This is a genomic window from Caballeronia sordidicola, assembly GCF_002220365.1.
Lineage (GTDB): Bacteria > Pseudomonadota > Gammaproteobacteria > Burkholderiales > Burkholderiaceae > Caballeronia > Caballeronia sordidicola_C.
In genome coordinates this window covers 57,672-103,557 of sequence record NZ_MTHB01000011.1, presented here as the reverse complement: position 1 = coordinate 103,557, position 45,886 = coordinate 57,672, and the positions used below count along the sequence as shown (strand labels likewise).

The window sequence follows — 45,886 nt, the reverse complement described above, 5'->3', positions numbered from 1 at the left end:
CAATGAACCATCGAAAGTTTGCGTCGCGCCCTGGCTCGTGACGGTGACCGGCACGGTCACGTTCTGCGACTTGCCTTTGATGGTCAACTTGCCGCTCACGTTGAACTTCGTGCCGCCGGCCGGCGCAATCGCCGTCGAGGTAAACGTAGCCGTCGGGAAATGGGCGGTATCGAACCAGTCCTTGTCGGTCGCTTGCTTGTTGTAGCTGTCATCGCCGAGATCGTAGCTGCCCGTATCGATGGTGAGATTCGCGCTGCCCGCAGCCGGCTTGGCCGGATCGAAGTCGAGTTGCGCGGTGAACTTCTTGAACTTGCCTTCAACCGGCACGTTCATTTGCTTCGATGTCGCCGTCACCGTGCTTTTGGTCGTGTCGACCTGGGCTTGAGCAAAGGCGGAAACCGCTGCGACCAGCGATGCAGCGGAAACACCTGCAAGCAACCAACGGGAAAATTTCGCGTGTTTCATGTATGTCCTGAGGCCACCGGGATAACCGGTTGAACCGCTATTGAAAAGTCAAACGCAATCCAGCGCAACCTGTGCGGAGGAAACTGGCTATCAACAAGAAGGAATCAATTACGTCTCATTTTTATTGACTGCGAACCGGACAGTGCTTATCGGAGGAACGGAATCATGCGTGCGAGCAAACCGTCACGGTCGACGAATTGATGCTTCAACGCCGCCAGGACGTGCATGATCACGAGCACGAGCAGCGTGTAATTCAGGTAAATATGGACCATCTTCAGCGTGACTTTCAGCGCGGTATCCGGTCCGATAATGGTCGGCAACGGCACCAGCCCGAGATACACCACCTGAATACCGGCCGCCGAGCTATAGAGATACCCGGAAGCCGGAATCACCAGCATCAGTGCGTAAAGCAGAAAGTGCGTGAGGTGAGCGACGCCCTTTTGCCACGTGGGAATGCGGCGCGGCATGGCCGGGGCCTTATGCGTGGCGCGCCAGAGCACGCGCACGACGGCGAGCGCGAACACGGTCACGCCGATCCATTTGTGCCAGGAGAAATATTTGAGCTTGGTTGGCGTGAAACCGGGAATATCGGTCATGATCCAGCCGAGATAGAAGCCGCATACAATCAGCAATGCGATCAGCCAGTGAAGGCCGATCGCGGTCCGGCTGTAGCGCTCGGAGCTGGCGAAATTCGGGCTGCGTTCCATACGTGGTCCACCAGAAAAAGTGCGGAATTGATGACTTGACCCGAAGCGGTTTATCGCGCGGCAACCGCAATAACCCGGCGACAAGGGTCTCAAGGCCGCCATCCTACCCGAACAAGTAAAAACCGGCTTTTCGATAAAGAAATAGTTGCCGACCCGTCCGCGGCCGCGTTACAAATCTGGTATCAGTGGCTTGGGCATCCAGATTAAACGAGCCCCGCACGCCGACAATTCCATTTGGGCGAGGAGCCAATCAAGGTCCGCGCACCGGTACGGGCCCGCGCCGCAGCGCCTTGCCTGTGACGCAATAGCAAGTCAGGTCAGTGCGGCGCTTCCGCGCGGCAGTCCGCCGTTTGTTACCATGCCCGCTGGCCCGGCCTTTGCTCTGGTATGCAGCCGTCCCGGAACCACGACGTTTAAGACACTAAAACAACACGCCAGTACGAGCTTAGTATTCCGCCTATGGAAGAAGACGATCTGATCGCATGCCACGAATGCGACACGCTGTTTCATAAGCGCGCCCTGCCGTCCCGCAGCTCCGCGAAATGTACGCGCTGTGGCGCTACGCTCTACCAGAGCGTTTCGTCGAATCTGGACAAGCTTTGCTCCATCACGCTCGCCGCGCTGATCACGTTTTTAATCGCGCAGGCTTTTCCTATCGTGGAACTGGAAACGAACGGCATCACGTCCCAAACGACCCTGATTGGTGCGATTGTCGCGCTGTGGGGTGAGAACATGGAAGTGATCGCCACCATGGTTTTTTGCGCGACCATCCTCTTCCCGCTCACCGAACTGATTGCAATGCTGTATCTGCTCGTGCCGTTGCGCGCGGGTTTCATTCCGGCCGGCTTCAGCCAGGTGCTGCGCGCGATCCAGTTCGTGCGGCCGTGGGGAATGATCGAAGTGTTCATGCTTGGGATACTCGTAACACTGGTGAAAATGGTGAGCATCGCGCGTGTGATTCCAGAAGCGGCGCTGTTCGCGTTCGGCGCGCTGACCTTGCTGTTCGCGGTCATCCTCACCTTCGATCCGCGCGCGCTGTGGGAAATCGCCGAGCGTGCGGGAGGTCACGGACCGTTGCGCTACACGCCTTTCGGCGGCCTCCGGTCCGGCCCGGTATCGGCTTATTCAGCCGAGCCGCATTCCAGCCTTTCATCCGACCTGCTGCATCCCGCGCCTTCGCACAGGACGCCGCAAGGGACACCGCCTGACGCCGCCGCTCCACCGATGAAGCCATGACCGACAAGCCCGATCCCGACACCGCCGGCACCGCCGACACTCCCGACACATCCGGATCTCCCGAGCCGTTATATACCACGGCCAAGGAGGCGGGTCTGATCGGCTGCCACGCGTGCAACCGCGTGCAAAAGCGCGTGTTCACGGTCGAGCGCCAGCTTTGCGTGCGCTGCGGCTCGCCGCTGCATCGGCGCAATCCTGACTCGGTTGCGCGGACCTGGGCGTTGCTGCTGTCCGCCGCGATCCTGTACATTCCGGCGAATTTATATCCGGTGCTCCACACGTCATCGATCGTCGGTTCAGAAGACGACACGATCATGAGCGGCGTGGCGATGTTCTGGAACGACGGCGACTATCCGCTCTCCGCGATCATCTTTATCGCCAGTATTCTCGTGCCGATGCTCAAGCTCGGCACGCTGGCGTTTCTCACCTGGGCCACCCAATCGGGCTCCAAGTGGCGTCCTCGCCAGCGCACGACGTTGTATCGAATCGTCGAAAAAATCGGCCGATGGTCCATGCTCGATATTTTTGTCGTGACGCTGACCGTTGCGCTCGTGCGCTTCGGTTCGCTCGCCGTCATCACGCCAGGGCCGGGCGCACTTGCGTTTGGCTGCGTGGTGGTGCTCACCATGCTGGCCTCCATGCAATTCGACCCGCGACTGATGTGGGATCACATCGAACCTTCAGGAAAGAAACATGACTAGCCCGCAAGGTCCTTCGAACAACACCGTCAAAGGCCCGAACGAGCCGTCGCGAAACGCGGGCGGCGGCGGTGGCTTGCCGCCCAATCTCCCGGAACCGGTGATCGAACCGCGCAGCCGCTGGATACCGTCGCTCGTCTGGGTGCTTCCGCTGATCGCCGCGCTGATCGGCATTGTGCTCGTGGTGAAATCGGTGTCGGGACGCGGACCGACGATCACCATCAGCTTCGTGAGCGCAGAAGGCCTTGAGACAGGCAAGACCAAGGTCAAATACAAGGACGTCGATGTCGGCACGGTCAAGGAGATCACGCTGTCGAAAGACCACTCGCGCGTGCTCGTCGATGTCCAGTTGACCAAGGTCGCCGAGGACTTCGCGGTGAAAGACTCGCGCTTCTGGGTGGTGCGCCCGCGCGTGGCCGCCAGCGGCGTGACCGGGCTCGGCACATTGCTGTCCGGTGCGTATATCGGCGTGGATGCCGGGAAGTCCAAAGAGGACGAGACCCATTTTGTCGGGCTCGAAACCCCGCCAGCGGTCACCGGCGATCAAAAGGGACGGCAATTCACCTTGCGCGGTGAGTCGCTGGGCTCAATCGATATCGGCTCGCCTATCTATTACCGGCGCGTGCAGGTCGGGCAGGTTGTCGGCTTTTCGCTCGACAAGGACGGCACGGGCGTCACCATGCAGGTGTTCGTGAACGCGCCGTACGATCAGTATGTCGGTACGAATTCGCGCTGGTGGCACGCAAGCGGCGTTGACCTGCGGCTGGATGCAAGCGGCTTCAAGCTGAACACGCAGTCACTTGCGACCGTCGTGCTGGGGGGTATTGCCTTCCAGACACCGCAGAATCAGGAACCTGGACAGCAGGCGCCTGACAACATGACTTTCCGCCTCGGTTCGGACGAACAGGACGCCATGCGCGATCCGGACGGCCAGCCAATCCGCGTGGTCATGAATTTCAACCAATCGCTGCGCGGTTTGTCCGTGGGCGCCCCAATCGATTTCCGCGGCATCCTGCTCGGCAGCGTGACGGGCATCGGGATCGAATACGATCCGAAAACGCGCACCTTCCAGATGCCGGTGACCATGAATATCTATCCGGACCGGCTGGGCAAGCGCTTCCGGGACTCTGCGCCTCGCCCGAACACCGTGGCTGGCCAGGAACTGCTCCAGAGACTGGTGTCGAATGGATTACGCGGACAGTTGCGTACCGGCAATCTGCTGACCGGACAGCTTTATGTCGCACTTGATGTGTTCCCGAAAGCGGCCAAGGTCACGGTCGACGCCACGGCCGATCCGCTCGAATTGCCCACCGTGCCCAATACGCTTGACGAACTGCAACTGCAGGTGGCGGACATCGCGAAGAAACTGGACAAGATTCCCTTCGACGACATCGGCAACAATTTGAATAGTGCGCTGAAGAACGCGAACAGCCTCTTCAACCAGCTCGGTACGGAGGTTGTGCCCGAAGCGCGCGACACGCTCACCGCCGCGCGGAAAACGTTCGGCGAGGCGCAAAACACGCTGCAACAGGACTCGCCGCTGCAGTCGGATGTCCATCAGGCGCTGCAGGAACTCACGCGGACACTGCAATCGCTCAATGCGCTCGCCGATTATCTGGAACGTCATCCGGAATCGCTCGTACGTGGAAAACCAGGAGATAAGCCATGAGCTTGGCCAGAGTATTGAGGGCCGTCGGCGGGGTGTCGGCGATAAGTCTGGTCGCCGCGCTCGCCGCGTGCAGCAGTTCGCCGGCCAGCCGCTTCTATACGCTCGGCGGCAACGACGCCGCGACGAGAACGGCCGCGCCCGCTTCGTTCTATCTGGAAGTGTCGCCGGTGGACATGCCTCCTCAAGTCGCCAAGAACCAGTTGGTCGTGCAGGATGGTTCAGCGCAAGTCCGGGTGCTCGAGGACGAGCGCTGGGCGTCGCTTCCCGCCGACGAAGTCCGGCGTGCACTGTCAGCGGATCTGACGCAGCAGTTGGGCGCTATCGACGTCTACGGCACGCCGCATCCCGAGGGCGTACCGGTGTACCGCGTGAAGGTGAATGTGCAGCGCTTCGAGTCGTCGCCGGGCCGGCGCGCGTTGATCGACGCGGTCTGGAGCGTGCGCGGCGTGAACAACCAGGCTGTGCTGACGTGCCGGACGCAGGCCGAACAAACTGTCGATGCCGGCTATGACGCGCTGGTGGCGGGGCATAGGCGAGCGGTCGATCAACTCGCCAGCGAGATTTCCGCCGGGATTCGCACGGTGAGTTCCGTGCCTGTGCCCATGTCGTCTTCCGCTACGACTGGGAAGGCCGGAAAAGTCGCGACTCGCGCGCCGGCTGTCCTTCCCTGTCCTGCTCCGGCCATGTCCGCAAACGCGGCCGCGCCTGCACAATAGCCACGGCTGACGCGGCTGCGCTCAACGTCTTGCGAGGACGCGGCGCCTAAGCCGAAGCGCCTGTCACGGGCGCGACTTCGTGCCGCCAGACTGCAACCCGGTTGCACCGAAAGGTGCACCGGTTTTTTTGTCGCCCGACCACAACGCCGCCATCTTGAATTTACAGCCGGCGCGCGTTCGGGCGGTTAAGATCCATCTCCGTGACTACTCTTTGCAGAAACGACAACACAGATGATGAAACTGATCGGTTCGCTCAACAGCCCGTACGTCCGAAAGACGCGGATTGTGATGGCAGAAAAGAAAATCGACTGCGAACTGGTGCTCGAAAACGTCTGGGCATCCGATTCGAAAATCCATAGTTTCAATCCGCTCGGCAAAGTGCCGTGCCTGATTCTGGACGATGGCGAAGCCGTTTTCGATTCGCGCGTGATCTGCGAATACGTCGATACGCTGACCCCCGTCGGCAAACTGCTGCCGCAGGAACGCCGCGAGCGCACGGAAGTGCGTTGCTGGGAAGCACTCGCCGATGGCATGCTCGACGCCGCCGTTCTGATTCGCCTGGAAACCACCCAGCGCGAGGAAGGGCAGCGCAACGAGGCGTGGGTGGCGCGCCAACAGCGCAAAATTGACGACGGCCTGAAGGCCATGTCGAAAGGGCTCGCCGCCAAGAACTGGTGTTCGGCGAATCACTTCACCCTCGCTGATATCGCTTGCGGTTGCGCGCTCGGTTATCTCGATTTCCGGATGCCCGAAATGAACTGGCGCGAGGAGTATGCCAATCTGGACAAGCACGTTCAGCGTTTGTCGCAGCGCCAGTCTTTCATCGATACATTGCCTGCCTGAAGGCTGTTGAGACTTCGTTTGCAGCAGTGAGAAGGACTTGAAAAGCCCCACGCGTGGGGCTTTTGCATGTCGGCGATTCCCAGCGTACGGATCCGCTTATTTCGCCAGCGCGCGCTTCAGCACGGTATTGGCCTGTTCGATCGCCGCGCGCGTGGCCGGGGTATTGGCCAGTGCGTTGAGCATCACGAAGTCGTGGATCGTGCCGGCATAGCGCACCGCCGTCACCCGGACGCCTGCCTGCGACAGCTTTCTCGCATACGCTTCGCCTTCGTCGCGCAGCACGTCATTTTCGTCGGTGATGACAAGCGCGGGCGGCAAACCCTGCAACTGTTCAAGCGATGCACGCAGCGGCGACACCGTAATTTTTTCCCGATCGGCGGCGTTCGGCGCATACGCGTCCCAGAACCATTTCATCGCGTTTTTGGTCAGCCACGGACCATCGGCGAATTCGTTGTACGAACCGTCGTCGAAATTCGCATCGGTGACCGGGTAGAACAGCACTTGGTAACGCAGCGCCGGGCCGCCCTGCTCTTTTGCCATCAAGGTGACGGCCGCCGCCATGTTGCCGCCGACACTGTCGCCCGCCACGGCCATGCGCGACGCATCGACATTGAACTGCTTTGCATGCTCAGCCACGTAGCGCGTGGCGGCGTACGCCTCTTGCGTCGGCACCGGGAATTTCGTCTCCGGCGAGCGATCGTAATCCACGAAGATCACCGTGGCCTGTGCGCCGTTTGCGATCTCGCGGACCAGGCGGTCGTGCGTATTCTTGTCGCCCAGCACCCAACCGCCTCCGTGGAAATACATGATCACGGGCAGCACGCCCTTGGCGTGAGCCGGACGTACTATGCGGATCGCGATCTTCCCCGTCGGACCGGCCTTGATCACACGGTCTTCAATCTGCGCGGCTTCTTTCGTCACTGGCTGTGACTGGGCGCCGGCGAGGACGTTGCGGGCATCGGCGGGAGAAAGGGTGTAGATCGGCGGACCTTTTTGAGCCGTGAGCGCGTCGATAAACTGCTGCGTGGCGGGTTCGAGCACTGGCGCAGCTTGCGGGGAGGCGCTTGCACCAAGTAACGCAGCAACAGCAGAGGCGATGGCGAAGGACTTGAGCTTGTACATGGTTCACTCCTGTTAGCGAAGGTACGGCGGGTTAGAGCCCGGTGCGAAAACCGGGTTGTTGCGGCTGGGTAAGACGGGTAGTGCGTGGCTGCGTGCGACTTTCGACGGGAGACGACTGAGATACGGGATGCCGAAAACGGAACACCAAAAACGAAGGAACAAAAACGGAGGAACAAAAATGACGAAAAATCAGGTCATATTTATCTACTCATAGATAGATGAATTGATACATCGGCGACCCTAGCTGGGTTTTCTGTTAGCTACCGCATCAGCTACGACGAAGACAACAAAATTGCCGCGAGCCGCCGTGTGCCGGCACCCGGCAAGTGTTCAATCAATTAACAGCATAAGCCTCAAGACGACGCACATTGGCCGGGTTGGCTGGAAAGCAAATCGATTGATACTGATTTCCCATTTACACGACAGGCCACAACTCGCCGGACTACCTTCGTCGATGCTTTTTTGATGACGGTAAAAATAACTTCCAAATAACTTAATGCAGATAAAAATCGGAAACCAAAATCTACCTACTCCAAGATAGACAACTTCAAAATAGACAACTCAATTAATGACAATTTTGGTACAGGCTAAATCATTATTAACAATATTCCCTGCGGTCAAGGCAGGGCGACCGCGAAAGCGTCCTTTCCAACGCGCTGCGCTTGATATCTGCCTCTTCGATTCAACGGCCTTTCGCACGGCGCTCAAATTTGTTCGCGGATGTTGAATAATCAACTCTAAGCAGCGCGCTTTCGCTCATATCGTGAATTAGCGTTTCACAGTTTGGGTGACTTCATCCAAACGTACCTTCGTGTGAAACAATCGACAGGCCAACAGACTGCCCTGATACGCCGCGAACAACGCACGCGCCGTCACGTCAGGCTTTCCATTTACCCTGAGGGTTTCTTGCTTATCGCCTTCGGCCAGCACCTTTGCCAGCCAAGTTTCATTAGCTTTAAAGAAAGCCTGAACCGCATGGCGGACACCTTCGGGAAGCGATTCAATATCGGCAGCAAGCATTCCGCAAAGACAAACCTGATCACCTTCACCCACAATTTTGCCGAACAGCTTTACGTACCGGTCGAGCTTTTTCTCGGCCGAGGCGGAGCTATCGATGGCGTAAATAGACGACATCACGTCCGCGCTGTACGTATTCACCGCTTCGAGCACCAGATCTTCCTTCGACGGGAAGTAATAATGAATGCTCGAAGTCTTCACGCCGACCAGCGTCGACAAATCCCGATAACTGAAACCGTTGTAGCCGCGTGTCATCAGCAAGACCTGCGCGTGATCGAGCAATTGCTCGCGCACAGTATTTTTGTCAGGGGTTCTGTCAGCATTCATTTCGGTTTCGACTCGCGGCTTCTACAGGTTGTTCTGCTTGTGTTGTCTCGTGGTGGAGAATTACGATCCAAACAATTCACGCCATCTCGCCACACGCATCTCAGAGCATCTCATGACATCTCATGACATCTCGTGGCATGTCGTGGCATGTCGTGATCCACGCCGTAAATTTATCTACTCATAGATAGATAGTCAAGACCTTCGTACGATTTTTTCGGAAGTTTTTCACCACGTAGCCTCAATTTTTTCCTTCTGGACTGCTCAGAAGGCTCCCCAACTGCACCGGGTATGTACCGATTTTTTGTGAATTACTGATTTGCCCATATTTCGTGGCGAACTTTGAGCAACAAAAAGCGGGCCGCAGCCCGCTCTCAACCAGCGTGATGGTCTGAAGAACCTACCTCGCCGTGAGCAACGCAGCTCCTGCGTCGCGTCGCTGGGGCTGGGCAGTCGCGGCCGATTCAATGATGCCGCCGCCCAGGCACACATCGCCCTGATACAGCACGGCCGATTGTCCTGGCGTGACGGCCCATTGGGCGTCGTCGAAGCGAAGTTCGAAACGACCGTCCGCTGGTCCCGACGCCCCGACCACGCAAGGCGCATCCGACTGCCGGTAACGCGTCTTGGCCGCGCAAACCGTGCCTTCGACCGGCGCGGCGCCCGCCACCCAACTGGTATTGCCGGCCACAAGCGAGTGCGATAGCAGCCACGGATGGTCATGCCCCTGCACCACGTACAGCGTGTTCGACGCCATGTCCTTGCCCGCGACAAACCACGGGTCACCGCTACCGTCCTTGCTGCCGCCGAGCCCGATACCTTTGCGCTGTCCGAAGGTATAAAACGCCAGCCCGACATGCTCGCCGATCACTTTCCCATCGGGCGTTTTCATAGGACCGGGCTGCGTCGGCAGATAGCGGTTCAGGAACTCGCGAAATGGCCGTTCGCCGATAAAACAAATGCCGGTGGAATCCTTCTTGGCCGCGTTCGGCAAGCCGATCTGCGCCGCGATTTCACGCACCTTCGTCTTGGGCATTTCGCCGAGAGGAAACAGCGTCTTCGACAACTGCGCCTGATTCAACCGATGCAAAAAGTACGACTGATCCTTGGTCGAGTCGGTGGCCTTCAGCAGGTCGAACAGCCCGTCGCGCTCGCGCACGCGGGCGTAATGCCCCGTCGCGATGGTCTCGCCGCCAAGGGACATCGCGTGGTCGAGGAAGGCTTTGAACTTGATCTCGGCATTGCACAGCACGTCCGGATTCGGCGTGCGGCCGGCTGAATATTCCCGCAGGAACTCGGCGAACACGCGGTCCTTGTATTCGGCCGCGAAGTTGACCGCTTCCACGTCGATACCGATCAGGTCCGCCACCGACACCACGTCGATCCAGTCCTGCCGCGTCGAGCAATATTCGCTGTCGTCGTCATCTTCCCAGTTCTTCATGAACAGGCCGATCACGTCGTAGCCCTGCTCCTTGAGCAGCCATGCGGTCACCGACGAATCCACGCCGCCCGACATGCCCACCACGACTTTCTGTTTTCCGGCCTTGCTCATTTCGCTCTCTATATTGCTTGCCTTAGGTTGAAAACCAGCCTAGGTCCCAGCCTGCACCGGCGCGACCGAATGCGTATGAATGAAGTCGAGCGGCACGCGGCGCCCGGCGAGGTAATGTTCCAGACATTCCAGCACGGCCGGCGACCTGTGCCGGTCAGCGCACGCGCGCAATTCGTCGGCGGTCAGCCACATGGCTCGCACGATGCCCGAGTCCAGCGCCATGCCCGGCACCTCGCCTGACGTCGTGCCGCAGAACGTGAACCGCAAATACGTGACCGACCTTCCCGGCCGCTCGAAATGCGTGAGATACGTGCCGACAAGCGCTTCAGGCTCGAAATGGTGCGCTGTTTCCTCGAGCGTCTCGCGCTTCACGGCGTCGACGAGTGTTTCTCCCGCTTCCAGATGCCCGGCAGGCTGATTAATCTTGAGCCCGTCCGACGTGTGCTCCTCGATCACGAGAAAGCGCCCGTCCCGTTCCACAATTGCCGCGACCGTCACGCGCGGTGCCCATCGTTCTGGTTTCATGGGACCGTATTTTACCGTTTTGCGGGTTTTTACGCCGCCTTCGGCGTTAGTGAACGTTGTTGCCCGATCGCGTCATTTTTCGCGAATGTTTCGGTTACAGTGACGATCAGTCGCAAATAACAGCTTAAATAACCGCTTAATCAAGTGCGCAGGCGTCTCGCAAGATGATTGCTGCCTACAGGCGAGCGACTGCACACGGCCATATCAAAAACTAGAACGTGAGGAGGATTGAAGATGCATATCGGAGTGCCTGCCGAAACGCGGGCGAACGAGGCGCGCGTTGCCGCCACGCCGGAGACGGTCAAGAAGCTCGTGTCGCAAGGTCACCGGGTCACGGTGCAGCGCGGCGCGGGCGTGCCAGCGAGTTATATCGACGATGCCTTCGCCGCTGCCGGCGCCGAGCTGGTCGATGTCAACACCGCGTTTGCCGCTGATCTCGTCCTCAAGGTTCATTCGCCCAATGAAGCCGAATTGCTGCTGCTGAAACCGGGTGCGTTCCTAGCCGGAATGCTGGACCCTTTCAACGCCGATAACAACGCGCGCCTGGCTGCGTCGGGAATCACCGCGTTCGCGTTGGAAGCCGCGCCGCGTACTACGCGTGCGCAGAGCCTGGATGTGTTGTCGTCGCAGGCGAATATCGCCGGTTACAAGGCCGTTCTGGTCGCGAGCAACATCTATCAGCGCTTCATGCCGATGCTGATGACCGCCGCCGGCACCGTGAAAGCAGCACGCGTGCTCGTGCTCGGCGCAGGCGTGGCGGGCCTGCAGGCTATCGCCACGGCCAAGCGGCTCGGCGCGGTGATCGAAGCCTCCGATGTGCGTCCGGCCGTGAAGGAGCAAATCGAATCGCTGGGCGCAAAGTTCCTCGATGTCCCCTACGAAACCGATGAAGAACGTGAAGCCGCGGTCGGCGTCGGTGGTTACGCGCGTCCCATGCCGCCAAGCTGGCTCGCGCGGCAATCGGTGCTGGTAGCCGAACGTGCAAAACAAGCCGATATCGTCATCGCGACCGCGCTGATTCCCGGTCGCCCCGCGCCTACGTTGATCGCGGCGGAAACCGTCCAGCAGATGAAACCGGGCTCGGTCATCGTCGATCTGGCGGCCGGACGCGGTCCTGAATTCGAAGGTCGTCGCGGCGGCAATTGTCCGCTCACCGAAGTCGATCAGGTCGTGATGAAACATGGTGTGCATCTGGTCGGCTACACCAATCTCGCTTCCATGGTCGCCACCGATGCCTCCGCTCTCTACGCTCGCAACCTGCTTGATTTCATCAAGTTGATTGTGACGAAGGAAGGGACGCTGAACATCGATATGGCCGACGACATCGTCGCCGCGACGCTCCTGTGCCGCGACGGCCAGGTTACGCGCGGGATAAAAGGAGACTGACATGGAACTGGTAAATCACACGGTCATCAACCTGATCATCTTCGTGCTGGCGATCTACGTTGGCTATCACGTGGTGTGGAACGTCACGCCCGCGTTGCACACGCCTTTGATGGCGGTAACGAACGCCATTTCGGCGATCGTGATCGTTGGCGCGATGCTCGCCGCTGGCTTGACGATTGGCGATGCAGGCAAGTTCTTCGGCACGCTCGCCGTTTTATTGGCAGCCGTCAATGTGTTCGGCGGGTTCCTGGTCACGCGGCGAATGCTCGAGATGTTCAAGAAGAAAGCGCCCAAGCAAATTACTAACGCTTCGAAGGGGGCCGCGCAATGAGCATGAGCGTTGTCACTCTCCTGTATCTCATCGCCTCGGTGTGTTTCATCCAGGCGCTCAAAGGGCTGTCGAATCCGAAGACGGCGCGTATCGGCAATACGTTCGGCATGGCCGGCATGGCGATCGCGATTCTCACGACTATCGCGTTGATCGTGAAGCAGGCTGCGGCGCTGGGATCGGATCTGTCGCTCGGGCTTGGCCTGCTGTTTGGGGCGCTCGTGGTCGGCGGTGCGGTTGGCGCGTATGTCGCGGCGAAAGTCGAGATGACGAAAATGCCCGAACTCGTCGCCGCGATGCACTCGCTGATCGGTCTCGCCGCGGTGTGTATTGCGTATGCGGTTGTGTCGGAACCCTCAGCGTTTGGTCTTGCTGCGTTGGGTGACCCGATTCCCGTGGGCAATCGCGTGGAATTGTTTATCGGCACGTTTGTGGGTGCGATCACGTTTTCCGGTTCGGTGATCGCGTTCGGCAAGCTCTCGGGCAAGTATCAGTTCCGCTTGTTCAAGGGCGCGCCGGTCGTGTATCCCGGCCAGCACATGATCAACCTGCTGCTCGCAATCGCGATGCTCGGGTTTGGCATTATCTTCATGCTGACGCAGTCGTGGCTGCCGTTCGTGATCATGACGCTGATCGCGTTCGCGCTTGGCGTGCTGATCATTATCCCGATTGGCGGCGCGGATATGCCGGTGGTCGTGTCCATGCTGAATTCGTATTCGGGCTGGGCGGCGGCGGGTATCGGCTTCTCGCTGAATAACCCGATGCTGATTATCGCCGGGTCGCTGGTTGGATCGTCGGGTGCGATTCTGTCGTACATCATGTGCCGCGCGATGAACCGATCGTTCTTCAACGTGTTGCTCGGCGGGTTCGGTAATGAAGGCGGTGCGGCGGCAACGGGCGGTGCGCAAGAGCAACGTCCGGTGAAATCCGGTTCCGCCGATGACGCCGCGTTCATGCTCGGCAACGCCGAGACAGTCGTGATCGTGCCGGGGTACGGGCTGGCCGTGGCGCGCGCTCAACACGCGCTGAAGGAACTCACGGATAAGCTGATCGAGAAAGGCATCGACGTTAAGTACGCGATTCACCCGGTGGCCGGGCGGATGCCGGGGCATATGAACGTGTTGCTGGCTGAAGCCGAAGTGGACTATGAATTGGTCCACGAGATGGAAGACATCAACGGGGAGTTTCAGCAGACGGACGTGGTTTTGGTGCTGGGGGCGAACGATGTGGTGAACCCGGCGGCGAAGACGGACCCTAAATCGGTGATTGCGGGCATGCCGATTCTGGAGGCTTATCGGGCGAAGACGATTATCGTGAACAAGCGGTCCATGGCGGCGGGTTATGCCGGACTGGATAATGAACTGTTCTATATGGACAAGACGATGATGGTTTTCGGCGATGCGAAGAAGGTGATCGAGGATATGGTGAAGGCGGTGGAGTGATACTCGCTGCAGCGTGAGACGAAACGCCGGTGTGCTCCTGGAGCCACCGGCGTTTTTGTTGATTCATTGTGTCCGACCGCGTATAGCCCGTTCGCACCCCCTCCCCCGCGTACAATATCCCCCTTCAATTCCCAAAAAAGCACCGCCGATGGCCACTACTTTCCTTTTCGACTGGTTTGTCCCCTGCCCGCGCGGTCTCGAGGCCCCGCTTGCGGCCGAACTCGGCGAAATCGGGGCTAAGCATGTGGAGGGCTCGCAGTTCAGAACCGGCAAGGAGGTCCCCGGCGGCGTGCATTTGCGCGGCAGCTGGGCCGCCGGCATCGCCGCCAACCTGCATTCGCGCATTGCAAGCCGCGTGTTGCTGAAACTGGCCCAAGGCCCGTATCGCAGCGAACACGACATTTACGAACTCGCCTATCAGCAGCAATGGGAGAAATGGTTCTCGCCGAATGAAACCATTCGTGTCGACATCACCGCGATCAAATCCCCTTTGCGCAGCCTCGAATTCGCGACCCTGCGCGTGAAAGACGCCGTGTGCGACCGCTTGCGCGAATTGACGGGCAATCGTCCGAGCGTCGATACCGCGCAACCCGACGTGCGCGTCTTCGCGTTCCTCACGCTGAACGAATGCACGCTCTACCTCGATACCTCCGGCGATCCGCTCTTCAAACGCGGCTGGCGACTCGACAAGGGCGCGGCTCCCTTGCGTGAAAACCTCGCAGCAGGAATTCTGCGCCTGACCGGCTGGACGCCCGGCACGCCGCTTTACGATCCGATGTGCGGCAGCGGCACCTTCCTCGCCGAAGCCGCACAAGTCGCGCTGAACATCGCGCCGGGGGTGGACCGCAGTTTCGGCTTCGAAAAGCTGAAGCAATACGATGTGAACGCTTGGCAAAAGCTGAAAGGCGCAGCGGTCGATGCCAAACGTGCCGCGCAGTCATCACGTGCGGATATCCGGATTTACGGCAGCGACATTTCCGGCGACATGCTCGACAAGGCCTACGCGAATCTGGAACGCGCAGGTTTGCCGGAACTATCGTTGAAACAACTCGACGCGCGCCACATGACGTCGCCGTCGGACACCCCCGGCATCCTGGTCGCAAATCCTCCATACGGCGAGCGGATTGAAGTGCGCGGGCGCGGTCCGCGCGGTGAGCTTCGCGAACCGAAGAACCGTGGTCACGACGAAGACGAGGACGCATTCATTCGCGCGCAACCTGATCCCGCCGACCAGGAGTTTTTTATCTCGTTCGGCAACGCGATGAAGCAGCGCTTTCCGGGCTGGCGCGCTTATGTGCTGACGTCGGATCGAAAACTGCCGGGCATGCTGCGACTGCGTGAATCGACGAAAACGCCGCTTTTTAACGGCGCGCTCGAATGCCGGCTGTTCCGCTTCGACATGATCGCCGGCAGCGTGCGCAATCGGCCGGCGGCAGCGGAACCCGCCGGGGATCAAACGCCTGACTCCGAGGCTTGAAGCACAGGCGTGAAGCATCGCGGAGGCGGCGCTACAATCGCTGAATGAACTCATCGACTGAAGCCCAATCCCTATTAGCCATCGACGTCTATCGCAGCCGCCGTGACCGCGTCCTCGCGGCGCTGCGGGAAGCAGGCGGCGGCGTGGCAATCATTCCGACGGCGCGCGAAGTCATGCGCAACCGCGACGCCGATTACCCGTTCCGCCACGACAGCTATTTCTATTACCTGACGGGCTTCACGGAACCGGAAGCGACCTTGGTGCTCAACGCCAGCGCCGACGCAGCAGACCCCGCCGCCATCCTGTTCTGCCGCGAGAAAAACGTCGAGCGCGAAACCTGGGAAGGTTTCCGCTACGGCCCGGAAGGCGCACGCCTCGCGTTTGGTTTCGACGCGGCGTTCCCCATCGATCAGCTCGATACGGAAATGCCCCGCCTTCTCGCCGATAACCCCGCGTTGCACTATGCGCTCGGCAGCTCCGCCGAGTTCGACGCGCAGGTTCGCGGCTGGCTCGCGGCGGTTCGTGCGCAGAGCCGGATTGGTGTGAAAGCGCCCACGAAAGCGATCGATCTGTTGCCTATGCTCGATGAAATGCGCCTCATCAAGGACGCGCACGAACTCGAAATCATGCGGCGCGCAGGCACCATCTCTGCCGTTGCGCACCGGCGCGCGATGCAAACCTGCCGTCCCGGCATGCACGAATACGAGATCGAAGCCGAGCTGCTCTACACGTTCCGCCGGCGCGGCGCGCAAGCGCCCGCGTATGGCACGATCGTCGCCGCCGGCGCGAATGCCTGCACGCTGCACTACCCGGCGGGCAACACAATCGTGCGCGAGGGCGACCTGATCCTGATCGACGCCGCGTGCGAGCTCGACGGCTACGCGTCCGACATCACGCGCACGTTTCCGGCAAGCGGGAGGTTCACATCGGCGCAAAGGGAAATCTACGACATCGTGCTGGCCGCGCAATATGCCGCCGTCGACGCAACCCGCGAGGGCGTCAGTTTCGACGCGCCGCACGAAGCCGCCGTACGCGTATTGGCGCAAGGTTTGCTGGACACGGGGATCATCGACCGGAATAAATTCGCGACGCTCGACGATGTCATCGCCGAGCGGGCTTATCAGCGTTTCTACATGCATCGGACGAGCCACTGGCTCGGCATGGACGTGCACGATGCCGGCGATTATCGCGACGCCCGCGCGCAACTCGACGACCAGGGCGCACGCGCGTGGCGCACGTTGAAGGCGGGCATGACGCTGACCATCGAGCCGGGTTTGTACATTCGCGCGGCCGTTGACGTGCCCGAACGGTATGCGAATATTGGTATCCGGATCGAAGATGACGCCATCGTCACAGCCGACGGCTGCGAATTGACGACGCGCGAAGTGCCGGTAGATGCCGACGAAATCGAAGCCTTGATGCGCGACGCGCAAACGCCAGATGCAAATTGAAACCGCGGAAACTATCGGCCATGCACCGCCTGCCGATTATCACTTCGATATCGCCATTGTCGGTGCAGGTCCGGTTGGGCTCGCGCTCGCCGGCTGGCTGGCGAAACGAAGCGCAACGTCGCGCTTGTCGGTGGCATTGATTGATGCACGCGAGCCTGGTGCGGCGTCGGCCGATCCGCGATCCATTGCGGTGTCGCACGGCAGCCGGGCGATGCTTGAATCGTCGCTGGGTTTCCCCGCCGATGCCACGCCGATCAAACGCATTCACGTTTCACAACGGGGTCAGTTCGGCCGCACGCTGATCGACCACGATGAACATGGTTTGCCCGCGCTTGGCTACGTCGTGCGCTATGGCTCGCTTGTTACAACGCTCGCGCAAGCGGTCAGCAAAACCGGCGTGCACTGGTTCACGGAAACTACGGCATCAACACCCTTGCACGACCACGAGGGCGTCACGCTCTCGATCCAAACGGCCACCGGCGACCGCACGATCCGCGCACGCATCCTGGTGAATGCCGAAGGCGGGTTGTACAAGGAAGCGGACACTTCGGCCGCCCCGTCCGCTCTTTCCGACGACGTCAAGAACACGCGCGATTATGGCCAGACGGCTATTGTCGGGACGGTGAGCGTATCGACGCCACAACCTGGCGTTGCGTGGGAACGCTTCACACCCGAAGGGCCGATCGCGCTGCTGCCATGCGGCGGCGCCCGCCAGGCTGACTACGCGCTCGTCTGGTGCTGCGACCCCGAAGAAGCGGCGCGCCGCTCGCAACTCCCCGACGCTGAATTCCTCGCCGAACTCGGCTCGGCCTTCGGTGAGCGCATGGGCCGCTTCACGCGAATCACCGGGCGGGCGATGTTCCCGCTCGGACTGAATGCGCTGAATGCGCTGGTCGACCGGCGCACGGTCGCTATCGGCAACGCTGCGCAAACGCTGCATCCCGTTGCGGGTCAAGGGCTCAATCTGGGCTTACGCGATGCCCACGCGCTGTGCGATGCGTTATCGACGAACGGCCCAACAACGGTCGCGTTGAGTCTATTTGCGCAACGGCGCTCACTCGACCGGCGCATGACAATTGGCGCAACCGATACGCTCGCACGTTTTTTCACCGTCGATTTCGCGCCACTCGCTGCGATGCGTGGATTGGCGTTGAGCGCGCTGGAACTCGTCCCGCCGGTTAAGACCGTGCTGGCGCGACAGATGATGTTCGGGCAACGGCGCTGACTTGGCGGAATACTTGCAGCGGCTTCGAGTCAGTACGGCGAGCGGCGTGATTGCGGCGAATGAATCCTCATGAGTCGATCACGCTGGGAACACCTTGGGGCGCGGCATGCGCTAGCGATCCGTGCGATCCGTGCGATCCGTGCGATTTGCGCGGTCCTTCTGCATGCCCTGCGTGAGGTCTGCGGGTTCGATCGCGACGAGCGTCGCTCTCGCGCTCGGCTCGCCGCACCGATCACGACAAACATGCGTACGCCGCACTGCATTCATCTGCCTATAGTTGAGCGTTTCTTCTACGACGTTCCCGATATTCATCGAAGATTTAACAACTTGCGCGTCGATTCGACTTAATTGACTCATCGCGTTCGCGTTAAAATAGGCGTTTCCTTAAGCGCTTTTGCGTCCCTTTATTTGGGATCTCTGCGAGCTCATGCCCATTTCCACCCCGGCCATCGGCCCCCACATTTTGCGCAACAACCTGTTTGTCGCCCCCATGGCCGGGGTGACGGACCGCCCGTTCCGGCAGTTGTGCAAACGCATGGGCGCGGGATACGCGGTGTCCGAAATGGTTGCGTCGAATGCGCAATTGTGGAAAAGCGAGAAAACGCTCCGTCGTGCGAATCACACTGGCGAAGTGGAGCCTATTTCCGTACAAATCGCCGGCGCTGATCCGAAAATGCTCGCTGAAGCCGCGCGTCATAACGTAGCGAACGGCGCGCAGATCATCGACATCAACATGGGTTGCCCAGCCAAGAAAGTTTGCAATGTGGCGGCTGGCTCGGCATTGCTGCAAAACGAAGCGCTGGTCGCGCAGATCGTGCAGGCCGTGGTGAACGCAGTCGGCGTTGGTCCGGACGCCGTGCCCGTCACGCTGAAGATCCGCACGGGCTGGAATCGAGAGAACAAAAACGCGCTGAATATTGCGCGCATTGCGCAAGACGCGGGCATTTCCATGCTGACCGTGCATGGCCGCACCCGAGCTGATCTCTACAAAGGCGACGCGGAATACGAGACCATTGCCGCCGTCAAAGCTTCCGTGCGCATTCCGGTGGTGGCCAACGGTGACATCGCCACGCCCGAAAAAGCGCGTCACGTGCTGGCCATCACCGGTGCGGATGCGATCATGATCGGCCGCGCCGCGCAAGGGCGCCCGTGGCTCTTTCGCGAGATCGAACACTTTCTGGCAACGGGCGAACATTTGCCGGCGCCGCGTATCGACGAGATCCAGCAACTGATGAATGAGCATCTCGAAGATCACTATGATTTCTATGGCGAATTCACGGGCGTTCGTACAGCGCGCAAGCACATCGGCTGGTACACTCGCGGCCTTTCCGGCGCCAACACGTTCAGACATCGGATGAACACGCTGGATTCCACACGCGAACAATTGCTCGCCGTGAACGAATTCTTCGACGCCCAAAAGGCGTTGTCCGACCGTCTCGTCTATGTCGAAGAACTCGGCGCAGACGGCGACCGCGGCGGCAACGACGAAGCCGAAGAATCGTGCGACGGGCAGAACCACACAGACCGACTAGCCGCATGAGTAGACATCACATAGAAGAATGCGTCCGCCAGAGCCTGGACAATTATTTCCAGGACCTGGACGGTTCCAAGCCGCACGACGTCTACGAGATGGTGATTTCGTGCGTCGAAAAACCGATGCTGGAAGTTGTGCTGAAGCAAGCCGAGGGCAACCAGTCGCTCGCGGCCGAATTTCTCGGTATCAACCGCAACACGCTGCGCAAGAAGCTGCAACAGCACGGACTCATTTAAAGCACTTGTTTTAATCCGGACCGTCGCGGCGTACGGCGGTCGACTCGAATTTCCTGATTCCCCTCGACTCCCCTACCGGCTCCCGCCGTTCCCATCATGATCAAGCAAGCGCTCCTTTCCGTTTCCGACAAGTCTGGCATCGTCGAATTTGCGAAATCGCTGTCGGAGCTAGGCGTTAGCCTGCTCTCGACCGGCGGCACCGCGAAACTCCTGGCTGATGCAGGTCTGCCTGTGACCGAAGTCGCCGACTACACCGGTTTTCCGGAGATGCTCGACGGCCGCGTGAAAACGCTGCACCCGAAGGTTCACGGCGGCATTCTCGCGCGCCGCGATTCTCCTGAACACATGGCAGCGCTCGAACAACACAACATTCCGACCATCGACCTGCTGGTGGTGAACCTGTATCCGTTCGTGCAGACTGTATCGAAGGAAGAATGCTCGCTGGAAGACGCGATCGAAAATATCGATATTGGCGGCCCGACCATGCTGCGTTCGGCGGCGAAGAATCATCGTGACGTAACGGTGATCGTCGATCCCTCGGATTACGCGATCGTCCTCGAAGAAATGCGCGCGGCTAAAAACACGGTCAGCTACGCGACGAACTTCAAGCTCGCCACCAAAGTGTTTGCGCACACAGCTCAATACGATGGCGCGATCACGAATTACCTGACGAGCCTGACCGACGAGTTGCGGCACAAGAGCCGCAACACCTATCCGTCGACGTTCAATCTCGCGTTCACCAAGGTGCAGGACCTGCGTTACGGCGAGAACCCGCATCAAAGCGCTGCGTTCTACCGCGATCTCACCACGCCGGCCGGCGCGCTCGCTAACTACGAGCAGTTGCAGGGCAAGGAACTGTCGTACAACAACATTGCGGACTCCGACGCTGCGTGGGAATGCGTGAAGACCTTCGATGCGCCGGCCTGCGTGATCATCAAGCATGCGAATCCGTGCGGCGTGGCGATCGGTGCGGACGCGCACGAAGCGTACTCGAAGGCATTCCAGACGGATCCCACCTCCGCGTTCGGCGGCATCATCGCGTTCAATCGTGAAGTGGATGAAGCAGCGGCGCAGGCCGTTGCCAAGCAGTTCGTGGAAGTACTGATGGCACCTTCGTTCAGCGATGCGGCCAAGCAGATTTTCACAGCGAAGCAAAACGTGCGTCTGCTGAAGATCGATCTCGGCGACGGTCACAACGCGTTCGACCTGAAGCGCGTGGGTGGTGGCTTGCTCGTTCAATCGCTGGATTCGAAGAACGTCCAGCCGCACGAATTGCGCGTGGTCACGAAGCGTCATCCGACGCCGAAGGAAATGGACGATCTGCTGTTCGCGTGGCGCGTCGCCAAATATGTGAAGTCGAACGCTATTGTGTTCTGCGGCGGCGGCATGACGATCGGCGTTGGTGCCGGCCAGATGAGCCGCGTGGACTCGGCGCGCATTGCCAGTATCAAGGCGCAGAACGCAGGCCTGTCGCTGGCTGGATCGGCCGTGGCATCGGATGCGTTTTTCCCATTCCGCGATGGCCTCGATGTCGTGGTCAACGCCGGCGCGACCTGCGTGATCCAGCCGGGCGGCTCCATGCGCGATGACGAAGTGATCGCTGCTGCGGACGAGCACAACATTGCGATGGTGTTGACCGGAACGCGGCACTTCCGTCACTAAGCACGACACTAAGCACGACACCGAGCACGCTTCACCTTTAGAAAGTCCGGCGGCCGGCAGGCGCGCCGGGCTTTTTACTTTTTGCGCCGCGCTGTTAGTATCGCAAGCACTACGTTCCAACGGCACTCCATGAGAATTCTCGGTATTGACCCGGGCCTGCGCGTGACGGGGTTCGGCGTCATCGACAAGACCGGTCAAACGCTGACCTATGTGACCAGCGGCGTCATCAAGACTGCCGACGCAGATTTGCCGTCGCGTCTCCACACGATCTTCGAAGGTATCTCGACGCTTGTCCGGCAACACGCGCCCGACCAGTCTGCTATCGAAAAAGTGTTCGTCAACGTTAATCCGCAGTCCACGCTGCTGCTCGGCCAGGCGCGCGGCGCAGCCATTTGCGGCCTGGTCGCGAGCGGCGTGCCGGTCGCCGAATACACGGCGCTGCAGTTGAAGCAGGCCGTGGTGGGCTATGGCCGCGCCACGAAAGAACAAATGCAGCAAATGGTCGTACGCTTGCTCGCGCTTACCGGGGTGCCGGGAACGGACGCCGCCGACGCGCTCGGCATGGCCATCTGCCACGCGCACGCCGGCGGCGCGATGACGGCGCTCGGCGAGATCGCCCCATCGCTGGCTAAAAAGGGCCTGCGCGTACGGCGCGGCCGTCTTGTCGGCTAACTCCACTACAAGTTCCTCACCATGATTGGTCGCATTGCAGGCGTTTTGCTGGAAAAAAATCCGCCGTACTTGCTCGTTGATTGCGGCGGCGTGGGCTATGAAATCGCCGTACCCATGAGCACTTTCTACAACCTGCCGAACAGCGGCGAGAAGATCGTATTGCTGACCCAGTTGATCGTTCGTGAAGACGCGCATTTGCTGTACGGCTTCGGCACGCAGCAGGAGCGTGTGACCTTCCGCGAACTGCTCAAGATCAGCGGGATCGGAGCGCGCATGGCGCTGGCCGTGCTGTCCGGCATGAGCGTTCAGGAACTCGCCCTGGCTGTGACAATGCAGGACGCCGCGCGTCTGACACGCACGCCCGGTATCGGCAAGAAGACGGCCGAGCGCCTGTTGCTCGAACTGAAGGGCAAGCTTGGCGCGGATCTGGGCGCGGCAGCGGGCACGGTAAGCGGCCCCGACCATGCGAGCGATATCCTGAATGCATTGCTGGCATTGGGTTACTCCGAAAAAGAAGCGCTTATGTCGGTCAAGAATGTTCCGGCCGGCACGGGTGTCTCGGAAGGCATCAAGCTGGCCCTGAAAGCGCTGTCCAAGAGCTAGTCAGGCCAGTCTCTCACGCCGCTGATCTGGCCAACAGTCGGCCGATCGGCCAGCTTTTCGTGTTCGAGCCACGCGGTACAATCGACGCATGATAGAAACCGACAAACTCGCCGCCGAACGCATCATTTCGGCTACTCCCGTCTCGCCGAACGAGGAAGTGTTCGAGCGCGCGCTTCGGCCGCGCGATCTCGAGGAATACGTCGGGCAGGAGAAGATCCGGGATCAGCTTCAGATTTTCATCGAGGCCGCGCGGCGACGCTCCGAGGCGCTCGATCACGTTCTGTTGTTCGGGCCGCCGGGTCTCGGCAAGACCACGCTCGCGCATATCATCGCGCGGGAGATGGGCGTGAATTTGCGGCAGACGTCGGGACCGGTGCTGGAACGCGCCGGCGATCTCGCCGCGCTGCTGACGAATCTTGAGAAGAACGACGTGCTTTTTATCGACGAAATTCACCGGCTGTCGCCGGTCGTCGAAGAAATTTTGTATCCGGCGCTCGAGGACTATCAGATCGACATCATGATCGGTGAAGGTCCGGCGGCACGTAGCGTCAAGCTGGATTTGCAGCCGTTCACGCTGGTTGGCGCGACCACGCGGGCGGGCATGTTGACCAATCCGTTACGCGATCGCTTCGGCATTGTGTCGCGGCTGGAGTTCTACACCGCGAGCGAACTGGCGCGAATCGTTACGCGCTCGGCGTCGCTGCTCAAGGCCGATATTGTCCCGGAAGGCGCGTTGGAAATTGCGAAGCGGGCGCGCGGGACACCGCGAATCGCGAACCGGCTGCTTCGGCGCGTTCGTGACTACGCCGAAGTGAGGGCGGACGGCAACATCACAGCCGAAGTAGCCGATGCCGCGTTGAAGATGCTCGACGTCGACCCGGTTGGCTTCGACCTGATGGACCGGAAGCTGCTGGAAGCTATCCTGCACAAATTCGATGGCGGTCCGGTCGGGGTCGACAATCTGGCCGCGGCTATTGGCGAAGAACGCGACACCATTGAAGACGTGCTTGAACCCTATCTGATCCAGCAGGGGTATTTACAGCGCACACCACGCGGACGCGTTGCCACGTTGCTCACGTATCGCCACTTTGGCCTTGCCGCCCCCGACGCCGGCCCGGTCCGCGAAGTGTGGGACGCCAACACCGACAGTTAAGCCAACCGCCGTATTAGCCGCTACAGCCTAATCGCAGATAGCCGAACCGATGTCCGATCAAGCAAGTCCGCGCCCTGACGATTCATCCAGCCTTGTCGGCCAGATGGTCAAGCGCGTACGCTCCAGACTTGCCAACGGCGTGACGAGCCTGACTACCGGAAGTGGGCCATCGCTGGATTATTCGTCGCCGCCTGGCGACCCGGGACTGTTCGGACCCGACGCCATTTGCTGGAAAGTTCACGCCGACTTTACGTCGATGATGACCGGCGGCGTCAGCGCCCTCCTGCTTCAGGCCCTGCACCCAATGGCGCTCGCGGGCGTCTGGGAGCACTCCACCTTTCGTACCGATATTCTCGGACGCCTGCGCCGCACAGCCACGTTTATCGCGGGTACGACGTACGGCAATAAGCATGACGCGCTTGCGCTCATCGAACGTGTAAAGCGGATTCATCTTTCAGTGACGGGCACGGCTCCCGACGGGCGGCCGTATCGCGCAAGCGATCCTGAGTTGCTGACATGGGTTCACGTCGCGGAAGTATCGAGTTTCCTCAAGGCGCATTTGCGGTACGTGAACCCGCTGCTTCCGCTTGAGGCACAGGATCGCTACTACGCGGAGACATCGACCATAGCGGAGATGCTCGGTGCGACCAACTTGCCGAAGAGCTGTGCGGAGATCGACACGTATCTGGCGTCAATGCAGCCACGGCTGGAAGCAAGCGAACGCACTCGGGAAGTGCTGAAGGTACTGATGAACGCGCCAGCGCCCAGTGTCCTGATGAAACCCGCCAGCACGCTGATCCTGAACGCGGGTGTGGACCTGTTGCCAGACTGGGCGCAATCGATGCTCGGATTCAGCACGCTTGCGCCGCTACGCCGCGCGTGGACCCGGCCGGGCGTCAAGATGATTGCGCCGTTGATACGCTGGGCGCTGAACAACGGCGTGTCCAAGCGAGCCCGGCGCCGCGCTGCGATGAAGCCTGATTAACGCGGGACTTCCTTGAGGTCGTCGTCGCTTCCGGGGGAAGAAAGATGCGCGACATCACCCCATGAGACGACCTTCGCTTGACCGTTCTCAAAGTCCACCACGTTGATGCTGGAACTCAGCAGCGGCCAGTCACGTGGCACGTCGAGCGGCAATCCACGCACGAACCGATAAATGCAGTCCAGCACGCCCCCGTGAGCGACGACTGCGATACGTCCGTCCGCATGCGCGGCCACGATCGGCTCGACAGCGCTCAGGACGCGTTGTGAGAATGCTCGCTGCGATTCACCGCCGGGCGGCGCGAAGTCCGGATTATGGCTCTGCCAGTCCGCGTATTCGGAGGGATACTTCGCGCGTATCTCTTCACCGCTGTGACCTTGAAAGTCACCGTATAGACGTTCACGCAAACCTTCGTTCAGGTTCAGCGTCAAACCAAGCGCGTCGGCAAACGGTTTGGCGGTTTGCTGGGCACGCAGCAGATCACTGCAATACACCGCGTCGGGCCGGGCACCGGCCTTCGACTCTTGCAAGAGGCGCTGCGCGAGCTGCCTTGCTTGCGCAATGCCGGTCGCAGCCAGTGGAATATCAATGTGCCCCTGAATACGCTTGATGCGATTCCAGTCGGTTTCGCCGTGCCTGATGAAGAGGACTTGCGTGGTCATTAGATGCTTGAAATTCCGGAAGATGCGCCCGATACGATGGGTGCAGTGACAAAACTCGGGAGACGTCTCGGGGGCGTCTCAGGAACGTACTTGCAGCCAGAATGTGACCGGCCCGTCGTTGACCAGCGACACCTGCATGTCCGCGCCGAACTCGCCCGTCTCGACAATGGGATGCGTGGCGCGCGCCTGCGCAACGAAGTAATCAAACAACCTTCGGCCTTCCTCTGGCGGCGCGGCCGGTGTGAAGCTTGGCCGCAACCCGCTGGACGTATCGGCGGCGAGGGTGAACTGCGACACCAGTAGCACGCCGCCCGCACGCCCAGAGCCGTCCATATCCCGCACCGGCAGATTCATCTTGCCGGCGGCATCGCTAAAAACGCGATACGCCAGCATTTTCGCCAGCAGCTTGTCCGCAATGGCGGAGGTGTCTCCTCGCTCCGCGCACACGAGTGCCAGCAAGCCAGCATCGATCGCCCCCGTCACACGGTCGCCCACACGCACGTCTGCTCGCAAGACTCGCTGAATGAGTGCAATCACTCGCTTACGCCGCCAGCGTGACGCGCGCGAAACGGCGCTTGCCGACCTGCACCACAAACTCGCCCGCCTCGATCTTCAAGCCCTTGTCCGACACCGTCGCGCCGTCGATCTTCACACCACCTTGCTCGATATTGCGCAGCGCCTCGCTGGTCGAGGGCACCAGCCCGGCTTGCTTCAACAGTTGCCCGATGGCGAGCGGTGCGCCGCTGAGCGTCACCGAAGGAATCTCGTCCGGCACGCCGCCCTTCGCACGATGGTTGAAGTCTTCCAGCGCCCGCTCCGCGTCAGCCCGCGAATGGAAACGCGCGACGATCTCCTGCCCCAGCAGCACCTTGAAATCACGCGGATTACGACCACCCTCGGCTTCGCTTTTGAAACGCGCAATCTCTTCGATACTTCTAAACGACAGCAACTCGAAGTAGCGCCACATGAGCGTGTCGGAGATGCTCATCAGCTTGCCGAACATGTCGGTAGGCTTCTCGCTAATGCCGATGTAATTGTGCTTCGACTTCGACATCTTCTCGACGCCGTCCAGCCCTTCAAGCAACGGCATGGTCAAGATGCATTGCTGCTCCTGGCCGTATTGCTTTTGCAATTCGCGTCCAACCAGCAGATTGAACTTCTGGTCCGTGCCGCCGAGTTCGAGATCGGCGTTCAGCGCAACCGAGTCGTAACCCTGCATCAGCGGATACAGCAACTCATGAATCGAGATGGGCATGCCACCCTGGTAGCGCTTCGTGAAATCCTCGCGCTCAAGAATCCGCGCGACCGTGTAACGCGACGCGAGCTTGATCATGCCGTCGGCGCCGAGCGGCATGGACCATTCGCTGTTGTAGCGCATCTCGGTCTTCTCACGATCCAGCACCAACGCAGCCTGCTCGAAATAGGTCTTCGCATTCGACTCGATCTGCTCGCGCGTCAACGGCGGGCGCGTGGCGTTACGCCCCGACGGGTCCCCGATCAGCGAAGTGAAGTCGCCGATCAGGAAGATCACGGTATGGCCGAGATCCTGCAGCTGACGCATCTTGTTCAGGACAACCGTGTGGCCAATATGAATATCAGGCGCCGTCGGGTCGAGGCCAAGCTTGATGCGCAGCGGCTTGCCGCTCGCGGCGCTGCGAGCGAGCTTCTGTGCGAACTCGGCTTCGATCAGCAGCTCGTCACAGCCCCGTTTCGCGATGGCAAGGGCGGCCTGCACTTCGTCGGTGAGGGGCAAGGTTTTCGCAGCCGAAGCCGGAGAGTCGTTCGGATCAGTGGTCATGCTTGCAACTTTTTCGGGTGATTTATTCGGGGCGCTAACAGGCGCCGATCGGGCAACAGCCGCTGCTTCCGGATTCGTCCACAGTCGCGTTCGGACACGGAAAAAAGTGCGGCATTCGCTTGTTCAGGCAACGGATTTTACGTGATGTCGTCTGCCTTCGCCCCGTTTTCCCCTCATGTGTGCCGTGCGTTGGCCGTTCGGCCATGTTTCGAACGCCCCGGCTCCGGAAGCCGTGTGCGAAACATGGCCGAACGGACAGCGGCTTAACGAGTCGCGTCGATGCGTGGATAATCGGTCCATCGCGGCTGCTTTGCCCGAAAGAATTGCACCGATGACTGCTTGAACAAGGTCATCGGTGAACCCGCATCGAACAGGAGAGCAACGTGGCGCGACGGACCGAGGCAATGGAGGCAGGCGACATGGCGGACGGCGTGTACTTTGGGCTGATGTCGGGCACGAGCATGGACGGCGTGGACGGCATTGCCGTCCAGTTCACCGCCGGCAAGCCGCCGGTTGTACTCGGCGAGGCTCACGTCGGGTTCTCGCAAGGCCTGCGCGACGCGCTGTTCGCCCTCCAGGCCCCTGGTGACAACGAACTGGAGCGCGAAGCCCTTGCAGCGAACGCGCTGGCCACGCGCTACGCCGTGTGTTGCCACGAACTGGCGAGCATGAGTGGCTACTCGTCCGCTAAAGTCCGCGCGATCGGCGTACACGGGCAAACGGTGCGGCATAGGCCGGAAAAGGGCTACACACGGCAAATCAATAATCCCGCGCTGCTCGCAGAGATGACCAACATCGACATAGTCGCCGACTTCCGTAGCCGCGACGTCGCTGCCGGCGGTCAGGGCGCGCCGCTCGTCCCGGCATTTCACGCGACCATTTTCGGTAGCAAGAACGAGACGCGCGTGGTCTGCAACCTGGGCGGCATCAGCAACATCACCATTCTCTCGGCGAATGGCGGTGTCCACGGCTTTGATTGCGGACCAGCGAACGCATTGCTGGACGAATGGGCGCACCGGCATCTGAAACGCCCCTTCGACGAAGGCGGTCATTTCGCGGCGCGAGGCCGGGTGCACCGTCCGTTGCTGAACGCCCTACTCAACGAACCGTTTTTCGAACAGCAGCCGCCTAAAAGCACTGGCCGAGATCTGTTCAACCCTGCGTGGCTCGACACCAAACTCATCAGTTTTGAAAAAATGTCGCCGGAAGATGTGCAAGCCACGCTTGTCGCGCTGACCGCCATCACCGTTGCAAGAGAAATCGAGCGGCATGCTTCCGATTGCCGTGCGGTCTACATATGCGGCGGAGGTGCCCGCAATCCGGTGCTGATGCAGGCTATCCAGCAGGCGCTTGGGGAGAGCGGCGTGGCCGGTGTCCCCGTGATGACCACTGAAGCGCTCGGCGTGCCACCACAGCAGGTCGAGGCATTGGCGTTTGCTTGGCTTGCGATGCGCTGCGTGGCTCGTAAGCCGGGCAATGTTTCGGCAGTAACAGGCGCTGCCGGGGAACGGGTTTTAGGCGCGATTTATCCGCGTTAAGGGCATCCGGCCCCTAACCACCTTTGGTTCGTGAAGTGGCTATCGGCACAAAAAAGAAACTCACGGCTCTCTCAGGCGTACCGCAGGGAACCTGATCCGCTGCCCCATAGCCTCAGTTTTGATCGAAGCACACGTCCAGCCGGACGCACCCACAAAACGCACACGCAAAACGCACACGCAAAACAAAAACGGAGCCCGAAGGCTCCGTTTCACATCTGCATAATGCCGCGCAATCGAATCAACTAATCAGGATCACGCCGAGAACGACGATCCGCAACCGCAGGTGCTGGTCGCGTTCGGATTCTTGATCACGAACTGCGCGCCGTTCAGATCGTCTTTGTAGTCAATCTCAGCGCCGACGAGGTATTGATAGCTCATCGAGTCGATCAGGAGCTGGACGCCCGCCTTGTCCATCACGGTATCGTCTTCGTTGATGGCTTCGTCGAACGTGAAGCCATACTGGAAGCCCGAACAGCCGCCGCCCTGCACGAACACACGCAGCTTCAGTTCCGGATTGCCTTCTTCGTCGATCAGTTGCTTGACCTTGTCAGCTGCTGCGTCGGTGAAAACAAACGGCAACGGCATTTCGGTCGTGGGGGTGTCGGTGACAGCGTTCATTCGAACTCTCCAAAAAAGCTTCTAGCACCCATTGTAGGGCTGATCTCAATATCGTGCTGGAAGCCCATGTAATCAATAGGCTATCGCTTCACACTATCCCGAATTTGCCGCGGCTGCTGGGGACATCGCTGAAAGACTGCCGCGATCCGTGACCATTGGCCACGAAAAAAGCCGCCAGCGCAGACACGCAGGCGGCTTTTCGAGCCATTTCGCCGCAACAACGACGAAACCGCCAAACAGCTTAACGCTTCGAGAATTGTTTCCTGCGACGTGCCTTGTGGAAACCAACTTTCTTACGTTCAACTTCACGAGCATCGCGGGTAACAAAGCCGGCTTGCGACAGCGTAGGCTTCAGCGTTGCGTCGTAGTCCATCAGTGCGCGGGTGATGCCGTGGCGAACTGCACCGGCCTGACCCGTTTCGCCGCCGCCGTTCACGTTGACTTTGATGTCGAACGTGGTGGCGTGGCTCGTCAGTTCAAGCGGCTGACGCACGATCATCAGCGACGTTTCGCGCGAGAAATAATCAGCAATGGGCTTGCCATTGACGATGATCTGACCCGTGCCGGACTTGATGAACACGCGGGCAGTGGCGCTCTTGCGGCGACCCGTACCGTAATTCCAATTACCGATCATATGGGCTCCCTTTAGATCTCGAGCGCTTTAGGCTGTTGAGCCGTATGCGGATGCGTTGCGCCAGCGTAGACCTTGAGCTTCTTGATCATCGCGTAGCCGAGCGGACCTTTCGGCAACATGCCCTTAACAGCTTTCTCGAACGCGCGGCCCGGGAAGCGTTCTTGCATCTTGTTGAACGTCGTTTCGTAGATGCCGCCCGGATAGCCCGAGTGACGGTAGTACTTCTTGTCAGTACCCTTGTTGCCCGTGACGCGCAACTTGCTGGCGTTGATGATGACGATAAAATCGCCAGTGTCGACGTGCGGGGTGAACTCGGGTTTGTGCTTGCCGCGAAGTCGGGCGGCCACTTCACTGGCGACACGTCCGAGAACCTTATCCGTCGCGTCAATCACGTACCATTCACGCGTCACCTCATGGGCTTTTGCGGAAAACGTCTTCATGATCGATCCAAAAAATAAATCTGCCCTGCTTTGTCCCGCTTGTATGTTCGTGCGCATCGAGGCGCGTGCGGGCTCTCCCTGGTTCTCGTCCACGGGCATGGTGCGGATAGAGAACTTTGAATTATAAGGGAAATTTCGATGTGAAGTCAAAACTTGCCTGTCGGCCAGGCAAATTCACTCCGATTCAGCGCTGAACGCTCGCAGCGCAGAGTCATTTTGCGAGCGAACGACCGAGCTGCCATGACCGAAATTGATGCTAAAGCAGACGAAAAAAAGCCCGAGCCTTGGGCTCGGGCTGAATCCACCTAGGAGGAGGTGGAGGAGACAGAGCAAGTATATGAACTGCTTTTGTGCAAAGCAAGTAAATTTGCATTATGGGATAGAGTTTCATAATGTAAAATTACATCGAAACCCAAAATCAATAAATTTATTATTTACAATCATATACTTATATAAAAATAAAAAGTCCGGCTGACGCGATTTATGACAAAAACCCCCTATTCCCAGTAGGGAAATCGCGGATTTGTCTAATGTATTGCAGCGCAACAATATCTTGCGACTGACGCAAACGCGGGCACTGCTTCAATTCCTACAATCAGCTAAAACGCTACAATCGACACGTTAGACAAGTGTCTTAGGCACCGGAGTTTTCTTATGGAATGCAAAGTTAGCTGGATGGGGCAGGACGGAATGGCGTTTGCCGCGGAGACGGGCAGCGGTCATCTGGTCACAATGGACGGCGCGCCCGAAGGCGGCGGCCGCAATCTCTCGCCGCGGCCAATGGAAATGGTCTTGCTCGGCACGGGCGGCTGTACCGCGTACGACGTCGTGATGATTCTGAAGAAAAGCCGTCAGGAAGTCGTGGGTTGCTCGGTGACGCTCAAAGCCGAGCGCGCAAGCGAAGATCCGAAGGTGTTCACGAAGATCCACTTCCACTTCACAGTGACAGGCAAGAACCTGAATCCCGCGACGGTCGAACGCGCGATCACGCTCTCACACGACAAATACTGCTCGGCGTCGATCATGCTGGCGAAGACGGCCGAATTGACGCATTCCTTCGATATCGTCGCGAGCTGAATTCCTGGCATTGTAGAAAAAAGCAGGTCGAAAAAAAGCCGGCGTCATCACTGACGCCGGCTTTCTTTTTGCATCTCACAAAGCAGGCCGATAAGCCGGATTCTGTGCGCACTTCACGCCCGAAAGCGTGACGCGCGTGGCAGCCATTCCTCTAGTCGCGCCATTACTGACGCGCTCAAGCTCCCTACCCGCAGACGAGACGGAGGCACCGTCCTGCATCTCGAAGATGCGCGCCTGCCTACTTGGAATTGCTCCGGGTGGAGGTTACCTTGCCGGTCTGCCTTGCAGCAGCCGCGGTGCGCTCTTACCGCACCGTTTCACCCTTACCTGATCCCCGAACTTGCGCCCGGGGCCATCGGCGGTTTGCTTTCTGTTGCCCTGTTCCGCGTGTCGCCACGGATGGCCGTTAGCCATCACCCTGCCTGGTGGAGTCCGGACTTTCCTCGCCCTCTCCGGCCGAAACCGGATCAGCCGCGACTGCCTGGCCTACTTTGCGACAACGATTTTAGCATGGAGGATGCTGCAGCCTCGACGTCAGGCTCGGGCGCCCGCCAAGTCGGCGATCGGCGGCCCGATCGAAAGACTTGGGGGTCATCGTAGAAAGAAGGGACTTCGTTCTCAGGCCACCAGCCCGGCACGCCCAGCACCGGCAGTGGCGTGAACGATCGGCTGGAAATGGCTTCGCTCTTTAGCCGTTCAGACACTGCATGGTCAAGGATCGCGCGGCGCCCGGCATCGGAGGCGGAGGCGGAGAAATAGGCCGGCTCGACTTCTACGATCCAGGCGTGCCCCGTGCACGCCTTGTACGGGACGACGAGCTTTTGCAGCAGCGCGTGGCCGAAGATGCGTGCCTCGCATCGAAGGCCCCAGGCTGCGCGTTGTTCGCCGAGCAACGTGCGCCAGTCGAATGCGCGAAGTGCAGCGGCGAGCGACGCGTCAGCGCAGGCAAAGAGGATCGCGTTTTCGTCGAAGAGCGTTAGCGCGTCACGCGCTGCGCCTCGTGTGGGACCAATGCCAAGCACATCGATTTCCGCAGCTTGGCCGGCGTTCAGCGCCGCCTTGATGCGCGGATACTGAAACCACATCGCGGCGTTGAAGAAATCGTGCAGGTTGTAGCGCGTGGGCACGCACCCGGTCTCGGCGATATGCCCTTCATACGATGCCCCCGCCGGCAACTCGTCCTGCGCAATGAACGACAGCGGCTTGCCCTGTCCGGTTACGTGCGGGTCAGTGTGTGCATCGGAGTTAAGCGTGGAAAGATAGGCTGGATAGCTTTCGAGTGCGGCCCGGCGCCAGCGCTCGCCACGCTCGGCAAGTGGCGCCAGCCACGGACGCGACCAGTCAATGTCCATGAAGCCCTGCGCCGCGCGCGTATTGGCGAGGTGCGATGCCATTCTCGCGCTTTCAGGCTTCGGTGCATTTTCCCGGTCGGACATACGAGTAGCTCGAGAGGCTGCAAGGTCTTGAATCAAGCAAACAACTGGCACGCCCGGACCTGCCCCAAGCGTTCCCCGGCAACCGTCACTCCATGCGCCAGCCGATCGATTCTCCGCCGCCCAGCGGCACGATCTCGTCACCGCCCGCCATGAACTCCGCCGGTAGCGTCCAGGGTTCGCGGCGCAGCGTCACGCTCTCGGTCGAGCGCGGCAAACCGTAAAAGTCGGCACCGTGGAAACTCGCGAAACCCTCGAGTCGATCAAGCGCGCCGGCCTGATCGAAGGCTTGCGTGTAGAGTTCCAGCGCGTGCAGCGCCGTGTAACATCCCGCGCAGCCGCACGCGTGCTCCTTCAGCCCTTTCGCATGCGGCGCGCTGTCCGTGCCTAGGAAAAAGCGCGGATTGCCCGACGTAGCCGCCGCGAGCAGCGCCACGCGATGCGTCTCGCGCTTGAGCACCGGCAAGCAGTAGTAATGCGGCCGGATTCCGCCGACAAACAGCGCATTGCGGTTGTACAGCAGGTGATGCGCGGTCAGCGTGGCGCCGGTCGGGCCGTCGGCATCGCGGACGTAATCGGCGGCGTCCTTCGTCGTGATGTGCTCGAACACGACCTTCAGCGCGGGAAAATCGCGGCGCAATGGCGTCATCACCCGATCGATAAACACCTTTTCGCGATCGAACATATCGATGGCCGGGTCTGTTACTTCGCCATGCACGAGCAGCGGCAGGTCGTGCTTTTGCATCGCTTCCAACGTCTTCGCGCACTTCGCGATGCTCGTGACACCAGCGTCCGAATTGGTCGTCGCCCCAGCGGGATACAGCTTTACCCCGTGGACGAAACCGCTTTCGCGAGCGAGGCGAATTTCGTCGGGCGGCGTGTTGTCGGTGAGATAAAGCGTCATCAGCGGCTCGAAACGCGCACCCGGGCCGTCCTTGGGCAACGCGGCCAGAATGCGCCCGCGATACGCCGCCGCCATGTCGGTCGTCGTCACTGGCGGCCGCAGGTTCGGCATGATGATCGCCCGGCCGAACTGTCGCGCCGTGTGCGGCAGGACAGCGGCGAGCACGGCGCCATCGCGCACGTGCAAATGCCAGTCGTCAGGACGCACGAGCGTAACGGAGTAAACGGAAGGTGAGGACGAGGCGGAGGCAGGCGTGGAAGCGGACATTGGCGTGATAGCGATGAAAATAATCGGATGACGAAAACGCAGGGACTGTGGCGGCCGCGAAACCAAAAAGCTTCAGCACGCACGCAAACATAAGCGAGGCTGAAACACCTCCAAGCGGCGCAGCTCCGCTATGAATATCGGCGGACCGGATCAGTGAATCAAGCGCCGGCACCAGGTGCTCAATCAGGCTACCAGCGGAAGCTTCGAACCCAATCGGTCAGTTTTTCGTCCGCAAACCAACCATACCGTGGAAATTCCACAACGATGCCACCCCGCGGTCGAAAGCCGCGATTTTTTGGCGGTTTCGTCGGTGCTATGCTTTGGCAACCCGTATTGTAACGGTTAGCTCCATTCACCCAGTCTGCAGCCTCAGCAATGTGCCAACTTCTCGGAATGAACTGCGCGGAACCAACGGACGTGACTTTCTCGTTCACCGGTTTCGCGGCGCGTGGCGGCGTTACCGACCATCACGCGGACGGCTGGGGCATTGCGTTCTTTGAAGACAAGGCGTGTCGCCTTTTCATCGATCACCAGTCGTCGGCCAGTTCACCGCTCGCCGAAATGGTCAAGCGTTATCCGATTAAATCGAAGAACACGATCGCGCATATTCGCAAGGCCACGCAAGGTCACATCCTGCTTGAGAATTGCCATCCGTTCATGCGCGAGTTGTGGGGACGGCATTGGATTTTCGCGCACAACGGCGACCTGAAGGATTTCAAGCCCTGCCTGAACGGGCAATATCAACCGGTCGGCACCACCGACAGCGAGCTGGCGTTCTGCGCTTTGCTGCAAGGTCTGCGACGCGAATTCCCAGGCTGCCAACCGCCGCTGGACGAACTGTTCGCGGCGCTGGAAAAGCTCACGCGCGAGATTACGCAATTCGGTGTATTCAATTTCCTGATGTCGAACGGCCAGGCGCTGTTCACGCATTGCTCCACGCACCTGTACTACCTCGTGCGCAGTTGGCCGTTCTCCACGGCGCATTTGATCGATGCCGACATGTCGATCGATTTCGCGAAGTACACCACGCCGGAAGATCGAGTCGCGGTGATCGCCACGTCGCCGCTCACCGACGACGAAATCTGGACGCGTTTCGCGCCCGGCGACCTGGCGTTGTTCCAGCACGGCGCGTTGCTCAGGACGCTCAACGTTCCGGTGCCAGAGGACGTCGCGGAGAAAGCGCGCGAACCGTTGTGCAAGGTTTGCGTTGAATCGGTGCTGCGTGTTGAGACTATAGAGACCATCGCAACGACCGCGGATGTGGAGACCGAACTCGGTATAGAGTAGATGCGGAGTAGATGCGGAGTAGATGCGGAGTAGATGCGGAGTAGATTCGCGGCCGAGGAATCACCTGAACTCACGCTTGTTCCACTACCCAGGGAGCTTATGCCATGTCAGGAAAATTCGTCATCGACCGTGCCCGTAACGGCCAGTTCTATTTCAACCTGCGGGCAGCCAATGGCGAACCGATCCTCAAGAGCGAGACGTATGTCACGCGAGCGTCGGCGGAACATGGCATTGCATCGGTCAAGGCGAATGCGCTGATCGACGAACGCTACGAGCGCAAGACGGATAAAAGCGGCGCGCCTTATTTCAACCTGAAGGCCGGCAATCACGAAATTATTGGCGTGAGCGAGGCTTATAGCAGCGCGGCCGCCAGGGATGCCGGGATTGATTCGCTGAAGAAAAACGCGCCCGATGCAGTGACACAGGACAACACGAAAGCAGCTTCAACCAGCCACTAGCGCTGGACAACACACAAAGACAAAAATGGCCGTTTTCCAGCTCACGCTGGAACGGCCATTTTCACATCGCACGCTTCTTTGAAACCAATGGAAACAACACGCCAGGCTGATCGGCGTTAGCCGACGCAGCCTGTATCACACCATCAATGCAGGATCTTCGCCAAAAAGTCCTTGGCCCGATCCGACTTCGGATTCTCAAAGAACGCGTCCTTCTTGTCGTCTTCCACGATCAAGCCCTTGTCCATGAAGATCACGCGATGCGCAACCTTCTTCGCAAAGCCCATTTCGTGCGTCACGCACATCATGGTCATGCCTTCCTGCGCGAGTTCGACCATCACGTCGAGCACTTCGTTGATCATCTCCGGATCGAGCGCGGACGTGGGTTCATCAAAGAGCATGGCGATCGGATCCATCGATAGCGCCCGCGCAATCGCCACCCGCTGCTGCTGCCCGCCGGACAGCTGACCGGGGAATTTATCGGCGTGAGTGCTCAAGCCTACGCGCTCCAGCAGCTTCAATCCCTTGGCCGTCGCTTCGTCCTTCGAGCGCCCCAGCACCTTGATCTGCGCCAGCGTCAGGTTCTGCACGATCGTCAGATGCGGGAACAGTTCGAAGTGCTGGAACACCATGCCAACTTTCGCGCGCAGCTTCGACAAGTTGGTTTTCTTATCGCCGAGCGATTGCCCGTTGATCGTGATCTCGCCCTTCTGGAACGGCTCGAGTCCGTTCACGGTTTTAATCAGCGTCGACTTGCCCGAGCCCGAAGGACCGCACACCACGACCACTTCGCCCTTTTTGACTTCCGTCGTGCAATCGGTGAGGACTTGAAACGGGCCATACCATTTCGAAACATTCTTGAGTGAGATCATCGAGCGACCTTTTTCTGAAGACTTTTGACAAGACCCGATGCAACCAGGCACACCACGAAATAACAGGCGCCGGCGAACAGCACCATTTCGACGGTCGTGCCGTCGCGATCGCCCACATTCGTTGCCGTGCGGAAAAAATCCGCGAGGCTGATCACATACACCAGCGACGTATCCTGGAACAACACGATAGCCTGCGTGAGCAACAACGGAACCATCGCCCGAAACGCCTGCGGCAGCACGATCAGCTTCATGGACTGCGTGTATGTCATGCCGAGCGCGAACGCCGCGTTGACCTGCCCGCGCGACACCGCCTGAATCCCTGCACGGATAATCTCCGAATAATACGCGGCCTCGAACAACGAGAAAGCGACCATGGCGGAGGCGAGCCGGATATCGATTTCCGGCGATAACCCAAGCACATTCTGCAGGAATTGCGGCACGATCAAAAAGAACCACAGCAGCACCATCACGAGCGGGATCGAACGAAACAGCGTGACATACCCCTTCGCGAACCATTCGAGCGGCTTGATGCCCGACAGGCGCAGCAGCGCGAGCACGGTGCCCCAAATAATCCCGAACACGAGCGCGAGCACCGTGATCTTGAAGGTGATGATGGCGCCGGTCCAGAGCGTAGGCAGCGAGCTCAGCACACTGCTCCAATTGAAATGATGCATCACTTGCCTCCAATGTAGCCGGGCAGCCGAGTCTTCGCTTCGACTACCTTCATCAGTTGCATGACGACCAGATTGATCAGCATGTAGGCAAGCGTGACGGCGATGAACGACTCATACGACTGCGCGGTGTAGTCCACAAGTTGCCGCGCCTGGGCCGACAATTCGAGCAACCCGATGGTCGACGCCACCGCCGAGTTCTTGAACACGTTCAGGAACTCCGACGTGAGCGGCGGCACGATGATCCGGTACGCGACGGGCATCAGGATGTAACGGTAGGTCTGCCATTCGGTGAACCCCATGGCGAGACCAGCGGCGCGCTGTCCGCGCGGCAAGGCCGCAATGCCCGAGCGCACTTGCTCGCACACGCGTGCTCCGGTGAACAACCCGAGGCAGATAATGGATGACGAATAGAACTGCGCGTTTGGCGGCAACTGCTTGAACCAGTTGCCGATGGAAACGGGCAGCAACTCTGGTATCACGAGATACCAGATGAAGAACTGCACGAGCAGCGGGATATTCCGAAAGATGGCGACATAACCGGTGCCAATGGCAGCCAGCTTCCTGTTGGGCACAGTGCGAAGAATGCCGAACAACGAGCCGACCACGAGCGCCACGACCCATGACGCGAGCGACACGGTCACGGTCACCCAGAAACCGGAAATGAGCCAGCCAAGATAGGTTGTCGGCTCGCCGGTCGAGACGGGGCTTAGGAAAACACCCCAATTCCAGTGGTAGGACATGGACTCCCTCCAAAAGAAAACGGAAGAAGCAGCGCTCCTTCCGTTTCCATCAATCAAGCAGAACCGAGATTAGTCGATTGCCTTGTCGTTCGGGTTCTTGAAAAGCGCCTTCATGTCATCGCTTTCCGGGAAGTTCAGGTTAAGACCCTTCGGCGGAATCGGACTTTCGAACCACTTCTTGTAGATCTTGTCGCCTTCACCCGAGGTTTCGACCTTGGCGATGGCGTCATCGACTACCTTCTTGAACTCCGGATCGTTCTTGCGCAGCATGCAGCCATAAGCTTCACGCGATTGCGGCGTACCGACAATCACGAAATCGCCCGGATTGCTTGACTTCGCACGTTCGCCGGCCAGCAACGCGTCGTCCATCATGAACGCGACGGCGCGTCCCGTCGACAACGTCAAAAACGAGTCGCCGTGATCCTTTGCGCTGATGATGTTCATGCCCATGTTCTTGTCCTGGTTCATCTTGCGAAGCAGGCGCTCGGACGTGGTTCCAGCGGTCGTCACAACGGTCTTGCCTTTCAGGTCGGCGAAGTCCTTGATCCCCGAATCCTTCTTGGTCATCAGGCGCGTGCTGATCACGAAGATGGTGTTGGAGAACGCGACTTGTTGCTGACGCTCCAGGTTGTTCGTGGTCGAACCGCACTCGAGGTCGATCTGGTTACCCGTCACGAGCAGCAAGCGGTTTTGCGACGTGACCGACTTCTGTTGAATCTTCAGGTTCGGCAGGTTGAGCTTTTCCTTGACGGCTTCAACCACCTTCAAAGCAAACTCATACGAATAGCCGATGACCTGTTGCTTGTCGTCGTAGTACGAGAACGGAATCGACGACTCGCGGAAACCCAGGTAGATATTCCCTGAATCCTTGATCTTCTTGAGCGTATCGTTGTTTTGCGCCTGCGCGCCCGATGCGAAAAGACCCAATGCGGCGAGCAGCAGCGCGGCTTTTTTAATCTTCATGTGTTGATCTCCTTGGCGAAAACGGCGCAAGTTTAGCAGGGTAATAAATTTGAAAGAATGAATGTTGTCCACAGTTGTTATTTTTGAGACACCCGCTGTCATGTCCGGCTGAGCGGGGGTTTCAGCGCTTTCAATTGCTCTGGTTCTGCCCTAATTTTCTTGTTTTTTTACGCGAAAAGCCCGTCGAGGTCCCGAAGGACGCCGACGGGCGTCTTGATGCTTTTTGCGTTAGCGCCGCTTCATGCAGCCGCGCGCTCGCAAACGTTTCTTTTGCCTGAAATCACGGATACAAACCGCGCATTTCGCGCGCTTGAAGAATTCGCGTACAAGCGACAATAAATGCCGCCGTGCGCACTGACACCGAATGCTCGCTCGCCACTTGCCACACGGCCGCGAACGCTTCGCGCATCACACGTTCGAGTCGCTGGTTGATTTCGTCTTCAGTCCAGAAGAAGCTCGAGAAGTCCTGCACCCATTCGAAATACGACACCGTCACGCCGCCCGCATTCGCGACCACGTCGGGGATCACGAGAATGCCCTTGTCGTGGAGAATGTCGTCGGCCGCCGTTGTGGTCGGACCGTTTGCGCCTTCCACCACGATCTTCGTCTTGATTTTCGGTGCGTTTTCTTCCGTGATCTGGCCTTCAAGCGCAGCCGGAATCAGGATATCGCTTTCAATGGTCCAGAACTCGTCTTTGCTGATCGGATCCGCGCCTTCGAAGCCGCCCACGCCGCCATGCTTCGCCACGTGTTCGAGCAAAGCAGCCGCGTTGATACCCGACGATTTGTACAGCGAACCAGTGTGATCCTGCACCGCCACCACTTTCGCGCCGGCTTCCTGGAACAGCCGTGCAGCGATCCCGCCGACGTTACCAAAACCCTGCACGGCGATGCGCGCACCTTCAATGTCAAAGCCAATCCGGCGCGCCGCTTCCGAGCCCACGACAAACACGCCGCGGCCGGTTGCTTCCTTGCGGCCGAGCGAACCGCCGAGGGAGATCGGCTTGCCGGTCACAACGCCGGTTGCTGTCTGGCCCTGGTTCATGGAGTACGTGTCCATCATCCACGCCATGATCTGCTCGTTCGTGTTGACGTCCGGTGCAGGGATATCCGTATTCGGCCCAATGATGATGCCGATTTCACTCGTATAACGACGCGTCAGCCGTTCGAGTTCGCCACGCGACAACGTGCGCGGATCGACACGAATACCGCCCTTCGCGCCGCCGTACGGCACGTTCACAGCCGCGTTCTTCACCGACATCCACGCCGACAGCGCCATCACTTCGGAAAGCGTAACGTCCTGGTGATAGCGCACGCCGCCCTTGCCCGGACCACGCGACATGTTGTGCTGGACCCGATAGCCTTCGAAGTGCATGACCGTGCCGTTATCGAGTTCGATAGGGCAATCGACGATCAGGATGCGCTTCGGGCGCTTGAGGGTTTCAATCCAGCGCGACAGCGAGCCGAGATACGGCGCGACGCGATCGACCTGCTGGAGGTAGTTACCCCAAGGGCCGAGATGCGTGGAATCGAGATAGGAGGGAATGACGTGCTGAACAGCGGGAACAGCAGAAGCGGTGCGATCTTGTTGCGGCGATGACATCGAAGCTCCAGCGTTGTGTGGAATAGCTTCATTGTGGAAAATTCGGATATTGAAATCCAATGCCGTTTCATCATTGCGTTATGTTTATCTTGCATAACGTCTGTGAGGCTTATGTGGCAGGGGTTTGCGCGGGCCTCGATACCTCTTCGCCCACGGCTTCCCAAAGATTACGCATCAGGGCCTGCCGCGGATCGTCACCCTTCGCCGCCATTTTGTCGCGGTACAAACGAATTTCCATCGTGAGCGTGAACTGACCCGCCGGTGTTCCGCGGGTTCCCCGGTCGAGCCGGATCAAGCTGCCTTCATCGACTTCCTTCTCAACCGCGCTGTGCGGCAGGAAGGCCACGCCGTGACCGGCCAGTGCCATTGCCTTGAGGCCTTCGGCCATGTCGGTTTCGTAGACCTTGTCGAGATAAAGACGTGTTGGCGAGGTCGCGATGATCACTTCCGTCATGCGGCCGAGATAAGCGTTAGGCGTGTACGAGAGATACGGCGCGGGGGCATCGGCGGTAGCGGGCAATGTGTAGCGCGCGCGGCCACCTTTGTTCACCGATGAGAACGGGCTGATGGGTTCGGTGCCGAGCGTCAGCATGTCGTAGCGGGCGGGATCGAGCGCCATCGGATGGCTCGGATGGTGATAACCCATCACCAGATCGCAGCCGCCTTCCACCAGCGACAACACGGCGTCATGCACGTTCAGCGCGCGCAAACGCGTGTTGATGCGGCCAAGCCGCGCTTCTATGTGGTGTAGCCAGCGCGGGAAATAGGTCAGGGAGAGCGTGTGCGGAACCGCAAAGTCGATGGTCGCATTGGGCACGCCGGTCTGTCCACGCAACAGCGTGCGCGCTTCGTGGAACTGCGAGAGCATCGCGAGCGCCTGCTCGTAGAAAACCTGACCGGCTTGCGTGAGGCGGGTCGGGTAGACGGAGCGGTCGATAAGATCCGTGCCCAGCCACGCTTCGAGCGCCTGGATCCGGCGCGAGAATGCCGGCTGCGTGATGTGCCTCAGTTCAGCCGAGCGGCTGAAACTGCGCGTCTCCGCGAGCGAGACGAAATCTTCGAGCCATTTCAGTTCCATGCGGCTCCCTCGGCCTGATTGGTGTGCGTCTGGAGACGCGCAGGCATTTTACCGTTCTGGCCGTTTCGACCTTGGGCGGGTTTGCAACGATCCGACATGAAACGCACGGCGCAAAAACTCCGCGCACAACGCTCGATGCGAAACTAGACGCGCCATTGTTACGCCGAGCGCACACGTCGGGTGCCGCGTCGCAGTGTCGTCAGTGCATGTTCGCCGCGAGCGGTTGCCTGAGCGGGTGCCCATGAAAGAAGCGAGCAAGCGCGCAGCCATTCGTTCTGCCAGCGTTCTTCCACGCGACAGGCCCGCACATCTTTCACGGCGCTTGCGTTTCTAACAGACAGCGTTTTGTTGGCGATCAATTGATTCCATGTGTCGCAGATGCGCAAACATTCATCATGAACGATGTAAAATTTATTCACAAATATCAAATTTCAGAAACGCTTTCCTTGAAATATGGCGCCGATATATCTAATGTTGAATCGTGTTACATCCATTTAAAAGGAAGATTATGCGCTGCATTAGATCCTATATTTTTTCCATCGTCGTGGTCCCTTTTTTATTTCTTTATGGCAGCACCTCTTTCGCGGCATGCACCGCCTGCTCTCAGGTTTCCAATTCTCAAGTGCATTTGAAAGAAGTAGGGTTCGCGGCGGGAGACTTTTACTGGGCGGAGTTGACTGACGGACGAGTTGTAGAACTGACCGACGGCGCGTTTAAACTAGCACAGATAGCAGTCATGACGGGAGCAATATTTTATATCGACACTCCGACACGCACATTTTCCATGTTCCAACCGTAGTAACCAAGCGCCAGCACCTGCCTCAATCAACGGTCTTTCGCTCTATGAATAGCCTGGCTCCTCTAAGGCACCGCCTGGGAAGCGTTCCAAGTAGCCTCAGCTATAGGCCGGTACAGTTAAATTTTTAGCATTATTCAACTTAGGAATTTCAGCGTTTTCTAATCGACCTGCTGAAGCAAAGAGTTATGTAGATAATACATCGCACTCTCTTCCCGACAGAAAGATGGTTACCGGTGCCGTGCCAGTGAATCACGACTGGCCGGATTACGAAAAACGCTTTTTATAATTTTTACTATCCGATATTCGAGTATTTTGACCTGGATCAGACGATCAAATTAAAACCCTTGAAGGGCAGCCGTGCAGCATTTAAAGCCCGATCACTTCCACTTATTTTAAAGGAAAAACCATGACCAAATTCAAGCGGGGAATGCTTGTCTCCTTGTTAGCGCCATTTGCCTTTTCGCTTGGAAACATGGCAGTCGCGGCATGCAATGACTGCGTTCAAATTCGGGGAGAGACGGTTACGTTGAGAGAAGTAGGCTTACAGGAAGGCAGCCATTACTTCGCTGTGACGAGCGATGGAAGACGTATCAACCTGACTCCAGGCGCATGGAAATTGGCGCAAATTGCTGTCGTCACGGGACAAAGAATGTATGTCGACACCACTAAACCATCAGCGTCATTGTTTAACGACTAAAAGATCCCTGCTGAAAACCGCATATCCACAGATTTGCTGCCGGCGAAACTGCTGACTTCGGGAAAGCATCTTCACAATCGGACGAAACGACCCGGCTAAGCGCCGGGGTAGCGCCGCCGTACCTTTTTCCTTCTCCGACATTCAATGGGAGACGCAGATGAACACGCGATCCGTATTTTCCTTTTTAGTATTCATGCTTGTTTCGTTATCTGCCCTGGCAGGTCCCTGCCTAAGTGTATGCAAAGACGGGCGGACCTACGTTTATCGCGGAGACTCCCGGCCTCCCGAAGTCGTATTTGCCGAAGGCTTTCGGCCCAGGGGCGGCAATCAGGACCTGCAGGCATACCTCAGCGGTCGTCTGACCGAGACTGCTTACGTCGGCACCTCGCGGGACATTGGGCGCGCAACGGTGTACGCAGCCCAGGCCGCTCAAGCCACCTACGACAATCCCGCCACCGCTGTCGAGCACCCTCGAGGGTATGTGTATGAAATCGAGATCCCCGAGAGCGAATCGGGCGGGGGCGGAAATATCTGGATCGATATCGCGAGAAGGTACTCGCATGACCCGGCGGTTCAGCGCAATGCGGAGGTCGCGCACCTGGGTGCGATTGATCCCTCGCTGATCCGCCGCGCGTTTGCGGTGACATCTTATCCGCCTTCAATTCAAATCCGTCGGGATCGGGCGGCGTTCTTCAACCCAGCGTGGCGCGCGCAGCGAGGGAACGCCACCGTCGCGCCCATCAACGTGGACGATATGCCGACTGTCGCCGCAGCGTCGGGCGCACCGTTCACGACCTCCTGCGGCGCGTCCCATTCGGAACGCGCCGCAGACCCGAAAGGCACGGACGCCAGTAAGGATTATTGCAAAGCACGCCCGCGAACAGTCATCAAGCAAATGCCGTGGTGCACAGGAACCACGAAGGGCATCTGCGCCGCGCTGATCCTTTCACCTTCGAGTGAACAAGAGCCGCCCGTCGAAACGCCTGAAAGAAACGAACTTTGACCCGTCTGGCGAGACGCCGGCCCCGTTTCACGCACGCGCCGGCGCTTCCAGCGCATCGGCGGCCACGACTCCCGCCGAGCGCTGCTGCAACGCCCACATCTGCGAGAACAGCCCACCCGCGCGCAGCAACTCCGCGTGCGTCCCCCGCTCCACAATGCGCCCGTGATCCAACACGATAATCTGCTGCGCATGAACCACCGTCGATAACCGGTGCGCAATGATCAACGTCGTCCGTTCCTGCGCGATCAGATCCAGTTCGTGCTGAATGGCGCGTTCGGATTTTGAATCGAGCGCGGAGGTGGCTTCATCGAAGATGAGGAGCGGCGGGTTCTTGAGCAACGTCCGCGCGATAGCCACGCGCTGCTTCTCCCCGCCCGACAGCTTCAGCCCGCGCTCGCCCACTGGCGTCTCGTACCCAGCGGGCAAGCTCTCGATGAAGTCGTGAATGTGCGCTGCTCGCGCCGCCGCGATCACTTCATCGCGTGAAGCGGATGGCCGGCCGTACGCGATGTTGTAGTAGATCGAATCGTTGAAGAGCACCGTATCCTGCGGCACGATGCCGATAGCCGCACGCAACGAATCCTGCGCGACATCGCGAATGTCCTGGCCGTCGAGCAGAATCTGGCCGCCTTGTTCGCGGTCGAGATCATAGAAACGGAACAGCAGACGGCCGAGCGTCGATTTACCTGAACCACTGTGGCCGACCACCGCCGTCGTGGTCCCCGCCGGAATCGTAAAGTCCACACCATGCAGGATCGGCCGCGCGCGTTCATACGAGAAGCTCACGTTCTCGAACCGGACCTCCGCACCCTTCACGACCAGCGGCGGAGCGTTCGGCACATCCGGCACTTCACGCCCGGCGCCGAGCAAGGTGAACATGCGGTCCATGTCAGTGAGACTCTGCTTGAGCTCGCGATACACCACGCCCAGGAAATTCAGCGGGATATACAACTGCAGCATGAACGTGTTGATCAGCACGAGATCACCGAGCGTCAGATGCCCCGCAATAACACCTTGGGTCGCGCGCCAGAGAATGAACACGAGCCCCGTGCCAATAATGAATTGCTGTCCGAAATTGAGCACCGACAACGACCGCTGCGAGCGAATGGCCGCCGTGCGATAGCGCCGCAGGTTTTCATCGTAACGCTGCGCTTCCCACTCTTCGTTGCCAAAATACTTCACGGTTTCGTAGTTCAACAATGAATCGATGGCACGCGAATTCGCCTTCGAATCGAGTTCGTTCATCGTGCGCCGGAAGTGCGTGCGCCATTCGGTGAGCTTGATCGTGAACACGATGTACGTCACCAGCGCGATCAGCG

Annotated in this window: 45 protein-coding genes, 1 other RNA gene and 1 pseudogene (1 of these 47 running past the window's edge); 25 read left to right on the top strand and 22 right to left on the bottom strand. The window is 59.3% G+C overall.

Annotated features, from left to right (window positions below; genetic code table 11):
- Both BSU04_RS00960 and BSU04_RS00955 read right to left on the bottom strand, forming a co-directional pair.
- Positions 1–465: YceI family protein (locus BSU04_RS00960; protein ID WP_089158839.1), on the bottom strand; the 465-nt coding region annotated here is incomplete at its 3' end.
- Between the two features lie 146 nt (positions 466–611).
- A complete protein-coding gene (locus BSU04_RS00955) occupies positions 612–1,172 on the bottom strand; it encodes a cytochrome b (RefSeq protein WP_089158838.1) in 561 nt (186 codons plus the stop codon).
- A gap of 459 nt (positions 1,173–1,631) precedes the next feature.
- Here BSU04_RS00955 and BSU04_RS00950 point away from each other — a divergent pair, with 459 nt between their 5' ends.
- The 5 genes from BSU04_RS00950 to BSU04_RS00930 all read left to right on the top strand — a co-directional run bounded on the left by BSU04_RS00950 (position 1,632) and on the right by BSU04_RS00930 (position 6,334).
- Positions 1,632–2,408 carry a paraquat-inducible protein A gene (locus BSU04_RS00950; RefSeq protein WP_179258154.1) on the top strand — a complete coding sequence of 259 codons (777 nt, stop codon included), beginning with the start codon at positions 1,632–1,634 and terminating at the stop codon, positions 2,406–2,408.
- Positions 2,405–3,109: a paraquat-inducible protein A gene (locus tag BSU04_RS00945; RefSeq protein WP_089158836.1), complete on the top strand. Its 705-nt coding sequence runs from the start codon at positions 2,405–2,407 to the stop codon at positions 3,107–3,109. The genes BSU04_RS00950 and BSU04_RS00945 overlap by 4 nt, the downstream gene beginning before the upstream one ends.
- Positions 3,102–4,775: a PqiB family protein gene (locus BSU04_RS00940; RefSeq protein WP_089158835.1), complete on the top strand. Its 1,674-nt coding sequence runs from the start codon at positions 3,102–3,104 to the stop codon at positions 4,773–4,775. The genes BSU04_RS00945 and BSU04_RS00940 overlap by 8 nt, the downstream gene beginning before the upstream one ends.
- On the top strand, positions 4,772–5,491 hold the full coding sequence (locus BSU04_RS00935; RefSeq protein WP_089158834.1) for a PqiC family protein: 720 nt from the start codon (positions 4,772–4,774) through the stop codon (positions 5,489–5,491). The genes BSU04_RS00940 and BSU04_RS00935 overlap by 4 nt, the downstream gene beginning before the upstream one ends.
- 231 nt (positions 5,492–5,722) lie before the next feature.
- Positions 5,723–6,334, top strand: a complete 612-nt coding sequence (locus BSU04_RS00930; protein WP_089158833.1) for a glutathione S-transferase C-terminal domain-containing protein — start codon at positions 5,723–5,725, stop codon at positions 6,332–6,334.
- Positions 6,335–6,430: 96 nt separating this feature from the next.
- On the opposite strand, the gene BSU04_RS00925 is transcribed toward BSU04_RS00930, so the two are convergent.
- The 4 genes from BSU04_RS00925 to BSU04_RS00910 all read right to left on the bottom strand — a co-directional run bounded on the left by BSU04_RS00925 (position 6,431) and on the right by BSU04_RS00910 (position 10,874).
- Positions 6,431–7,456, bottom strand: a complete 1,026-nt coding sequence (locus tag BSU04_RS00925) for an alpha/beta hydrolase (RefSeq protein ID WP_089158832.1) — start codon at positions 7,454–7,456, stop codon at positions 6,431–6,433.
- Between the two features lie 768 nt (positions 7,457–8,224).
- On the bottom strand, positions 8,225–8,800 hold the full coding sequence (locus tag BSU04_RS00920) for a TetR/AcrR family transcriptional regulator (RefSeq protein WP_089158831.1): 576 nt from the start codon (positions 8,798–8,800) through the stop codon (positions 8,225–8,227).
- 397 nt (positions 8,801–9,197) lie between these two features.
- The gene (gene mnmA, locus BSU04_RS00915; RefSeq protein ID WP_256981970.1) at positions 9,198–10,361 is read right to left on the bottom strand and encodes a tRNA 2-thiouridine(34) synthase MnmA; all 1,164 of its coding nucleotides are present in this window, start codon (positions 10,359–10,361) and stop codon (positions 9,198–9,200) included.
- Positions 10,362–10,388: 27 nt separating this feature from the next.
- A complete protein-coding gene (locus BSU04_RS00910; protein ID WP_089158829.1) occupies positions 10,389–10,874 on the bottom strand; it encodes an NUDIX hydrolase in 486 nt (161 codons plus the stop codon).
- A gap of 234 nt (positions 10,875–11,108) precedes the next feature.
- On the opposite strand from BSU04_RS00910, the gene BSU04_RS00905 reads away from it, so the two are divergent.
- From BSU04_RS00905 to BSU04_RS00840, 14 genes are all read left to right on the top strand, one after another.
- Positions 11,109–12,260, top strand: a complete 1,152-nt coding sequence (locus BSU04_RS00905; RefSeq protein ID WP_089158828.1) for a Re/Si-specific NAD(P)(+) transhydrogenase subunit alpha — start codon at positions 11,109–11,111, stop codon at positions 12,258–12,260.
- Position 12,261: 1 nt separating this feature from the next.
- The gene (locus BSU04_RS00900; protein ID WP_062090406.1) at positions 12,262–12,591 is read left to right on the top strand and encodes an NAD(P) transhydrogenase subunit alpha; all 330 of its coding nucleotides are present in this window, start codon (positions 12,262–12,264) and stop codon (positions 12,589–12,591) included.
- Entirely contained in the window at positions 12,588–14,030 is a 1,443-nt protein-coding gene (locus tag BSU04_RS00895; protein ID WP_089158827.1) for an NAD(P)(+) transhydrogenase (Re/Si-specific) subunit beta, read from the top strand. Before BSU04_RS00900 ends, BSU04_RS00895 begins: the two co-directional genes overlap by 4 nt.
- Positions 14,031–14,178: 148 nt before the next feature.
- Positions 14,179–15,507 carry a THUMP domain-containing class I SAM-dependent RNA methyltransferase gene (locus BSU04_RS00890; RefSeq protein WP_089158826.1) on the top strand — a complete coding sequence of 443 codons (1,329 nt, stop codon included), beginning with the start codon at positions 14,179–14,181 and terminating at the stop codon, positions 15,505–15,507.
- A gap of 44 nt (positions 15,508–15,551) precedes the next feature.
- Positions 15,552–16,958, top strand: a complete 1,407-nt coding sequence (locus BSU04_RS00885; protein ID WP_089158825.1) for an aminopeptidase P N-terminal domain-containing protein — start codon at positions 15,552–15,554, stop codon at positions 16,956–16,958.
- Positions 16,948–18,183 (top strand): UbiH/UbiF/VisC/COQ6 family ubiquinone biosynthesis hydroxylase, encoded by a 1,236-nt coding sequence (locus BSU04_RS00880; RefSeq protein WP_089158824.1) that lies wholly within the window; start codon positions 16,948–16,950, stop codon positions 18,181–18,183. Before BSU04_RS00885 ends, BSU04_RS00880 begins: the two co-directional genes overlap by 11 nt.
- A 69-nt stretch (positions 18,184–18,252) precedes the next feature.
- A complete protein-coding gene (locus BSU04_RS45115) occupies positions 18,253–18,531 on the top strand; it encodes a hypothetical protein (protein WP_144021085.1) in 279 nt (92 codons plus the stop codon).
- A 79-nt stretch (positions 18,532–18,610) separates the two neighbouring features.
- Positions 18,611–19,723, top strand: a complete 1,113-nt coding sequence (dusB, locus tag BSU04_RS00870; RefSeq protein ID WP_089158822.1) for a tRNA dihydrouridine synthase DusB — start codon at positions 18,611–18,613, stop codon at positions 19,721–19,723.
- Entirely contained in the window at positions 19,720–19,953 is a 234-nt protein-coding gene (locus BSU04_RS00865) for a Fis family transcriptional regulator (protein ID WP_089158821.1), read from the top strand. The genes dusB and BSU04_RS00865 overlap by 4 nt, the downstream gene beginning before the upstream one ends.
- 96 nt (positions 19,954–20,049) lie before the next feature.
- Positions 20,050–21,615, top strand: a complete 1,566-nt coding sequence (gene purH, locus BSU04_RS00860) for a bifunctional phosphoribosylaminoimidazolecarboxamide formyltransferase/IMP cyclohydrolase (RefSeq protein ID WP_089158820.1) — start codon at positions 20,050–20,052, stop codon at positions 21,613–21,615.
- Positions 21,616–21,744: 129 nt separating this feature from the next.
- A complete protein-coding gene (ruvC, locus tag BSU04_RS00855; protein ID WP_031357515.1) occupies positions 21,745–22,287 on the top strand; it encodes a crossover junction endodeoxyribonuclease RuvC in 543 nt (180 codons plus the stop codon).
- Positions 22,288–22,308: 21 nt separating this feature from the next.
- Entirely contained in the window at positions 22,309–22,890 is a 582-nt protein-coding gene (gene ruvA, locus BSU04_RS00850) for a Holliday junction branch migration protein RuvA (protein ID WP_089158819.1), read from the top strand.
- A gap of 88 nt (positions 22,891–22,978) precedes the next feature.
- Positions 22,979–24,043 (top strand): Holliday junction branch migration DNA helicase RuvB, encoded by a 1,065-nt coding sequence (gene ruvB, locus BSU04_RS00845; protein WP_089158818.1) that lies wholly within the window; start codon positions 22,979–22,981, stop codon positions 24,041–24,043.
- A 49-nt stretch (positions 24,044–24,092) separates the two neighbouring features.
- Positions 24,093–25,028, top strand: a complete 936-nt coding sequence (locus BSU04_RS00840; RefSeq protein WP_089158817.1) for an oxygenase MpaB family protein — start codon at positions 24,093–24,095, stop codon at positions 25,026–25,028.
- Here BSU04_RS00840 and BSU04_RS00835 read toward each other — a convergent pair.
- From BSU04_RS00835 to tyrS, 3 genes are all read right to left on the bottom strand, one after another.
- Complete coding sequence (locus BSU04_RS00835) at positions 25,025–25,687, bottom strand: histidine phosphatase family protein (RefSeq protein ID WP_089158816.1); 663 nt, start codon at positions 25,685–25,687, stop codon at positions 25,025–25,027. The two genes, BSU04_RS00840 and BSU04_RS00835, sit on opposite strands and share 4 nt — an antisense overlap.
- Positions 25,688–25,765: 78 nt before the next feature.
- A complete protein-coding gene (dtd, locus tag BSU04_RS00830) occupies positions 25,766–26,224 on the bottom strand; it encodes a D-aminoacyl-tRNA deacylase (protein WP_089158815.1) in 459 nt (152 codons plus the stop codon).
- A gap of 4 nt (positions 26,225–26,228) precedes the next feature.
- On the bottom strand, positions 26,229–27,485 hold the full coding sequence (gene tyrS / locus BSU04_RS00825; protein ID WP_089158814.1) for a tyrosine--tRNA ligase: 1,257 nt from the start codon (positions 27,483–27,485) through the stop codon (positions 26,229–26,231).
- Between the two features lie 404 nt (positions 27,486–27,889).
- Between tyrS and BSU04_RS00820 the strand changes: the two genes are divergently transcribed.
- Positions 27,890–29,023 carry an anhydro-N-acetylmuramic acid kinase gene (locus BSU04_RS00820; RefSeq protein ID WP_089158813.1) on the top strand — a complete coding sequence of 378 codons (1,134 nt, stop codon included), beginning with the start codon at positions 27,890–27,892 and terminating at the stop codon, positions 29,021–29,023.
- A gap of 252 nt (positions 29,024–29,275) precedes the next feature.
- Here BSU04_RS00820 and erpA read toward each other — a convergent pair whose 3' ends face one another.
- The 3 genes from erpA to rplM all read right to left on the bottom strand — a co-directional run bounded on the left by erpA (position 29,276) and on the right by rplM (position 30,715).
- On the bottom strand, positions 29,276–29,641 hold the full coding sequence (gene erpA, locus BSU04_RS00815; protein WP_031357523.1) for an iron-sulfur cluster insertion protein ErpA: 366 nt from the start codon (positions 29,639–29,641) through the stop codon (positions 29,276–29,278).
- 241 nt (positions 29,642–29,882) lie between these two features.
- A complete protein-coding gene (gene rpsI / locus BSU04_RS00810; protein ID WP_089158812.1) occupies positions 29,883–30,275 on the bottom strand; it encodes a 30S ribosomal protein S9 in 393 nt (130 codons plus the stop codon).
- Between the two features lie 11 nt (positions 30,276–30,286).
- Positions 30,287–30,715, bottom strand: coding sequence for a 50S ribosomal protein L13 (gene rplM, locus BSU04_RS00805; protein ID WP_031357525.1), 429 nt, complete (start codon positions 30,713–30,715; stop codon positions 30,287–30,289).
- 654 nt (positions 30,716–31,369) lie between these two features.
- Between rplM and BSU04_RS00800 the strand changes: the two genes are divergently transcribed.
- Positions 31,370–31,792: an OsmC family protein gene (locus tag BSU04_RS00800; RefSeq protein WP_031357526.1), complete on the top strand. Its 423-nt coding sequence runs from the start codon at positions 31,370–31,372 to the stop codon at positions 31,790–31,792.
- A 75-nt stretch (positions 31,793–31,867) separates the two neighbouring features.
- On the opposite strand, the gene rnpB is transcribed toward BSU04_RS00800, so the two are convergent.
- From rnpB to pyrC, 3 genes and pseudogenes are all read right to left on the bottom strand, one after another.
- Positions 31,868–32,285: RNase P RNA component class A (gene rnpB, locus BSU04_RS00795), an RNA gene on the bottom strand.
- A 133-nt stretch (positions 32,286–32,418) separates the two neighbouring features.
- A pseudogene (locus BSU04_RS00790) lies at positions 32,419–33,144 on the bottom strand (DUF3025 domain-containing protein); the annotation flags it as partial.
- A gap of 169 nt (positions 33,145–33,313) precedes the next feature.
- Positions 33,314–34,396, bottom strand: coding sequence for a dihydroorotase (pyrC, locus tag BSU04_RS00785; protein ID WP_089158811.1), 1,083 nt, complete (start codon positions 34,394–34,396; stop codon positions 33,314–33,316).
- 375 nt (positions 34,397–34,771) lie between these two features.
- Here pyrC and BSU04_RS00780 point away from each other — a divergent pair, with 375 nt between their 5' ends.
- Both BSU04_RS00780 and BSU04_RS00775 read left to right on the top strand, forming a co-directional pair.
- On the top strand, positions 34,772–35,683 hold the full coding sequence (locus tag BSU04_RS00780; protein ID WP_089158810.1) for a class II glutamine amidotransferase: 912 nt from the start codon (positions 34,772–34,774) through the stop codon (positions 35,681–35,683).
- A 104-nt stretch (positions 35,684–35,787) separates the two neighbouring features.
- Positions 35,788–36,141 (top strand): YegP family protein, encoded by a 354-nt coding sequence (locus BSU04_RS00775; protein WP_089158809.1) that lies wholly within the window; start codon positions 35,788–35,790, stop codon positions 36,139–36,141.
- Between the two features lie 143 nt (positions 36,142–36,284).
- On the opposite strand, the gene BSU04_RS00770 is transcribed toward BSU04_RS00775, so the two are convergent.
- The 6 genes from BSU04_RS00770 to BSU04_RS00745 form a co-directional block, all read right to left on the bottom strand.
- The gene (locus tag BSU04_RS00770; RefSeq protein ID WP_031357531.1) at positions 36,285–37,010 is read right to left on the bottom strand and encodes an amino acid ABC transporter ATP-binding protein; all 726 of its coding nucleotides are present in this window, start codon (positions 37,008–37,010) and stop codon (positions 36,285–36,287) included.
- Entirely contained in the window at positions 37,007–37,684 is a 678-nt protein-coding gene (gltK, locus tag BSU04_RS00765) for a glutamate/aspartate ABC transporter permease GltK (protein WP_089158808.1), read from the bottom strand. The genes BSU04_RS00770 and gltK overlap by 4 nt, the downstream gene beginning before the upstream one ends.
- Positions 37,684–38,424: an amino acid ABC transporter permease gene (locus BSU04_RS00760; RefSeq protein ID WP_089158807.1), complete on the bottom strand. Its 741-nt coding sequence runs from the start codon at positions 38,422–38,424 to the stop codon at positions 37,684–37,686. Before BSU04_RS00760 ends, gltK begins: the two co-directional genes overlap by 1 nt.
- 69 nt (positions 38,425–38,493) lie before the next feature.
- A complete protein-coding gene (locus tag BSU04_RS00755; protein ID WP_089158806.1) occupies positions 38,494–39,387 on the bottom strand; it encodes a glutamate/aspartate ABC transporter substrate-binding protein in 894 nt (297 codons plus the stop codon).
- A 280-nt stretch (positions 39,388–39,667) separates the two neighbouring features.
- Positions 39,668–40,990, bottom strand: a complete 1,323-nt coding sequence (locus BSU04_RS00750; RefSeq protein WP_089158805.1) for a Glu/Leu/Phe/Val family dehydrogenase — start codon at positions 40,988–40,990, stop codon at positions 39,668–39,670.
- Positions 40,991–41,099: 109 nt separating this feature from the next.
- On the bottom strand, positions 41,100–42,068 hold the full coding sequence (locus BSU04_RS00745; RefSeq protein WP_089158804.1) for a LysR family transcriptional regulator: 969 nt from the start codon (positions 42,066–42,068) through the stop codon (positions 41,100–41,102).
- A 1,205-nt stretch (positions 42,069–43,273) separates the two neighbouring features.
- Between BSU04_RS00745 and BSU04_RS00730 the strand changes: the two genes are divergently transcribed.
- Entirely contained in the window at positions 43,274–43,564 is a 291-nt protein-coding gene (locus BSU04_RS00730) for a hypothetical protein (protein ID WP_089158801.1), read from the top strand.
- A 157-nt stretch (positions 43,565–43,721) separates the two neighbouring features.
- Entirely contained in the window at positions 43,722–44,567 is an 846-nt protein-coding gene (locus tag BSU04_RS45110; RefSeq protein WP_144021084.1) for a scabin-related ADP-ribosyltransferase, read from the top strand.
- A 27-nt stretch (positions 44,568–44,594) separates the two neighbouring features.
- Here BSU04_RS45110 and BSU04_RS00720 read toward each other — a convergent pair whose 3' ends face one another.
- Positions 44,595–45,886 carry the 3' portion of an ABCB family ABC transporter ATP-binding protein/permease gene (locus tag BSU04_RS00720; RefSeq protein ID WP_089158799.1) on the bottom strand. 589 nt of this gene lie beyond the right edge of the window, so only the last 1,292 of its 1,881 coding nucleotides appear in the window; the start codon falls outside the window, past its right edge; it ends in the stop codon at positions 44,595–44,597.

Excerpts from the sequence above, each read along its gene's own strand:
- BSU04_RS00955 (WP_089158838.1), bottom strand. The coding sequence starts at position 1,172 with ATGGAACGCAGCCCGAATTTCGCCAGCTCCGAGCGCTACAGCCGGACC.
- BSU04_RS00950 (WP_179258154.1), top strand. The coding sequence starts at position 1,632 with ATGGAAGAAGACGATCTGATCGCATGCCACGAATGCGACACGCTGTTT.
- BSU04_RS00945 (WP_089158836.1), top strand. The coding sequence starts at position 2,405 with ATGACCGACAAGCCCGATCCCGACACCGCCGGCACCGCCGACACTCCC.
- BSU04_RS00940 (WP_089158835.1), top strand. The coding sequence starts at position 3,102 with ATGACTAGCCCGCAAGGTCCTTCGAACAACACCGTCAAAGGCCCGAAC.
- BSU04_RS00935 (WP_089158834.1), top strand. The coding sequence starts at position 4,772 with ATGAGCTTGGCCAGAGTATTGAGGGCCGTCGGCGGGGTGTCGGCGATA.
- BSU04_RS00930 (WP_089158833.1), top strand. The coding sequence starts at position 5,723 with ATGATGAAACTGATCGGTTCGCTCAACAGCCCGTACGTCCGAAAGACG.
- BSU04_RS00925 (WP_089158832.1), bottom strand. The coding sequence starts at position 7,456 with ATGTACAAGCTCAAGTCCTTCGCCATCGCCTCTGCTGTTGCTGCGTTA.
- BSU04_RS00920 (WP_089158831.1), bottom strand. The coding sequence starts at position 8,800 with ATGAATGCTGACAGAACCCCTGACAAAAATACTGTGCGCGAGCAATTG.
- BSU04_RS00910 (WP_089158829.1), bottom strand. The coding sequence starts at position 10,874 with ATGAAACCAGAACGATGGGCACCGCGCGTGACGGTCGCGGCAATTGTG.
- BSU04_RS00905 (WP_089158828.1), top strand. The coding sequence starts at position 11,109 with ATGCATATCGGAGTGCCTGCCGAAACGCGGGCGAACGAGGCGCGCGTT.
- BSU04_RS00900 (WP_062090406.1), top strand. The coding sequence starts at position 12,262 with ATGGAACTGGTAAATCACACGGTCATCAACCTGATCATCTTCGTGCTG.
- BSU04_RS00895 (WP_089158827.1), top strand. The coding sequence starts at position 12,588 with ATGAGCATGAGCGTTGTCACTCTCCTGTATCTCATCGCCTCGGTGTGT.
- BSU04_RS00890 (WP_089158826.1), top strand. The coding sequence starts at position 14,179 with ATGGCCACTACTTTCCTTTTCGACTGGTTTGTCCCCTGCCCGCGCGGT.
- BSU04_RS00885 (WP_089158825.1), top strand. The coding sequence starts at position 15,552 with ATGAACTCATCGACTGAAGCCCAATCCCTATTAGCCATCGACGTCTAT.
- BSU04_RS00880 (WP_089158824.1), top strand. The coding sequence starts at position 16,948 with ATGCAAATTGAAACCGCGGAAACTATCGGCCATGCACCGCCTGCCGAT.
- BSU04_RS45115 (WP_144021085.1), top strand. The coding sequence starts at position 18,253 with ATGAGTCGATCACGCTGGGAACACCTTGGGGCGCGGCATGCGCTAGCG.
- dusB (WP_089158822.1), top strand. The coding sequence starts at position 18,611 with ATGCCCATTTCCACCCCGGCCATCGGCCCCCACATTTTGCGCAACAAC.
- BSU04_RS00865 (WP_089158821.1), top strand. The coding sequence starts at position 19,720 with ATGAGTAGACATCACATAGAAGAATGCGTCCGCCAGAGCCTGGACAAT.
- purH (WP_089158820.1), top strand. The coding sequence starts at position 20,050 with ATGATCAAGCAAGCGCTCCTTTCCGTTTCCGACAAGTCTGGCATCGTC.
- ruvC (WP_031357515.1), top strand. The coding sequence starts at position 21,745 with ATGAGAATTCTCGGTATTGACCCGGGCCTGCGCGTGACGGGGTTCGGC.
- ruvA (WP_089158819.1), top strand. The coding sequence starts at position 22,309 with ATGATTGGTCGCATTGCAGGCGTTTTGCTGGAAAAAAATCCGCCGTAC.
- ruvB (WP_089158818.1), top strand. The coding sequence starts at position 22,979 with ATGATAGAAACCGACAAACTCGCCGCCGAACGCATCATTTCGGCTACT.
- BSU04_RS00840 (WP_089158817.1), top strand. The coding sequence starts at position 24,093 with ATGTCCGATCAAGCAAGTCCGCGCCCTGACGATTCATCCAGCCTTGTC.
- BSU04_RS00835 (WP_089158816.1), bottom strand. The coding sequence starts at position 25,687 with ATGACCACGCAAGTCCTCTTCATCAGGCACGGCGAAACCGACTGGAAT.
- tyrS (WP_089158814.1), bottom strand. The coding sequence starts at position 27,485 with ATGACCACTGATCCGAACGACTCTCCGGCTTCGGCTGCGAAAACCTTG.
- BSU04_RS00820 (WP_089158813.1), top strand. The coding sequence starts at position 27,890 with ATGGAGGCAGGCGACATGGCGGACGGCGTGTACTTTGGGCTGATGTCG.
- erpA (WP_031357523.1), bottom strand. The coding sequence starts at position 29,641 with ATGAACGCTGTCACCGACACCCCCACGACCGAAATGCCGTTGCCGTTT.
- rpsI (WP_089158812.1), bottom strand. The coding sequence starts at position 30,275 with ATGATCGGTAATTGGAATTACGGTACGGGTCGCCGCAAGAGCGCCACT.
- rplM (WP_031357525.1), bottom strand. The coding sequence starts at position 30,715 with ATGAAGACGTTTTCCGCAAAAGCCCATGAGGTGACGCGTGAATGGTAC.
- BSU04_RS00800 (WP_031357526.1), top strand. The coding sequence starts at position 31,370 with ATGGAATGCAAAGTTAGCTGGATGGGGCAGGACGGAATGGCGTTTGCC.
- pyrC (WP_089158811.1), bottom strand. The coding sequence starts at position 34,396 with ATGTCCGCTTCCACGCCTGCCTCCGCCTCGTCCTCACCTTCCGTTTAC.
- BSU04_RS00780 (WP_089158810.1), top strand. The coding sequence starts at position 34,772 with ATGTGCCAACTTCTCGGAATGAACTGCGCGGAACCAACGGACGTGACT.
- BSU04_RS00775 (WP_089158809.1), top strand. The coding sequence starts at position 35,788 with ATGTCAGGAAAATTCGTCATCGACCGTGCCCGTAACGGCCAGTTCTAT.
- BSU04_RS00770 (WP_031357531.1), bottom strand. The coding sequence starts at position 37,010 with ATGATCTCACTCAAGAATGTTTCGAAATGGTATGGCCCGTTTCAAGTC.
- gltK (WP_089158808.1), bottom strand. The coding sequence starts at position 37,684 with ATGCATCATTTCAATTGGAGCAGTGTGCTGAGCTCGCTGCCTACGCTC.
- BSU04_RS00760 (WP_089158807.1), bottom strand. The coding sequence starts at position 38,424 with ATGTCCTACCACTGGAATTGGGGTGTTTTCCTAAGCCCCGTCTCGACC.
- BSU04_RS00755 (WP_089158806.1), bottom strand. The coding sequence starts at position 39,387 with ATGAAGATTAAAAAAGCCGCGCTGCTGCTCGCCGCATTGGGTCTTTTC.
- BSU04_RS00750 (WP_089158805.1), bottom strand. The coding sequence starts at position 40,990 with ATGTCATCGCCGCAACAAGATCGCACCGCTTCTGCTGTTCCCGCTGTT.
- BSU04_RS00745 (WP_089158804.1), bottom strand. The coding sequence starts at position 42,068 with ATGGAACTGAAATGGCTCGAAGATTTCGTCTCGCTCGCGGAGACGCGC.
- BSU04_RS00730 (WP_089158801.1), top strand. The coding sequence starts at position 43,274 with ATGACCAAATTCAAGCGGGGAATGCTTGTCTCCTTGTTAGCGCCATTT.
- BSU04_RS45110 (WP_144021084.1), top strand. The coding sequence starts at position 43,722 with ATGAACACGCGATCCGTATTTTCCTTTTTAGTATTCATGCTTGTTTCG.